Source organism: Streptomyces sp. TRM49041, assembly GCF_008271805.1.
Lineage (GTDB): Bacteria > Actinomycetota > Actinomycetes > Streptomycetales > Streptomycetaceae > Streptomyces.
The window spans coordinates 3,366-45,622 of sequence record NZ_VSRY01000164.1 but is presented as its reverse complement, the minus strand read 5'-3'; the positions used below and the strand labels follow the sequence as shown (position 1 = coordinate 45,622).

General features: G+C 71.9%; 38 protein-coding genes, 1 tRNA gene, 1 pseudogene and 1 riboswitch. Of the genes and pseudogenes, 17 read left to right on the top strand and 23 right to left on the bottom strand.

All coding sequences use genetic code 11. The annotated features are described in order from the left end of the window. Positions 1-864 (top strand): NPCBM/NEW2 domain-containing protein (locus tag FVS66_RS28010; protein ID WP_187645724.1); only part of this gene is annotated, 864 nt, incomplete at its 5' end. After that, positions 861-1,547: a hypothetical protein gene (locus FVS66_RS28005; protein WP_262387254.1), complete on the top strand. Its 687-nt coding sequence runs from the start codon at positions 861-863 to the stop codon at positions 1,545-1,547. The genes FVS66_RS28010 and FVS66_RS28005, both read left to right, overlap by 4 nt. A gap of 56 nt (positions 1,548-1,603) precedes the next feature. On the opposite strand, the gene FVS66_RS28000 is transcribed toward FVS66_RS28005, so the two are convergent. Continuing rightward, complete coding sequence (locus FVS66_RS28000; protein ID WP_149184020.1) at positions 1,604-3,721, bottom strand: asparagine synthase-related protein; 2,118 nt, start codon at positions 3,719-3,721, stop codon at positions 1,604-1,606. A 705-nt stretch (positions 3,722-4,426) separates the two neighbouring features. On the opposite strand from FVS66_RS28000, the gene FVS66_RS27995 reads away from it, so the two are divergent. The 4 genes from FVS66_RS27995 (at position 4,427) to FVS66_RS27980 (ending at position 9,933) form a co-directional block, all read left to right on the top strand. Continuing rightward, positions 4,427-6,085, top strand: a complete 1,659-nt coding sequence (locus FVS66_RS27995) for a sporulation protein (protein ID WP_149184023.1) — start codon at positions 4,427-4,429, stop codon at positions 6,083-6,085. 225 nt (positions 6,086-6,310) lie between these two features. Further along, positions 6,311-7,501, top strand: a complete 1,191-nt coding sequence (gene lhgO / locus FVS66_RS27990; RefSeq protein ID WP_149184022.1) for an L-2-hydroxyglutarate oxidase — start codon at positions 6,311-6,313, stop codon at positions 7,499-7,501. A gap of 188 nt (positions 7,502-7,689) precedes the next feature. Continuing rightward, positions 7,690-8,436, top strand: a complete 747-nt coding sequence (trmB, locus tag FVS66_RS27985; RefSeq protein ID WP_262387257.1) for a tRNA (guanosine(46)-N7)-methyltransferase TrmB — start codon at positions 7,690-7,692, stop codon at positions 8,434-8,436. Positions 8,437-8,583: 147 nt separating this feature from the next. Next, the gene (locus tag FVS66_RS27980; RefSeq protein WP_149184018.1) at positions 8,584-9,933 is read left to right on the top strand and encodes a PrsW family intramembrane metalloprotease; all 1,350 of its coding nucleotides are present in this window, start codon (positions 8,584-8,586) and stop codon (positions 9,931-9,933) included. Between the two features lie 256 nt (positions 9,934-10,189). On the opposite strand, the gene FVS66_RS27975 is transcribed toward FVS66_RS27980, so the two are convergent. The 3 genes from FVS66_RS27975 to FVS66_RS27965 all read right to left on the bottom strand — a co-directional run bounded on the left by FVS66_RS27975 (position 10,190) and on the right by FVS66_RS27965 (position 13,027). Next, positions 10,190-11,311, bottom strand: a complete 1,122-nt coding sequence (locus FVS66_RS27975) for a M23 family metallopeptidase (protein WP_149184017.1) — start codon at positions 11,309-11,311, stop codon at positions 10,190-10,192. Positions 11,312-11,323: 12 nt separating this feature from the next. After that, a riboswitch (cyclic di-AMP (ydaO/yuaA leader) is annotated at positions 11,324-11,460 on the bottom strand. Positions 11,461-11,684: 224 nt separating this feature from the next. After that, positions 11,685-12,839 (bottom strand): PP2C family protein-serine/threonine phosphatase, encoded by a 1,155-nt coding sequence (locus FVS66_RS27970; protein WP_149184016.1) that lies wholly within the window; start codon positions 12,837-12,839, stop codon positions 11,685-11,687. A gap of 114 nt (positions 12,840-12,953) precedes the next feature. After that, positions 12,954-13,027: transfer RNA gene (locus FVS66_RS27965), tRNA-Met, on the bottom strand. Positions 13,028-13,536: 509 nt separating this feature from the next. On the opposite strand from FVS66_RS27965, the gene FVS66_RS27960 reads away from it, so the two are divergent. Beyond that, positions 13,537-15,852 carry a BTAD domain-containing putative transcriptional regulator gene (locus FVS66_RS27960; protein WP_149184015.1) on the top strand — a complete coding sequence of 772 codons (2,316 nt, stop codon included), beginning with the start codon at positions 13,537-13,539 and terminating at the stop codon, positions 15,850-15,852. Here FVS66_RS27960 and FVS66_RS27955 read toward each other — a convergent pair. The 14 genes from FVS66_RS27955 to FVS66_RS27890 form a co-directional block, all read right to left on the bottom strand. Further along, positions 15,800-16,474, bottom strand: coding sequence for a LysE family transporter (locus FVS66_RS27955; protein WP_149184014.1), 675 nt, complete (start codon positions 16,472-16,474; stop codon positions 15,800-15,802). The genes FVS66_RS27960 and FVS66_RS27955 overlap by 53 nt on opposite strands. A 44-nt stretch (positions 16,475-16,518) precedes the next feature. Continuing rightward, positions 16,519-17,790, bottom strand: a complete 1,272-nt coding sequence (locus FVS66_RS27950; RefSeq protein WP_149184013.1) for an ATP-grasp domain-containing protein — start codon at positions 17,788-17,790, stop codon at positions 16,519-16,521. Beyond that, a complete protein-coding gene (locus FVS66_RS27945) occupies positions 17,777-18,733 on the bottom strand; it encodes an alpha/beta hydrolase (RefSeq protein WP_149184012.1) in 957 nt (318 codons plus the stop codon). The genes FVS66_RS27950 and FVS66_RS27945 overlap by 14 nt, the downstream gene beginning before the upstream one ends. 40 nt (positions 18,734-18,773) lie before the next feature. After that, on the bottom strand, positions 18,774-20,141 hold the full coding sequence (locus FVS66_RS27940) for an MFS transporter (protein ID WP_149184011.1): 1,368 nt from the start codon (positions 20,139-20,141) through the stop codon (positions 18,774-18,776). Continuing rightward, positions 20,138-21,433, bottom strand: coding sequence for an ATP-grasp domain-containing protein (locus tag FVS66_RS27935; RefSeq protein WP_149184010.1), 1,296 nt, complete (start codon positions 21,431-21,433; stop codon positions 20,138-20,140). Before FVS66_RS27935 ends, FVS66_RS27940 begins: the two co-directional genes overlap by 4 nt. A gap of 76 nt (positions 21,434-21,509) precedes the next feature. Continuing rightward, a complete protein-coding gene (locus tag FVS66_RS27930; protein WP_149184009.1) occupies positions 21,510-21,932 on the bottom strand; it encodes a Rieske 2Fe-2S domain-containing protein in 423 nt (140 codons plus the stop codon). Beyond that, complete coding sequence (locus FVS66_RS27925; RefSeq protein ID WP_149184008.1) at positions 21,920-23,338, bottom strand: iron-containing redox enzyme family protein; 1,419 nt, start codon at positions 23,336-23,338, stop codon at positions 21,920-21,922. Before FVS66_RS27925 ends, FVS66_RS27930 begins: the two co-directional genes overlap by 13 nt. A 45-nt stretch (positions 23,339-23,383) precedes the next feature. Then, positions 23,384-24,469, bottom strand: coding sequence for a 50S ribosomal protein L11 methyltransferase (locus FVS66_RS27920; protein ID WP_149184007.1), 1,086 nt, complete (start codon positions 24,467-24,469; stop codon positions 23,384-23,386). A gap of 285 nt (positions 24,470-24,754) precedes the next feature. Then, the gene (locus FVS66_RS27915; protein WP_149184006.1) at positions 24,755-25,585 is read right to left on the bottom strand and encodes a 2OG-Fe(II) oxygenase; all 831 of its coding nucleotides are present in this window, start codon (positions 25,583-25,585) and stop codon (positions 24,755-24,757) included. 71 nt (positions 25,586-25,656) lie between these two features. Beyond that, entirely contained in the window at positions 25,657-26,223 is a 567-nt protein-coding gene (locus FVS66_RS27910) for a methylated-DNA--[protein]-cysteine S-methyltransferase (protein ID WP_262387253.1), read from the bottom strand. A gap of 113 nt (positions 26,224-26,336) precedes the next feature. Further along, positions 26,337-27,146: an Ada metal-binding domain-containing protein gene (locus FVS66_RS27905; protein ID WP_149184005.1), complete on the bottom strand. Its 810-nt coding sequence runs from the start codon at positions 27,144-27,146 to the stop codon at positions 26,337-26,339. Beyond that, positions 27,143-27,736: an RNA polymerase sigma factor gene (locus FVS66_RS27900; protein ID WP_149184004.1), complete on the bottom strand. Its 594-nt coding sequence runs from the start codon at positions 27,734-27,736 to the stop codon at positions 27,143-27,145. The genes FVS66_RS27905 and FVS66_RS27900 overlap by 4 nt, the downstream gene beginning before the upstream one ends. 85 nt (positions 27,737-27,821) lie before the next feature. Then, entirely contained in the window at positions 27,822-29,078 is a 1,257-nt protein-coding gene (locus FVS66_RS27895) for an MFS transporter (RefSeq protein WP_149184003.1), read from the bottom strand. Then, positions 29,075-30,454: an MBL fold metallo-hydrolase gene (locus FVS66_RS27890; protein ID WP_149184002.1), complete on the bottom strand. Its 1,380-nt coding sequence runs from the start codon at positions 30,452-30,454 to the stop codon at positions 29,075-29,077. Before FVS66_RS27890 ends, FVS66_RS27895 begins: the two co-directional genes overlap by 4 nt. 240 nt (positions 30,455-30,694) lie before the next feature. Here FVS66_RS27890 and FVS66_RS27885 point away from each other — a divergent pair, with 240 nt between their 5' ends. The 3 genes from FVS66_RS27885 (at position 30,695) to FVS66_RS27875 (ending at position 32,645) form a co-directional block, all read left to right on the top strand. Beyond that, positions 30,695-31,258: a DUF4352 domain-containing protein gene (locus tag FVS66_RS27885; RefSeq protein ID WP_149184001.1), complete on the top strand. Its 564-nt coding sequence runs from the start codon at positions 30,695-30,697 to the stop codon at positions 31,256-31,258. A gap of 150 nt (positions 31,259-31,408) precedes the next feature. Continuing rightward, positions 31,409-32,008 (top strand): DUF4352 domain-containing protein, encoded by a 600-nt coding sequence (locus FVS66_RS27880; RefSeq protein WP_149184000.1) that lies wholly within the window; start codon positions 31,409-31,411, stop codon positions 32,006-32,008. A gap of 178 nt (positions 32,009-32,186) precedes the next feature. Beyond that, complete coding sequence (locus tag FVS66_RS27875; protein WP_149183999.1) at positions 32,187-32,645, top strand: CBS domain-containing protein; 459 nt, start codon at positions 32,187-32,189, stop codon at positions 32,643-32,645. Between the two features lie 216 nt (positions 32,646-32,861). On the opposite strand, the gene FVS66_RS27870 is transcribed toward FVS66_RS27875, so the two are convergent. Beyond that, entirely contained in the window at positions 32,862-34,106 is a 1,245-nt protein-coding gene (locus FVS66_RS27870) for a cation:proton antiporter (RefSeq protein ID WP_149183998.1), read from the bottom strand. Positions 34,107-34,109: 3 nt separating this feature from the next. Then, positions 34,110-34,580, bottom strand: a complete 471-nt coding sequence (locus tag FVS66_RS27865) for a TrkA C-terminal domain-containing protein (RefSeq protein WP_149183997.1) — start codon at positions 34,578-34,580, stop codon at positions 34,110-34,112. 247 nt (positions 34,581-34,827) lie between these two features. Between FVS66_RS27865 and FVS66_RS27860 the strand changes: the two genes are divergently transcribed. From FVS66_RS27860 to FVS66_RS27850, 3 genes are all read left to right on the top strand, one after another. Next, positions 34,828-35,229, top strand: a complete 402-nt coding sequence (locus tag FVS66_RS27860; protein ID WP_149183996.1) for a hypothetical protein — start codon at positions 34,828-34,830, stop codon at positions 35,227-35,229. Positions 35,230-35,474: 245 nt separating this feature from the next. Next, entirely contained in the window at positions 35,475-36,848 is a 1,374-nt protein-coding gene (locus FVS66_RS27855; RefSeq protein WP_149183995.1) for a potassium transporter TrkG, read from the top strand. A 537-nt stretch (positions 36,849-37,385) separates the two neighbouring features. Next, positions 37,386-38,351: an ice-binding family protein gene (locus tag FVS66_RS27850; protein WP_262387252.1), complete on the top strand. Its 966-nt coding sequence runs from the start codon at positions 37,386-37,388 to the stop codon at positions 38,349-38,351. 94 nt (positions 38,352-38,445) lie between these two features. Here the strand turns inward: FVS66_RS27850 and FVS66_RS36280 are convergent, their stop codons facing one another. Then, complete coding sequence (locus FVS66_RS36280; protein ID WP_262387251.1) at positions 38,446-38,574, bottom strand: hypothetical protein; 129 nt, start codon at positions 38,572-38,574, stop codon at positions 38,446-38,448. Between the two features lie 178 nt (positions 38,575-38,752). Between FVS66_RS36280 and FVS66_RS36275 the strand changes: the two are divergent. Both FVS66_RS36275 and FVS66_RS27845 read left to right on the top strand, forming a co-directional pair. Further along, positions 38,753-39,073: pseudogene (locus FVS66_RS36275) on the top strand (helix-turn-helix domain-containing protein); the annotation flags it as partial. A gap of 91 nt (positions 39,074-39,164) precedes the next feature. Beyond that, positions 39,165-39,923 carry an IS630 family transposase gene (locus FVS66_RS27845; protein WP_262387250.1) on the top strand — a complete coding sequence of 253 codons (759 nt, stop codon included), beginning with the start codon at positions 39,165-39,167 and terminating at the stop codon, positions 39,921-39,923. Between the two features lie 71 nt (positions 39,924-39,994). On the opposite strand, the gene FVS66_RS27840 is transcribed toward FVS66_RS27845, so the two are convergent. Together FVS66_RS27840 and FVS66_RS27835 are read right to left on the bottom strand one after the other, a co-directional pair. Continuing rightward, positions 39,995-40,558, bottom strand: a complete 564-nt coding sequence (locus FVS66_RS27840; protein WP_149183993.1) for a class IV adenylate cyclase — start codon at positions 40,556-40,558, stop codon at positions 39,995-39,997. Positions 40,559-40,574: 16 nt separating this feature from the next. Beyond that, the gene (locus FVS66_RS27835) at positions 40,575-41,414 is read right to left on the bottom strand and encodes a helix-turn-helix transcriptional regulator (RefSeq protein ID WP_262387249.1); all 840 of its coding nucleotides are present in this window, start codon (positions 41,412-41,414) and stop codon (positions 40,575-40,577) included. Positions 41,415-41,643: 229 nt separating this feature from the next. Here FVS66_RS27835 and FVS66_RS35255 point away from each other — a divergent pair, with 229 nt between their 5' ends. Together FVS66_RS35255 and FVS66_RS27830 are read left to right on the top strand one after the other, a co-directional pair. Beyond that, entirely contained in the window at positions 41,644-41,814 is a 171-nt protein-coding gene (locus FVS66_RS35255; protein WP_187645723.1) for a hypothetical protein, read from the top strand. Then, entirely contained in the window at positions 41,811-41,990 is a 180-nt protein-coding gene (locus FVS66_RS27830) for a hypothetical protein (RefSeq protein WP_149183991.1), read from the top strand. Before FVS66_RS35255 ends, FVS66_RS27830 begins: the two co-directional genes overlap by 4 nt. Positions 41,991-42,257: the final 267 nt, after the last annotated feature.

Genomic DNA, 42,257 nt, shown 5'->3' with positions numbered 1-42,257 from the left:
GGGGGGGCCGCCGGAGGAGCTGTTGCGGAAGGACTGGGCGCCCTCTCCAAAGCCGGGATCGCCACGGCTGTGACCGTGTCGGCGACCGCCGCGCTCCTGTGGGCCCTGTCGGGTTTCCCCGAGCCCGCGCCGAAGCAGGACGCGCGGCCCCCGGCGGCGCAGCCCGTCGTGCCGCTGCCGACGCTCGTACCTCCCACGTCGTCACCGGCGCCCGAGCCGCCGCCCGCCCCGCAGGCAGCTCCCGCCCCGAAGCCGACGCCGACGCCGACGCCGACGCCGACTCACACCCTGGCGCCCACCTCCACGCCGGTGCGGTCCGCGCAGCCGACGCCCGGTCGTCCGACGGGCACGCCCGGTCCGACGGAGGCGCCACCGCGCCCCACGCCCTCCCTCACACCGACGCCCACACCACCGCCCGCGCCAGCCGCCGAGTACCGGGTCAGCCGACTGAAGTACAACGTGTTCGGCGACCACACCGGCCCGGAGCTGCGGCTCGGCGGTTCCAGTTGGCTGTGGCAGCGGTACGGGATGTCCATCGGCGGCAGGACGTACGCGCACGGCATCACCGTGCACCCCAGGTCGTCGGTGACCATCGACCTCAACCGCGAGTGCTCCACCTACGCGGCCTTCGTCGGAGTCGACGACATGTCGAGGAGGCTCGGGTCGGTCCGGTTCTCCGTGTACGGGGACGGGGTGCGGCTCTGGCGTTCGCCCGTCGTCGCCGGCGGCGAACCGGCGGTGCCCGTACGCGTCGACATCGCGGGCCGTAAGTCGATCCGGCTCGTCGCGGAGCCCGCCGGACGGTTCGGCGCGGTGACGTCGGCCGACTGGGCGGAGGCCCGCATCAGTTGCTCGGGCAAGTGACCGAGCCGGAGCCGAGCGTCGGCTGCGGCCACGTCATGCTGGTACCGGCGGACGACCAACCGTCACAGGACCATGAGCAGCAGGGGGAACGCGTGGAGCGCGACGAGCCGACCGCGACGGGTACGGCGACTGAGTCGAGTGAGGGGGGTGAGGCGGGTGAGGCGTACAGCGCCGTTGTGAGAGTCGCCGAGGACGTTCTCTTCGGGGGTATCCGCGTCTCGCTGGACACCGTCGGCGGGGCGGTGACCGTCCACGGCGATGCCGTCCCGGGGATCGCCGTCCGGCGGGCCGACGGCGTAGACCGGGTCGACGCGCACATTCCCGTCGGTACGCGCGACGGCGCGCTGCTCTCGCTCACCGTCGACGGCGCCGACGTGCCGATCAGGCCCGGGAAGGGGCGGTTGACGCGGGGGTCGTTCCGGGTGGACGTCCCGTACGACGGGATCGTGTACCGGCTCGTACCCGACTCCATGGCGGAGAGCCGGCTGCTCCGCGGCAGGCAGCGGATCGGGGGCTTCTCGTCGGACGGGGACGGTGTCGTCCTGGCCCGGTGGGAGGAGGGCGTCAGAGTGCGGGCGGTGGAGGCGGCGCTCGGGTACGCGCTCGCCGCGGCGTTCGGGACCGGGGCGCAGCCGATGTGGCTGCTCATGGCCGATGCCCTCGGTGACCTGATACCGGGCTGACGCAGAGGGTCGTACCGGGCAGGCGCGGACGGGCGTACCGGGCCCGACCGGTCGGTCTACGAGCGGAGCGTCGGGCGGAGCGGTACGCCCGCGGCGACGGCGCGGCGCCGTGGGGCGGCCGTGCCGGACCAGCAGGTGCCGCGGCGGGCCAGGAGGCGGCGTAGCCACAGTTCGGTGGAGACAAGGTCGGCGAGGCCGTCGAGGGCGACGGGTTCGCCGTCGGCGGCGGCGCGCAGGGCGGTGCGGACGACGCGGGCCTCGATCAGTCCGGCGTCGGCGAGGAGCGGCGCATCGAAGAGGGTGAGCAGCTGCGGGAGGGCGACGCGGAGGCCGGCGCGTACGGCGGTCGGCGAGGGAGCCGGGGTGGGGGTGCCCCAGCCGGGGGGCAGGTCGTGGATGCCGGTGCCGGCGAGGACGGCGCGCAGGATGTCGGCGCGGGCGCCGGGACGGACGCGGAGTGACTCCGGGAGGTCGCGGCAGGCGCGTACGACCTGGTTGTCGAAGAAGGGGGCGTGGAGGCGCTGGCTGCGGATTTCGGCGGCCTGGTCGAGGACGCGGTGGTCGGCGGCGTGCCGGGCGAGGGCGGCGCGGGCGCGGGCCTCGCCGGGGCGCTGGACGGAGGTGGGGCGGGTGGCCGCCGAGTGAAGGCGGACCGAGACCTCCGCGAGTGCCTCGCCGGTGAGCCAGCGTGCGGCGGGGCCGGGCCGGGACCAGGCGAGGGCGGCGAGGGAGGCGTCGAGGGGGCCGCCGGGGTCGCTGATGACGGCGAGGGCGCGGTTGGCGTCGAGGAGGCGGCCCGCGGCGGCTTCGAGCCCGGCGCGGTAGGGGGTGCGGGCGAGTCGGCGGGCGGCCCGGTAGACGGTGAGCGGGACGAGGAGGGAGCCGGCGGAGGGGCCGGTGGCGCGGGCGAGGGCGGTGACGGGGCGCAGCAGATGGCGGCGTCTGCGGTCCATGAGGAGGTCGGCGAGGCGGGCCGGGTGGGCGTCGAGGACTTGGCGGGCGCCGTATCCGGTGAGGTGGTCGGCGCTGCCCGCGGCGAGGCGGCGGCGGTGGCGGGCGGCGGTGACGAGGGCGGGGCCCGGTTCGTCGGTGAGGGGGCCTTCGAGGTCGGTGTACGGAAGGGCCTCGTCGGCCGCGGCGACGACGACGTGGTGGAGGCGGGGGTTCTCGGCGAGGGCGCGGGCGCGTTCGAGTTCGGCGGTGTGGCCGGGTTCGCGGGTGGCCGTGGTGAGGTCGTTGAAGGTGACGGCGAGGAGGCGTTCGCCGGCGCCGGTGCCGCCGTGGCCGGTGATGGTGCCGGGTACGCCGGGGAGTCCTGCGGCGAGGAGGGCGAGGGTGCTTGAGGCGCTGCCGCCGGAGAGGTCGGCGCCGATGCCGGGGGCGGGTGCGTCGCCGCGGGCGGCGCGACGGTCGGCGGGGCCCATGCCGGGTACGGGGCCGGGGTCGGGCGGGAGGGTGACGGGGGCGTGGCGTGGGGCGGTGAGGCGGGCGCGTACGGCTTCGACGAGGGCGTCGCGGACGCCTTCGACGGCGCGTTCGGGTTCGAGTTGGGGAGCCGCGACGGCGAGGGAGGCGACCGGTTCGTAGCCGGTGATCTCGCGGGAGCCTTCGCGGAGGACGAGGGCGTGGCCGGGCGGGACGCGTTTGACGCCTGCGTAGGGAGTGGAGTCGCGGAGCGCTTCGGGGGTTTCGGGGCAGGCGAGGAGGGCGGCGAGGTGGCCGATGTCGAGCTGGGCCTCGATGAGGTCGGCGAGGGGGAGGGCGGCGGTGGCGTAGGCGGTGCCGTTTGCCCAGGGGGTGTGGAAGACGGGGCGGGCGCCCGCGAGGTCGGCGGCGACGGTGATGCGGCGGCCGGTCTGGACGACGGCGGTGTAGCTGCCGGGCCAGGCGGTGAGGTGGCGCAGGGCGCCGCCGCGTGCGGCGAACAGGCCGACCTTGAGTTGCTCGTCGGTGGCGGCGCAGCAGCCGAGGACGGCGAGGCGGATGTCGGGGGCGACGGTGACGACGCGGATCTCGTCGGGGCGCCAGTCGCCGACGGCCCAGAGGGGGTCGGGGTCGCCCCAGAGGAGTTGCCCGCCGACGGGTTGCATGGTGGGGCCGTCGTCGGCGTCGCTGACGGCTCCTACCGTGCCGAAGCTCGCGGCGATACTGCTCCATCCCACCAGCCAGCGCATCGCCGCCTCCACAGCCTGTGGACATCGTCAGCCACTCGCGGCTCGCTCGGCGCGTGCCGCCAGGGCGGCGCGTGCGTCGAGGGTGCCGATGGAGACATGCTGCCACGACAAGGGGCGCACAGGAGGTCCTCAGGGCGGCGCGCACGTAAACGGGAACGCGCCCCTGGCATTTGGCGATGTGGTGACGGCGTGGTTGTGGTGCCGGTCAACTCCCTCCGCGGGGACTCGGATCAGGCAGTTCCGTTCTGAATCCGGGTGGTTCGACCGGTCGAACGATGGGCATCATTCAGCCATTCTCCGCGCCCACCAGACCGTACGTTTATCAACAACTTTGGTCTCAACTGTTGTTCTCACGCGCGATCCGAGGGGCGCTGCTCGCCCCCCGGACCGGTCCGTCGCCCGCGGGGAATGAGGCGACGGTGTCCCCCAGCCCACTGGTTTCCGCCCAGCGGGCCGACCCACGCAGCACCATGGAAGCGCTCCCCCCACAAGACCGGCCAGAGCGCACGGGCGGGCGCACGGCCACACACCGGGAGCACGGCGACGGGGAGTCGGGCGCACGCCGACGTCCCGTACGCACAACAATCCCGCCATAGGGAACACCGCCTCTTAACGGTAGGGATGCGGCGAACTACGCTGGGTTTACGAATGCCGCGCGCCTATGCCTGGCAGTGCGGCGGCCGTCTGGGTGTCGAGGGGTGGCGCATGTCCAGGGAGCTACGCGGACCGAACGAGAAGCTCGGCACCGTCCTCGCCCTCGCCGGGATCAGCAATGCCGGACTGGCCCGGCGCGTCAACGACCTCGGGGCACAACGCGGTTTGACCCTGCGGTACGACAAGACGTCGGTGGCCAGGTGGGTGTCCAAGGGCATGATTCCGCAGGGCGCCGCGCCGCACCTCATCGCCGCCGCGATCGGGCAGAAGCTCGGCCGACCCGTGCCCCTGCACGAGATCGGCCTCGCGGACGCCGACCCGGCGCCGGAGGTCGGGCTTGCGTTCCCGCGCGACGTGGGCGAGGCCGTCAAGTCGGCGACGGAGCTGTACCGGCTCGACCTGGCGGGCCGCCGTGCGGGCGGGGGCGGCATCTGGCAGTCCCTGGCCGGGTCGTTCGCGGTGAGCGCGTACGCGACTCCCGCGTCGCGCTGGCTGATCACGCCGGCCGACCCGTCCGTGGAGCGGCGTGTCACGCGCGCGGAGACGGCGGACGGCGCTGCGACGGGCACGGGCACGGGTCCAGGACAGGGGCCTGGGCCGGGCGGATCGGGACCGGGCGGCGCGGGCGCCGACACCGGGGCCGGGGCCGCCGCGGTCGGTAAAGCGGCGGGAGGCCCGCCCGGAGCCGCGGCGAACGGAGCGGGAGCCCCCGCGGGGAGCACGGCCGCAACCACGGGAGCCGTCGTCACCACACCCGTCGCGACGGTCGACGAGCCCCCTCCGGAGGGGCACGCGCGCGTGGGGCACAGCGACGTGGCCAAGCTTCGGGAGGCCGCCGAGGACGCCCGGCGCTGGGACTCCAAGTACGGCGGCGGGGACTGGCGTTCCTCGATGGTCCCGGAGTGCCTGCGCGTGGATGCCGCGCCCCTGCTGCTCGGCTCGTACTCGGACGAGGTCGGCCGCGCCCTGTTCGGGGCGACCGCCGAGCTGACCCGGCTGGCCGGCTGGATGGCCTTCGACACCGGCCAGCAGGAGGCGGCCCAGCGGTACTACATCCAGGCGCTCCGGCTCGCGCGCGCGGCGGCCGACGTGCCGCTGGGCGGGTACGTACTGGCGTCGATGTCACTGCAGGCCACGTACAGAGGCTTCGCCGACGAGGGTGTGGACCTGGCGCAGGCGGCGCTGGAGCGGAACCGCGGGCTGGCCACGGCGCGCACGATGTCGTTCTTCCGGCTCGTGGAGGCGCGGGCCCACGCCAAGGCGGGCGACGCGGCGGCGGCCGGGGCTGCCCTGAAGGCCGCCGAGGGGTGGCTGGAGCGGTCGCGGGACGGCGACGCCGACCCGTCCTGGCTGGGCTTCTACTCGTACGACCGGTTCGCCGCCGACGCCGCCGAGTGCTACCGGGACCTGAAGGCGCCCCGGCAGGTACGCCGCTTCACGGAGCAGGCGCTGTCGCGGCCGACGGAGGAGTTCGTACGCTCGCACGGTCTACGACTGGTGGTGAGCGCCGTGGCCGAACTGGAGTCGGGGAACCTCGACGCGGCCTGCGCGGCGGGCACACGCGCGGTGGAGGTCGCCGGGCGGATCTCGTCGGCCCGTACGACCGAGTACGTACGGGATCTGCTGCACCGCCTGGAGCCGTACGGCGACGAGCCGCGCGTCGCGGAGCTGCGCGAGCGGGCCCGGCCGCTGCTGATGGCCCCGGCCTAGCGGGCGGGGCCCACCGGGCGGGGCCTAGCGGGCGGGGCCCACCGGGCGGACCCACAGCGGAACGCACCGGACGGCCCGGGACACATCGGCCTGCCTCGGAACACCCCCGTCCACCTGGCGTGATCCATCTCCCACCGCCTCCCTCGCCTGGTTTAACGGCGTTGTCAGCGGGCCAGTGCACTATCGGGGTGGGAGGTGGCACAGGTGTCCGGGTTCGGCGACGGCATGTTCGACTGCGACATCCTGGTGATCGGCGGAGGGATCATCGGGCTGTCGACGGCGTACGCGCTCTCCCGGGCAGCGCCCGGGACCCGGGTGACCGTCCTGGAGAAGGAGCCCGGACCGGCCCGGCATCAGACGGGCCGCAACAGCGGCGTGATCCACAGCGGCATCTACTACCGGCCCGGCTCGCTCAAGGCCCGGTACGCGGTGCGGGGCGCGGCCGAGATGGTCAAGTTCTGCGCCGAGTACGGGCTGCCCCACGAGGTCACCGGCAAGCTGATCGTCGCCACCGACCGGGCCGAGCTGCCCCGGCTGCACGCCCTCGTCCAGCGCGGCCGGGAGAACGGCATCCCGGTGCACGAGCTCGGCCCCGCGCAGATCAGCGCGTACGAGCCACAGGTGCGGGGGCAGGCCGCCATCCACGTCGGCACGACCGGGATCTGCGACTACGGGGCGGTGGCCGCGCAGCTCGCCGAGTCGTCCGGCGCCGACGTGCGGTACGGGGCGCGGGTCACCGCCGTCGACCGGCGCCCCTGGGGCGTGGCGGTCCGCACGGCGGACCGCGCGGTGGTGCGCGCGCGGGTGCTGGTGAACTGCGCGGGGCTGCACTGCGACGCGGTGGCCCGGCTCGCGGGCGACGAGCCGGGCATGCGGATCGTGCCGTTCCGGGGCGAGTACTACGAGCTGGCCAGGCCCGAGCTGGTGCGGGGGCTGGTCTATCCGGTGCCGGACCCGGCGTTCCCGTTCCTGGGCGTGCACCTCACGCGCGGCGTCGACGGGGGCATGCACGTCGGGCCTAACGCGGTGCCCGCACTGGCCCGCGAGGGCTACCGCTGGCCGGTCGTACGGCCCGGGGAGCTGGCCGGGACGCTGGCGTGGCCCGGCTCGTGGACGATCGCCCGGCGGCACTGGCGGTACGGGGCGGGCGAGCTGCGCAGGTCGCTGTCGAAGCGGGCGTTCACGGACGCGGTGCGGCGGCTGCTGCCGGCCGTGGAGACCGAGGACCTGCGGCCCGCACCGGCGGGGGTGCGGGCGCAGGCGGTGCTGCGGGACGGGACGCTCGTCGACGACTTCCTGATCCGGGAGGCGCCGCGTACGGTCCACGTGCTGAACGCGCCCTCACCGGCGGCCACGGCGTCCCTGCCGATCGGGCGGGAGGTGGCGCGGCGGGCCCTGGCGCACCTGGACGGATAGGGGTTCCGGGAAGGGTTCGTAGAATCGACAGCACTGTGTCCGAGAAGACCGCGTTGAGCACGCCCCCCACGTACCCCGCCCGCACCGAGCCCGAGGCTCCTGCCGCGCCCGAGGCTCCTGCCGCGCCGGAAGCGCCGGCGGTGGCTCCCGTACCCGAGGCGCCCCAGGCTCCCGGCGGGGAGTCCGGCATGCCCGCCGCGCGGCGCGGCAGCCGGATGTTCCCCGACGGGACCGGCCCGTCGCCCGACCCGGCCGGGTCGCACTTCGAGCGGCGCATCCGCAGCTTCCAGCCCCGCCGCAGCCGGGTCACCGCCGGTCAGGCCGACGCCCTGCGCCGCCTGTGGCCCTCCTGGGGCCTGGACATCGACGGGCAGCGTGTCCTGGACCTGGACGAGATGTTCGGTGGGCTGCCGGTCGTCCTGGAGATCGGCTTCGGCATGGGCGAGGCCACCGCGCGCATGGCCGCCGACGACCCGTCGACCGGCATCCTCGCCGTGGACGTCCACACCCCGGGCCAGGGCAACCTGCTGGGCCTCGCCGAGCGGGCCGGGCTGACGAACGTACGGGTCGCGAACGGCGACGCGATCATCCTGCTGCGCGAGATGCTGCCGCCCGCCGCGCTCGACGGCGTACGCGTGTACTTCCCCGACCCGTGGCCCAAGAAGCGGCACCACAAGAGGCGGCTGATCCAGCCGGAGTTCCTGAGCCTGCTCGCGACCCGCATGAAGCCGGGCGCGGTCCTGCACTGCGCGACGGACTGGGAGCCGTACGCGGAGCAGATGCTGGAGGTGCTGACCGCACACCCGGACTTCGGGAACACGGTGCCCGGCGGCGGGTACGCGCCCCGGCCGGAGTTCCGGCCGCTCACCCGGTTCGAGGGGCAGGGCCTGGACAAGGGCCACGTCGTCCATGACCTGCTGTTCGCCCGCGGGTAGCCGCGGGCAGCATCCGCGCCGCCGGTGCTGACCGCCGAGTACGGAACGCCGAGTACGGAACGCCGGTGCCGGCCGGCGTAACAGCCCTGCCGCAACCGTCCACAACACGGTCGCGGACTGTCACTGCCGCCGTCTAGGGTCGGTCGGGTGTCTGATTCGCACGCGCACCGCTTCGAGCCGCGGACCCCTCCGCCGGCCGGCCCCGCCCAGCCGGCCATTCCGGCGTACCATCCGCAGCCGTCGTTCGACGCCGTGCCCGAGCGGGCCCGCTGGCGGTACAAGCCGCGGCACGTCTGGCGCAGCAAGGCGGTGCGGGCCTCGGCGGTGAGCCTGGTGCTGGCGATCTGCGCCCTGGTCATCCTCGCTCTCGTGCGGGAGCAGACGGGCACGGCGGGCTTCCTGGTCGGTCTGGGGCTGGCCCTGCTGCCCGTGCCGCTGCTGATGGCGGCGTTCCGCTGGCTGGACCGGGTGGAGCCGGGCCCTTGGAAGAACCTGCTGTTCGCGTTCGCCTGGGGCGCGTTCGCGGCGGCGCTCGTCGCGATCGTCGCCAACACGTTCGCGACGCGCTGGATCGCCACCGCGACCGCCGACCCGACGTCGGCGGACACGCTCGGCGCGACGGTCATCGCCCCAGTCGTGGAGGAGAGCGCGAAGGCCGCGGCGATCCTGCTGATCTTCCTCTTCCGAAGACGTGACTTCACGGGTCTGGTCGACGGTGTGGTGATCGCCGGATTCACCGCGACCGGCTTCGCGTTCACCGAGAACATCCTCTATCTGGGCAGCGCCTTCGGCGAGGACCAGGAGTTCGGGACGTCCGGCATCGAGTCGGTCACGGCGGCGACGTTCTTCGTACGGGTCGTGATGTCGCCGTTCGCGCACCCGCTGTTCACGGTGCTCACCGGCATCGGTTTCGGCCTCGCCGCGGTCACGGCCCGCCGCCGGAAGGTGTCGCGGGTGGTGCTGCCGCTGCTGGGCCTGGTCCTGGCGATGGGTGTGCACGCGCTGTGGAACGGTTCGACGACGTTCGGGCCGTGGGGGTTCATCGCCGTGTACGGGGCCTTCATGCTGCCCGCGCTGGCGCTGCTGACGTGGCTGGCGATATGGACGCGGCAGCGCGAGCTGCGCACGATATCCGGTGAGCTCCCGGCGTACGCGGCGGCCGGCTGGCTCACGTCCGACGAGCCGCTCGCGCTGTCGTCGATGCGGGCTCGGAGCCTGGCCCGCGACTACGCGGCGCGCGCCTTCGGCCCGGCGGCGGCACGGTCGGTGGGCGAGTACGAGGCGTTCGCGACGACGCTGGCGTTCCTGCGGCACCGGGCGCGGCGCGGCGCGGCGGACCCGGACTTCATGGCACGGGAGCAGGAGCTGCTGCACCACATGTGGCAGCGGAAGGAGATAGCCGGTCCGGCGCTGACGTTCGCGGCCCGCGCGACGGGCCGCGTGTGGACACCGCCGCCGCACCGGGACTACGCCGGCTACAACCCTTACCGGTACTGAAGGAGCCGTACGGGGGGGGCGCTGCGCGGGGGGGGCGCCGCGGGGGGCCGTACGAGGGGGGAAGGACGGCCGGGGACGCCGGCCCGGCGAGGGACGCCGGTGCGGCGGAGCCGGCGGAGCCGGTTCCTGCCTGGCCGGTTCCGGCGGGTCGGCACGCGGACGTCACCGCGCGCGAAAGACCGGCAGCCCTGGCGTCGGGGGGTGTGCCGCCGGGGCTGCCGGGGTCGGATGAACCGGTGCCGGGGAGGTCCCGGCGTCAGACGGTGAGGCCCTTGCCGCGCAGCCAGGCCAGCGGGTCGATGCCGCCGCCGTCGGCCGTGTGCACCTCGAGGTGCAGGTGGGGCCCGGTGACGTTGCCGGTGGCGCCGACGCGGCCGATGGTGTCGCCGGTGCCGACGGTCTGCCCGGCGCTGACGGTCATGGACGAGAGGTGGCAGTACCAGATCTCGGTGCCGTCCTCGAGCTCCAGGACGATGCGGTAGCCGTACGACCCGGACCAGCCGGCCGACTTGATGGTGCCGCCGTGGACGGCGTTGACCGGGGTGCCGGTGGGCGCGGCGAGGTCGAGGCCCGTGTGGTAGCCGGAGGACCACATGGAGCCGGCCTGACCGTAGGTCGAGGTGATCGTGTACGAGGAGGTCGGCAGGGCGTAGCTCGCGGCGAGCTTGGCCAGGCGCTCGGCCTCGGCCTTGGCCGCGGCCTCCGCCTCGGCGCGCTTGCGCTCCTCCTCGGCGGCCTTGGCGTCGGCGGCCGCCTTCTCGGCGGCGGCCTGCTGGGCGGCCGCGTCCGCGGCGGCCTTCTCGGCGGCGGCCTTCTCGGCGGCCGCCTGGGCCTCGGCCTCGGCGGATGCCTGCTGCTGCTCGACCTGCTGGAGGATGCGGGTGCGCAGGGCCTCGCCCGCGTCGGCCTCGGTGTCCGCGCTCTGCGCGCCGGCGCCGTCGTCCGTGGTGGCCAGGGACAGCGCGGCGGTGAGCGGGCCGGGGTTGTTGGAGCCGGCGCCGTCCTGCTCCGAATCGGCGCCCGCCTCGTCGGCGTCGTCGGATACCAGGCTGCCGACGCCGGGGAGGGAGGAGACGTCCGGAAGGTCGACGTCCGGGAGCGATATGGCGATCCGCGGCTTGTCCTGGGCCGTGGCCATGCCGCCCGCGCCGACGGCGGCGATGACGCCGACACCGAGGACGGTGGAGCTGCGGGCGAGCCCGCCGCGCTGCTTGACGACACGGTGCCGGCCGCGCACGGGGCGGACGGACTCCTCGGTGGGGTTCCACTCAGCGGTGGCCGCGGGCGCTGCGGCGTCGTCAAGTCCCGAAGCAGTGAGGTGGCCGAGCGTTTCGTACGGGCCGAAGGGGGCTTCGGGGGCAGGCCTGTTGGACGCCACGGGGGCGCTCTCCTTTCCTTCCTTCACCGCCTACCGGGTTAGCTGACGGGTTCGGAGCAGGAAGGTCTCCTACGGGCCGGATAAAGGCCCGATTCACCCCAAATGCGGTGGTTCCCCGGTTCCCTTGCGGGATTCGGCGCATGCGCACGGTGCCGCCTCTGCGACGACTGATACGACCGCGCTGCGTTATCGAACGTTAATAGACACCGGGGCGGTATTCCAAGCTGTTCTCTTGATTCATCGCCCAACCAGGTGCAGACCAAGTGCGCCATAGCCGGACATTCATTGACTAATTGACGCCACATCAGCGCCCCACTCCCTGCTCACAGTTTCTGACTGTATGTCAAATGTTATGCGGAGGGCTCTCCTGCGCTCACACAGCGTGGTCGGTGGCCGAGGAAGCGGACGGCCGGCTGACCGCCAGCAGCGCCATGTCGTCGGTCGCCCCGCCACCCGTGTGCCGCCGCACGTCGTCGACCAGGGCGTCCAGCAGAGCGCCGGGGCCGGGGAAGCTCCGCCCGGCCAGCCACGCGGCCGGGTCGTAGAAGGTCCCGTGCGCGTCACGCGCCTCGGTGAGCCCGTCCGTGTAGAACAGCAGCGTCGCCCCGGCCGGGTACGGCACCTCGTACGCTCGGTCCGGCCACGTCCCCAGCTCGCCCATGCCGATCGGCAGTGCGGGCTCGGGCGGCTCCAGCGCCCCGACGCCCCCGTCGGCGTCCAGCACGAGCGGCTCGGGATGCCCACGGTTCACCACCCGTACCGTCCCGTTGCCGCGCGGGATCTCGGCGAGGACCGCCGTCGTGAAGCCCTCTACCGCGTCCAGCCCGTCCCGCCGCGTGCCCTCCCGCGCCAGCGCCCGCTCCAGCCGTTGCACGACCGCCTCCAGCGAGCTCTCCTGCTCGGCCGCCTCCCGGAACGCACCCAGCACGATCGCCGCCGCCTCCACCGCGCCCATGCCCTTGCCGCGCACGTCCCCGACGATCAGGCGGACGCCGTGCGGGGTGTCCTGCACGGCGAACAGGTCGCCGCCGATGAACGCGTCGGCCTGCGCCGCCTCGTAACGCGCCGCCACCAGCAGCCCGCCGACCCGTTCGGCGGGCACCGGCAGCACCGCCCGCTGCGCGGTCTCCGCGATCACCCGGGCCGACGCCAGCCGCTCACCGCTACGCCGTACGAGCCGGTTGATCAGCAGTGCGAGCCCGCCGACGGTGACCACCGTGAACAGTTCGGTCATGGCCGAGACGGTGCCGAGCGGCGTCTCGACGAGATGCGGGGCGATCACCGCGAGGACCGCGAAGACCCCCAGGACGAAGGTGGCGCGGAACGTGTAGAGGGGCGCGGCGATGAGCGGCGCGGCGACGAAGAACGGTACGGCGGTGAACGGCGGCGGCGTCGCCAGGTCGTACGCGACACCGCCGACGAGCAGCAGTGCGGGCAGGCCCCGCACGACCCGGCGGGCGACGCCGCCGTGCTCGGCACCGCCCCGGGCACCGCCGTCGTCGTCGCCGTACTCAGCTCGCTGCCCCACCGTCCCAGGCTGCCGGGAGCGGCGCGGCCCGGCGACCCGTCTCGGCCGACCGGGCGAAGCGGGCGCGCACACGACGAAGGCCCGGTGCTCAGCGCACCGGGCCTTCGTCTTCAGTAGCGGGGACAGGATTTGAACCTGCGACCTCTGGGTTATGAGCCCAGCGAGCTACCGAGCTGCTCCACCCCGCGTCGGTGAACACAACCTTACGCCATCCAAGCGAAGATCATTTACATATCCGCCCCGCACGCACGCCGAGACCCGTCCACGGCCGGTCCGCAGCCGGTCCGCGGAAGACCCCCGCCCCGCAGAACACCAGGTCAGGGCGGTGTGGCGGCGGTGGCGACATCCGCACCGAATTGTTTCCCGACCGCGCACGATCCACGTCGTACGGGTCACCTCGACCTCCCGGAACCCCGCCGCGGTCAGCGGGCGGCGCGGTGCGCGCGGCGAGCGGACAGCCGGTAGCCGGTAGCCGGTAGCCGACAACAGGAGAACCGCACCGCCTCCCGGCGGAACGGGCACGACCGCGGCCACGGCCGCGGCGAGAAAAGAGCGTTGCTCCTCTGCTTTCCCGCCTTTTGACGCACACTGGCTGTGGGGCGGACTTCAATCACTGTCGCCTCGCTCCTTCCGCTGAACGTCGCACGAAAAGCATCATCAAGTGACTTATGGCACGGCGACCAGGGGGGACAGGGGGATGATGCTCAAGCAGGGTGAAGCACGGTCGTTCGGGGAGCGACTGCGCTCGTTCAGGGGCCGCGCGGGGCTGACCCAACGGCAGCTGGCGGAGAAGTCCGGGGTGAGCGTGCGCGTCCTGCGCGACCTGGAGAACGGCCGGGTACGACGACCTCAGACCCGGACCGTACGGCGTCTGGCCGACCTTCTGGGGCTCGATGTCGACGAGGCCCGTGAGTTAGCGGTGCCGCAGCGGAAGCCGGCCGCCCGTCCATTTGACGCGAGGCTCCACATCGGCGTTCTCGGCACGTTGTCCGTCGAGTACGGCGGGGTCGGCAGGGAGGTCCGCGCTCCCAAGGTGCGGCGGCTGCTGGCGCTGCTGGCGCTGCACCACCCGGAGCCGGCCGGCCTCGGTGAGATCACTCGTACGCTGTGGCCGGAGGAGCCGCCCCGGTCGTACCAGAACCTGATCCACACATACGTCAGCCAGGTCCGCAGGCTCCTGCAGCCCCCCGGCTCCGGGCAGGGGGCCGCGACCGCCTCCTCGCACCTGGCACGCACCCACACCGGATACATGCTGTCCATCGACCGCGACCAACTCGACCTGACCCGCTTCCAGGACCTGTCCGCCAGGGCACGGCAGGCACACTACGCCGGGGACACGGCGGCCGCGCACGAGTTGGCCGGGCTCGCGTGCCGTTGCTGGCGTGGCCCGCTCCTCGCCGACGTACCCCTGCTGACGCAGCATCCGGCGGCCACGGCCGCCGCCAGGCAGCGCGTCGAGAGCCTGCTGCTCTACGCGGATCTCGCCATGCGGCTGCGGCAGCCCGAGCAGGTGGTCCAGGCGCTGCACACCGCCACCGGGGAGGAGCCGCTGCACGAGGGGCTTCAGGCGCGGCTCATGCTGGCGCTGGCGAGCTGCGGCGAGCAGTCGCGGGCGCTGAAGGTGTTCGCGGAGGTGACCCGCAGACTCGACCGGGAGCTGGGCATCCAACCGGGTGAGGAGTTGCGCCGCGCCCATCTGCGGGTCCTGCACCAGGAGCTGCCCTGGCCCAGGCAGGGGCAGTCGACGCGGCCCAAGGCGGCCGGCCCTCAGGCGATCCCCGTGGAGCGGCCCGCCTTCATGGAGCGGGCAGGCACCACGGGGCGGGCCGCCACCACGGAGCAGGCCGCCCTCGTGGAGCCGTCGGCCAGGGTCGTGCCGTCGCCCGCGGCCAGACCGTCGCAGATGCCGGCCGAACCCACGGACTACGTGGGCCGCACCGCGGAGCTGGAGCGGTTGGACCGACTGCTCCTGGCCCCCGGCGAGCGCGGAGGCCAGGTCCCCGCCGCGCTGATCACGGGTCTTCCCGGCGTGGGCAAGACGGCGCTGGCCCTGCACTGGGCACACCGGGTGCGGGGCCGCTTCCCGGACGGGCAGCTGTATGTGGATCTGCACGGCCACGCCCTCCGGCGCCCGCTCCGCGCCTGGGAGGCCCTCGCCTCCTTCCTGCGCGCTCTCGGCGTCCCGCACGGCCAGATACCGGACAACCCGGACGAGGCCGCGAACCTGTACCGCACCCGGCTGTCCGGCAGACGCGTCCTGATCGTGCTCGACAACGCGCGCGAGGAGAGCCAGATACGTCCGCTGCTTCCCGGGGACTCCGGATGCGCCGTGCTCATCACCAGCCGCAACACCCTGTCCGGGCTGGTCGCCAGGGAAGGGGTACTGCGGGTCGGCCTCGACGTGCTCGGCCAGGACGAGGCGCTCGCCCTGCTCGCCCGGTTGCTGGGGCAGCGCCGGATCGAGGCCGAGCCGCTCGCCGCCATGGCGCTGGGCAGGCACTGCGGAGGGCTGCCGCTGGCGATCCGGATCGTCGCGGCGCGTCTCGCGGAGTATCCCCGTATCAGCGTCACCCAGTACTGCGTGGAGCTCCAGGGCACGGGCCTCTTCCGGGAACCGCGGGCCGACGGCGACGACCTGTTCGCCTCGGTCCAGGCGTCCTTCGCGCTCTCCTATGCGGCGTTGCCGGGTCCCACACGCCGCTACTTCCGCCTTCTCGGAAGGATGGAGGGAAGGAACATCAGCGCGTACACCGTGGCGGACCTGGCGGGGACGGCGCCGCCGGAAGCGATGCGCGAGCTGCGTCGCCTGGTCGACGCGAGTCTGCTCCTGGAGTCCGCGCCCGGGCGGTTCACCGTTCCCGACCCCCTGCTCCGCTACGCGGCGGCGCTGGCGAAGGACGACGACACGGAACATCTCCAGACGATCGGAGGCGGGCAGAGCTGCGGCGGAGGAGCAGAGGTCATCCGCCGAGGGCCAGGCGGAACGCGAACACTCCGAAGACGGCGGCCGTGAGCCCATGGGTGATACGGGTCATCCGCGCGGAGTGCATATACCGGGCGAGTCGGTGCACCAGCCTCATCCAGATCAGGAGCCAGAGCAGTCCCATGGCCAGATAGCAGGCGGCCAGGGCCGCGACCCCCGCCGCGGGGTCCACTCCAGGGGGCACGAACTGGGGGAGGAAGGCCATCAGGAACATGCCGACCTTCGGGTTGGAGCCGGTGCACAACAGCCCCTGTACGAACGCCGACCGCACCGGGGACCGGGCCCCGGCCCGCACCGCGGCCCGCACCCCGGCCGGTTCTCCGCCCCGCACCCCGGCCGGTTCCCCGCCCCGCTCCCCCGCCGCTTCCGCCGACGACGCCGTGCCGCCTCCGTCTCCTCCGTCCGCGGTGGCCGGCCGCAGGGCCGCCCGCAGTGCGAGACAGGCCCAAACGAACAGGACGGCCGCGCCGGCCCAGCGGAACGCCGTGAAGAGGCCCGGCCGGGCGGCGAGGAGCGCGGCCAGCCCGGCCGCGCCCAGTGCGGCCTGGCCCGCCCCCGCCAGGATCATCCCGACCGCCCCGGCGGCGGCCACCCGCAGGGAGTGGTTCAGCACCAGGCGGGTGATCAGCGCCAGATCGGGACCCGGCGCCATGATCACCACCAGGGAGCTGGTCAGGAACGCGAATACGCTGATCGCTACCCCCCGATGACCAGTCGCCGTTCCCACGCGCGGATGGCCTCGTAGTCCCGCCGGAGCTGGTCCCCGTCGGGATGGGCGAGGATCGCGAACCCGAAGTTGAGGCTGTCGACCAGGTCCTTGGTGACCGGCACATGGTCGCCGTCGGACAGGTTCTGGACCGAGAAGTGGTGGCTGGGAAGGGCGCGTATCCCGTCGAGGACCGCCGTGTCGCGGACCGTCCCGGAGCGGCGGGCGATGTGGAAGACGCACATCTGGTGGGTGAGCAGCTCATAGCTCTGCGGCAGTTCACCGCCGGTCAGCCAGCGCACCGTCCGGTCGATCTGGCTGTCGCCGGTGGCGTTGCGGTTGAAGCGGGGCTGGCCGCCGCCGTGGGGGCGGGCGCCCAGCTCGATGAGCAGGGGCCCGTCCGGCGTGCCCATCACCTCGACATGGGCCGAGCCGAAGCGGACGCCCACGGCGTCCAGGACACCGAAGACGTACTCCGTCAGGCCGGGGAGCGCCGGGGCGTCCGGGGGCAGCCACCGCATCGTGTCGTACACGGCCATGTGGGGGCCGTTGTCGACCTTGCCGTAGGCGCACACATCGACCAGGGAGTGCTTCCCGTCGTGGCTGAAAGTGTCCACCACGTACTCGGTCCCCGTGACGAACTTCTGTACGACGAGCCGGTCGTCGACCTCGCCGAACTGGTTGACCCGGCCGATCTGGCGGTGGAAGACCGCCCGCCAGTCCTCGCCGCCCGGAAGCTTGACCACGCCGTCCGTGCTGGCGCTCTTCGGCGGCTTGATGACCAGGTCCGCCCCGGTGAGGCCCTCCCGCTCCAGCCAGGCCGCCACGTCCTCGGCGTCGGCCGTGCAGATCTGCGGGATGACCGGCAGGCCGGCCGCCGCCACCGCGTCCACCATGTCGCTCTTGTCCCGTCGGGCGCCGGCCAGTTCCGGCACGTTGCACCGCTCGGGCACCACGCGCGGCGCGAGCCGCTCGGCGAGCTCCACACCGGACTCGCAGCCGGCGATGACGCACCGCGGCGACAGTTCCCGCAACCGCCGGACGACGGCGTCGAGATCCCCGTCGTACACGACGATGTCGGGGAAGTCCTCCGGCCGGTAGGAGGAGGCGTACGCGTCCGGGGGCCGGGGGCCGGTGACCACCGCCACGACGGGGACGCCGTGCCGCGCCAGCGCGTCCGCGAAGAGCGCGCCCGAGGAGTAGGGGTCGACGATGACGCAGGGGCCCCGCCCCCCGGCCTCGCCGGGGTCAGCGCTCGTCATGGACGGCTCCCTTCCCGGCCAGGCCGGCCACGGCCGCGCAGTAGCGTTCGAAGAACTCCCCGGCCGACTCGCTGACCCGGCGGGCGCGCACCGGGGCGTGCACCATGCCGTCCTCCGCCGCGTACTCCACCGGCGTGCCGTTCTCCCGCAGCCGGGCGGCGTACTTCTCGGCGTCGACGCGCAGGGAGTCCATCTCGCAGCCGACGACGTAGGCGGGCGGCAGGCCGTGGAACTCGCCGCGCAGCAGCGGCGAGACATACGGGTCCTCGGCCTGTTCGGGCCGCGGGCAGTAGCAGGCCGTGTAGAACTCCATCTCGCCGCCGGAGAGCAGGGGCGCGTCCTCTCCGCCGTGCCGCCAGCGGGTGAAGTCCAGCACGGGACTGATCACCGCCTGGCCGCGCGGCCTCGGGCCGCCCCGGTCACGCGCCATCATCGACAGGACGACGGCCATGTTCGCCCCGGAGCTCTCGCCGCAGAGCACCGCGGCCTCCGGGTCGAGGCCGTCGAGGCCGAGTGCGGGCAGGTTCGCGAGGGTGCCGCACAGGCCCGCGTAGCAGTCCTCCAGGGGGCCGGGGAACGGGTTCTCCGGTGCCATGCCGAAGTCCAGGGCGACCGCCACCAGGCCCGTTCGGTCGGCCAGTTCGGCGACCAGGCTGTGGTGGCTGTGGAGCGAACCGATGACGAAGCCGCCGCCGCGTATGTAGAACAGCACGGCGTCGCCGCGGCGTTCGGCGGGTTCGTAGATCCTGATCCGGGCTGTGCGCCCCTCGTGGGTGACGGTCTCGTCCCGGTGGCGGACCCCCTCGGGCACGGGGATCGGGAGCACCTCGGTCAGCGAGTCGTACAGGACGCGCTGCTCTTCGACGGGGTAGGTGTAGAAGTCCGGCGGCAGGGCGCTGTTCACCGTGTCCACGAACTTCTCGATGCCATCTGCGTAGGCCATGCGCTGCTTCGCTCGCTTCCGGATCGGTGCGGGATGAGGGTCAGGGGGTGTCAGCGGCAGCCGTCCTGGACTGCGGAGCGACCGCGCCCGCCGGGTCCGGGGCGGCCTGTTGTCGGTCGGCCGGCTCGGTGCCGGCCTGCTGTGGGTCAGCCGGGTCGGGGGCCGCCGGTGCCTCCGCCTCCGCGTCGGGCCGCCGCTCGGTCATGCCGAACACCGTGGCGATCACGGCCACCACGGTCAGCACCCCGCACAGCCACCACACCGACGCCGACGACGCCTGCCAGGCCGCGACCCCGATCACGGGGCCGACCGCGTACCCGATCTGCATGGGGAACGCGGCGGCCGCGATGTAACGGCCCCGCAGGTGCGCGGGGGCGACTCGGCCGGGCCAGGCGGAGGCTGTCGGGGTGCCGATCATCTCGCCGACCGTCCACACCACCGTCGCGACGACGAACATGGCCATGCCCGGTCCGGCGACGTAAAGGTTCATGCCGACGCCCACCAGGCCGATGCCGAGCGCCACCGCGACCCGGCCCGAGAGATGCTGCACGTACTTGGTGAACAGCAGCTCCAGGCAGATGACCATGAGGGCGTTCAGCGACAGCAGGCTGGAGTAGAAGGTCTCGCCGTGCCCGTCGGCCTTGAGCTGGAGCGGCAACGCGGACGTGTGCTGGATGTAGACGACGGCGTTGAGGAACAGCGCCAGCAGGAACAGCATGTAGCGCATATCGCGCACCACGACGAGGTACGACCGGCCCGCGCCGTCCTCCTCCGGCCCGGCGGTGCCTCTCGACCCGCCGTAGCGCACCAGGACCAGGGCGAACAGGGCGAACCCCACCGAGGTCACCGCGTCGACGTAGAACATCAGGTCGTACGAGTAGGTGATCAGCAGGGCGCCCAGCAGCGGGCCCGCCGTCGTACCGAGGTTGAACGCCATGCGGTACACGGCGAACACCATCACATGATGTTCCTCCGGGGTGCACTCCACCAGCAGGGCCGAGGAGGCGGGGCGGTATGCCTGCGCCACCATGCCGATGACCGCGGACACCACGATGACCAGGGGCAGACTGCTGAGATAGACCAGGCTGAGCGTGAGCAGACCGGCGAGTGCCATGGAGCCGACGATGGTCCACGCGTAGCCGACCCGGTCGGAGACCGAGCCGCCCAGCAGCACACCGATCACCGAGCCCACGCCGTAGGCGCCGAGCGCGAAGGCGGCGGCGGAGACGCTGAACCCCTTGTCGGTGAGGTACAGCACCAGATAGATCTGCAGGAAGTTGCCCAGCCGGTTGATGAGCATGCCGATCAGCACGAGCCAGATCGGGCCGGGAATGCCCCGGAGGGTCTGGCTGATCGACGGCCGGCCGGCCTTCGGGCCCTCCGGGGAGGTCTGTTCGGTGGTGCTCACGCGGTCGGCACCTCCGCCGGGCGGCCCACGAGTTCGACGATCTCCGGGGCGCGGCGGAGGGCGGTACGGGCCAGGTCGCCGGAGTCGGACAGGGCGATGACCCGGGCGTAGCGGGAGATGTAGCCGCGGGGCGGCAGGCGCAGCACCGCGCCGGAGCCGGCCATCGCGGTGGCGCTGTGGATCTCCGGCGTCAACCGGTCCTCGTGCACGGTGACGGACTCGATCTCGATGTCCCGCTCCGGGTAGAGGAATGTGATCGCCGCGGCCTTGCGGTGGCGCACCGTGGTGTCCGGGCGGCGCCCCGCCGCGGCGTCGGCGGCCGCCATGGCGACGTCGACGCCCGTGGCCAGCTCCCCGAGGTAGGGGATCATGTCGCCGCCCAGCCGGGCGTTGACCTCCATCAGGCGCGGGCCGTTCGCCGTGAGCCGGAACTCGGTGTGGCTGACGCCCGTGTGGAACCCCAGCGCGGCATGACTCGCGCGGAGCGCCTCGATGAGCTCCGGGTCGGACAGCAGCGGGTCCGCTCCGTCGACCTCGTGGCCGGTCTCCTCGAAGAAGGGGGCCAGCCCCACCTTTTTGCGGGCCACGACGAGCGGGACGCACTCCCCCTCGAAGAAGACGGCGTCGACGCTGATCTCGGGGCCGTCGGCGTACTCCTCCACGAGCACCGACACGTCGAACACGGGGACGCCCGGGTAGGAGGCGCCGGCGGCGGCCCGGTAGGCGCTCTCCACCTCGTCGGGGCCGTCGGCCCTGCGTACGCCCATCCCGCCGGCGAGCCCGCGCGGCTTGAGGACGACCGGGAAGCCCAGCTTCTCCGCCGCGGCCCGCGCCTCCCGCAGGGAGCGCACCCCGATGGAGGCCGGCTGGGGAACCCGGGCCTTCTCCAGCGCGATCCGCGTGGCGTTCTTGTCCCGGCAGGCGGCGACGGCCTCGGGGGAGTTGCCCGGCAGCCCGAGCGCCCGCGCGACGTGGGCGGCCGGGGTGACGAGGCCCTCGTCGTAGCAGAAGACGCCGGTCACCTCGTGCTCGGCGGCCACGCGCCGGGCGGCGTCGATCAGCGGTTCCGGGCGCGTGTTGTCGACGACGGTGTTCCCGACGACATACGGCTCTTCCCAGGTCACAGGGGCGGGCTGGAGAAGCCAGAGCGCGTAGCGCCGGCTCACCGTCCGAAGTATGAACTCCCTGCTGACCCGGCCGCTGCTGCCGATCAGCAGCAGCAGCGGCTTCTCACCGTCCCACGGCATGTTGCGCTCTCCTCGCATGTCGTAGCTCGTCTCTTCGGTGCACACGTCGTCAGCCTGTAGAACACCGGCACGGCTCCGGCCGTTGCACTCCTCGCCGTGCCTCCCGTCGGCCCGGAGGGGTTCAGCCGGCCGGGCCGGGGCGCGCCAACTCGGGTGACAGGGGCCGGTACTCCCGTGTCTCCTCGCCGTGGAGCGCCCGCGGGGTCGATGGGGCCGACGACGCGGACCCGGCCGACGCGGTCGGCTGCGACGATCTGCCCCGGGCGGGCGGGCGGTCCGGGAACACCGCGGTGACCCGGTCGCCCGCCCGCACCGCGGGGATCTCCGCGCGCAGCCGCGCCACGGACGTCTTGCGCTCGTGCCACGGACACACGAGCCGGTCGGCGTCCTCGGTCACGTCGGCCAGATGCAGCGGACCGCTGCGGTGGGGGCACTGGGCGCGCATCACGAACCCCCGGCCGCCCACCGTGGCGTACACGTACGCCGTGCCCGCGACGACTACGCAGTTGTCCCGCCCGGCGACGGGAAAGGTCAGGACAGGCACTTGCGGTAGTCCCCCACGGAGTGGATCTCGTAGACGCACTCATCGGACTCGATGTTGGCGCCGTGCAGCCGGTTGCGCTTGATCACCACGCCCTCGCCGGCCCGCAGGGTCAGTGACGAGCCGAGGCCGCTCTCGAAGCGCATGACGCCGGAGACGATGTGGCACAGCTCGTCGCCCTCGTGGCAGTGGGTGTTGGACAGCTCGCCGCGCGGCTCGACCAGGTGCGCCACCGGCGCCTCCACCCGGCCTTCCCGCAGGGCCTCGTAGACGGGGTCGTGCAGCTTCTTCAGCTCCGGCTGGCCGTCCATCCAGGCGATCTGCGCGGAGAAGTCGCCGTCGGCGACGTCGAGGAGCACCCGGTACTCCTCGATGCCGCGCACGATCTCGGGGATGACGCCCTCGCCGTGCGCCTCCACCAGCGGATCGATGATCTTCTCGCGGGCCATCCGCCCGTGGTGCTGGTCGATATGGATGTGCTCGGTGAAGTACGTGGTGTCGACGGCGTCGCCGAAGACGCCGCGGAGCAGCCGGTCGGCGCGGCGGCAGAAGTCGACCAGCGAGCTCTCCGTGTAGAAGAGGGCGCCGACGTAGCGGAAGAACAGCTCGTGGTTCTTGCCCAGGTAGTGGAAGTAGTTGTTCAGCAGCAGGCTGCTGTTGAGGTAGTACTGCCAGTACCGGTGGAGATCGGACTTCAGGCCCACCGATTCCAGGGTCTTCTCGAACAGGGTGCTGTGCTTGGTCTCGTGGACCCCGTAGCCGTACTCGTCGATGACGACCTTGAACCACTCGGACTGGGGCCTGCCGTAGTAGCCGAGTACGTTGCGCATCATCGGCGACGCCTCGGAGAGGAAGTCGGGCGCGAACTGCACCAGCCACATGCGGGCGGCGCGCTCGGGGTCGGTGGAGCCGGTGATGGCCGCCTCCACCGGGGTCTGCTCCTCCGCGCCGCCCATGTCGAGGGAGTCGAGGTAGCTGTCGAGGCTCGCGGCGGTCCACTTGCCGGACGTCTCGACCTCGTCGTCGAGGAAGCCGAAGGCGTACCGCTCCAGGGCCGGGCGAATCCTTTCTCCGAGGGCGCGGTTGCCGGGGCTGTAGAAGGCTCGGAAGTCGTCCTCCTTGCCCTGGAGGCCGGACTTGGGGAGGAACACGAGGTCGGCCTCGTAGACGGAGGTGAGCAGGCGCTGCACGGCCAGGCTCGTGTAGTCGAGTATGTTCTCGCGGCCAGGCACTCGGTCGTAGTCGAGGTGCGGGAGGACCTGCGGTCTGAGCTGGCGGCGGTAGGGGTTGTCGTGGTTCTCCCAGTCCTCGTTGTCGAGGTAGATGGGGTTGGTGGCGTACTGCACGACGGCCTCGCGCAGTGCGGTGCCGCTCAGTTCGAACGGGACGTGCCGCGGTACCTGACTCATCGCTTGCTCCCTTGTCGTCGTTGTCGAAGGAAGTGCAGGAGAACCTCAGCAGTGCGCGCTGAGCATGTAGTCGCTCCACCGGAGCCGGAAGGAGACGGTCTCGCCCGCCTTCGTCGGTACGGGCTTCTCCAGCGGGACCCAGCCCTGCATCCAGTGCGAGCGGGTGTTCTCCGGGGAGTTGCGCAGGGTGATGCCGCCGCCCATGTCCAGCTCGAACCAGACGAGCAGGGCGTGTGCCTCGCCGTCGGCGGTCGCGAGGAGGGAGACGGGGCGTTCGCCGGGCTCGAGGTCGTCCCGCGCCAGGTCGAAGTCCAGCACGCGGGCGGCCTCGGACAGGAACCGGTGCGGCCAGGTGTCCAGCCGTACCGGGAAGTGGCCCCGGGTCGCCAGGGTGTTCATGAGTGAGACGTCGAAGCCGTCGGCCGTCGTGACCTGGTTCAGCTTCAGTACGGCTTCGCTGCTGACCAGCCGCCCGTACAGCCGCGCCGCCGACGGCAGCATGATGCCGTGCGGTGCGAGCAGGTGCTCCCGCGCATGCCGTACGGAGGGCAGCAGGCCCTCGCCGATGAGGCCGCAGTCGACGATCTCCGAGACCAGGACGTCCACCGGGCCGTCGAGGTCCCGGCCCACCTCCAGCGCGGTCGACGGCCTGCCGATCACCGTGATGACGTCGGCCAGGCCATGGGCGTCCACCACCTGCCGGGCGACCTCCGCGAGCAGTGGATTCATCTCGCAGGTGATCACTCTTGCCGCGCCGGCCCGGGCCGCCGCCATGGCGAGCAGTCCGCTCCCCGAGCCGATGTCCAGCACGGTCGCCCCGGTCGGGATGCTCCGCTCGAGGGCGGCGGCGAGCGCGTCGTTGCGCTCGGCGTCGTTCAGCATGGCGAAGTGCCAGCGGGGCACGGTCCTGCGCGCGATGCGCGAGAACGCCGCCGAATCGGCGGACAGACCCCCGGGGGGCGCCTTGAGCAGCGAGGACGCCTGGTCCGCGATCTCGTTCATCTCCTGGGCCAGCGACTGCAACGACGCCGTGATGAGGCGCTGCTGAGAGCTGTTCGGCGACACGTTCACGCCGCCCCGTCCGGCGTCGTGCCCCGGTGTCGTGATCTCCGCGTCTGGTGCTTGCTGCATATGCGCCACTGTGCTCCTCACGCTGAATCGCCGGGTTGACCGTGGTGCGTTGACCGTGGTGCGAGGCGGCAACAAGATCTTTGCGCCCTCGCAAGGCGACCGTATGCAAGAGGGATGGTGCGGTTCTCCAGCGATTCTTCAGTGGAAGCGGCGGTTTTCCCATGGAACGCGGGCCAAGGGGAAGGCTTTGACCAGCGCATATGCCAAATCCGCCGGTCTTCTGGAACGGGGCGGCGGAATCCCTACCCTTCGGCCGGTTGTTTCCGGCACCGCCGTGCCGCGTGGCTACCGGGCATCGTGGAAGATCACTCCCAGCGCATGCCGCCGCCCGCTGTGCACGGCACTCACCCCATGCCGCAGGACCACCCGGCTCCATCCTCGTGCCGAGCGCACAGGGCGGTGGTTGACCGTGAAGACCAGGCCCTGTCCCTGCACCGGGCGCTTGACGACGGGGCGTGACTGGGCGCGCGGCCGCTGCTCCACGAACACGCTTTCACCGCCCGTGAAGTCCTCGTCCGGCCGGTCCAGCATGATCGCCACCTGGAGCGGAAACGTCAGGTCGCCGTAGACGTCCTGGTGCAGACAGTTGTAGCCGCCGCGCTCGTACCGGAGGATCAGCGGCGTCGGTCGGTGCTGGCCGGCGGCCGCGCAGGCCGCCACAAGGCCCTCGTGGTCGGGCGGGAACCCCGGCTCGCCCAGCCGCTCGGCCCAGGTGTTGGCGATCCGGGCGAGGGGCGGGTAGAGCCGCTCCCTCAGGATCTGGACCACTTCGGGCAGGGGACGGGCGAAGTACCGGTACAGGCCCTCGCCGAAGCGGTGCCGCGCCATCGTCACCGTGCTGCGGAACAGCGCGGGATCGTCGAAGAGCGCCCGAAGGTCCGCGCACTGCCCCGGCGTCAGCAGCGGCGGGGTCAGCGCGACGCCTTCCTCGTCCAGCTCGGCGGCCAGGGCGGGCCAGTCGAGGGCGTCGAGCGCCGGTAGTAGGCCGGCGAGACCGCCGGGGAGGCCGCGCGGGACGTCTTGTGGGACGTCTCGTGGGACGTCTCGGGCCGCGGGCCCATGATGCGGACGGGCCTGGTCGAGGCCGGGCAGCTGCGGTGTCTCGTATGCGCTCACGTGCTCCACTTTCTGTGGCGGAAGGAGAGTGGTGGGCGCCGACTACGGGGGATGGCGCCGACGCCCACCGGTCACAGGGACGGACAGGCCGCAGGCTCGCCCGCCCGCTCGGCCGCCGCTTCGGCCGCAGGCCTCGACGGCTCAGCCGCCGCCTCGAGGTCGAGCAGGAACCGTTTGGCCTCCAGCCCTCCCGCATAGCCGTTGAGGCTGCCCGAGGCGCCGACGATCCGGTGGCAGGGAAGCACCACGCACAGCGGATTCGCGCCCAGCGCCGTCCCGACCGCCCGCGCGGCGCCCGGCCGGCCGAGGGCCTCGGCGAGTCGCGAGTACGTCGAGGTACGCCCGTACGGGACGAGGTCCCGCAATGCCAGGACCGTCCGGCGGCTGAAGGGGGTGGCGAGCCGGAGGTCCACCGGCACGGTGAAGTCACGGCGCCGGCCGGACAGATAGGCGTCGAGCTGGTCGCGGGTCTCGTCCAGCACCCTCCGCCTGGCCGCTCCCGCCTCCCGCTCCCCCACCGTGCGCAGCCCTGCCCTGCCCAGGCGCTCCCCGGCGGCCTCGGGCGTGCCGAAGCGGCACAGCACGAGCGCGTCGTCCGTCGCCGCCAGCACGAGCGGGCCGAGCGGCGTGGCATGCACCGCCGAAGCGACACCGGCACGGGCACCGCAACCGGCACCGGCACCGGCGGGGTGGCTGACAGTTGGCATCATGTGACTCCCGTGTTCGTCATGGCCGTACCGACCGGCGACCGTCACGCGATGACGGGCCGGCAGCTCTTGCACGCGCGGTAGCCGGCCCTGTCGGCCTCGCGCGCGCTTCGGAACGGCACCTGGTGGGGTGGGGTGATACGGCGCGCGTGCGCACACGTCGGATGGCAGTAGATACGGGTCGTGTCGCTCCCGAGGAACACCGCCCCTAGGCGGCTCAGCTCCGCCGCCCTCCGCGTGTCGACGCCCTCCGCCGTGCGCAGCGCGTCGCCCACGTCCGGGACGTGGACGGCGTCGCAGGGCACGCCGCTGTCGTACGTCACGCGGTGGCAGGGGATCAACACGGTCACCGGGTTCTTCGCCAGGGCACCGACGACCGCGGCCGACGGCACCGCGGCCTCCCTGGCGACCCACGCGACCGGCCGCAACTGCCGTACCGGGATGGTCCGTACGGCCTCCAGCACGGCACGCTCGGTCACGGTGAGACCGGACAGGTCGATGGGCAGCCCCCGCGCCCGCCCTGTCCGCAGGGCGGTGACCGCGCCCGGGAACGGCTTGGCCGACCGTATGGCCGAGCGGTTGGTGCGGGAGCGGTGCAGTTCTTCGAAGGCCGTCGCGCCGAGCCCCGCCGAGTCGAGGGCGGAGCCGGTCACCGCATGCGGACCCGCCGCCACGAACAGACCGCCGACGGGCGTTTCGAGGCGTACGTATGTGTCGTAGCGCTCGCGGGGAACGCCGGCGCTCCGCAGTACGCGCAGGGCGAAGTCATTCGGAGGTTCCGCGGCGAGCCCGTTCAGGCCGCTCACCGCCCGGTCGTCCGGCCGAGGCACCGCCTCGGGGTCATGCCCTTTCATGTCGTCACCTCCTCCAACACCGATGTCTCCGGCTCCAGCAGCCGACGGAGACTTCTCAGGCCCCTGGACACCTGCGCCTTGACCGTCCCGACCGCGCACCCCTGCACCTCCGCCACCTCCGCGTAGCCCATTCCCACCACATGGCGGAGCACGACCGCTGTCCGGTGGTGCTCCGGCAGCTCCAGCAGCGCCGCGACCAGCCGCCGACGGTCCTCGGCCAGCGCGGCGCGCTCGTCCGGTCCGGGCCCCTGGTCGGTCCAGGCGTCGGCGGTGTCCTCCACCCGCACGTCGGCCGGGGCGGGGCGGCGTGTGCAGGTGCGTACGTGGTTGCGCCACACGTTCGCGGCGATGGTCATCAGCCAGGCACGCGGCTTCAGCTCCCGGCGGCGGTCGGGGGCGTACCCCTGTAATGCCGTGTAGGCGCGCAGGAACGCGTCCTGCCCCAGGTCGGCGGCCTCGGTGGCGGAGCCGGAGACCCGGAGCAGAAACATGTACACCGCCCGCTCGTGGACCCGGACCAGCTCCGTGAAGCCGGCGTCGAGGTCCACCGCCAGGAGCTCGGTCAGCTGCTGCTCGGCCTTCTCGTCCATTACCGGAAGGAACACCGTGCCCGGCGAAACGGTTGCACCGCGCCGCGCGGGTGACCCACACCGCCCTGTCCGCGGCGGCGTGGGCTCATCGCGCGGGGTGTTCGGTGATCCAGCGGGCGGCGATCAGGCCCGAGGCGGCGGTGAGGACGGCCGCGGCGATGACGGTGGCGTCGAGACCGAACCGGTCGGCGAGGACGCCGGCCACCAGGGCGCCCACGGCGTAGCCGATGTCGCGCCAGAAGCGGTAGGTGCCGAGCGCGTTGGCACGCCAGGTGGGATGGGCGTGATCGGAGACGGAGGCGATCAGGGCGGGATAGACCATGGCCGTGCCGATACCGAGCACGACGGCGGACAGGACGCCCGCGAGCAGCGGGGTGTCCAGCAGCGCCAGGGCCAGGACGAAGCCTCCGGCCTGGACCAGCATGCCGGTCACGATGAGGGGTTTGCGGCCGACGCGGTCCGCGAGGTGCCCGGTGGGTATCTGGCCGATGCCCCACAGCAGCGGGTACAGGCCCTTGATGAGACCGACGGCGGCGAGACCGAGGCCGTGGTCGGTGAACAGCAGGGGAAAGACACCCCATGTCAGTCCGTCGTTGAGGTTGTTGACCAGCCCGGCCTGACTGGCGCCGCGCAGGGAGCGGTCGCGCCAGGAGGTGCGGGCGAAGGTCCGGGCGAGGCCGGGCGACTGCTCGGCGGCGGTCGGCTCGGGATGCTGGGCGAGTTCCAGGGCGACATGGCCGGCGGTGTCGCGGACGACCAGGGACAGCGCGAGGCCGGCGGCGACGAAGACCACTCCGATGAGCTCGGGGGCCGGACGCAGGCCGTAGGCGGTGGCGAGGTAGCCGGTGAGCAGGGCGGTCGCGCCGACGGCGATGTATCCGGCGGCCTCGTTCAGGCCGGTGGCGAGCCCGCGCCGGGCGGGGCCGACGAGGTCGATCTTCATGTTGACGGTCATCGACCAGGTCATGCCCTGGTTGACGCCCAACAGGACGTTCGCGGCGACGATCCAGCCCCAGGACGGCGCCCAGGCCAGGGCGAAGGGGACGGGAGCCCCGATGAGCCAGCCGACGACCAGAAGCTGTTTCCGGCGGAATCGGGCGGTCAGCGCCCCGGCGGCGAGGTTGGTCAGGGCCTTGGTGACGCCGAAGGCGATGATGAAGGAGAAGACCGCGAGATCGCTGGTCAGGCCGAAGACGTCGGTGCCGATCAGCGGCACGGTGGTCCGCTCGAGACCGACCAGGCCACCGACGCAGACGTTGACGACGACGAGCAGGGTGAACTGGAGCCGGTTCTCCCGCAGTCCGAGCCGTACGGGCCTGGCCTCGTGGGCTGTCGTGCTCACCGGCCGTCGCCTTCGGCGAGGTCTCGGCCGTGGGCGGCGGCGTACGCCGCGGGGCCGCCCCTCAGGACGGTGATGCCGGTGTGGCCGGCGCGTTCCAGGATGCTGGCGGCGGTCATGGCGCGCTCGCCGTGTCCGCAGGCCACGACGGCGCCTTCAGGGGCCTCGGCGGCACGGGAGGCGAGGTCGCCCAGTTCGAGATGGAGGGCGCCGGGGACGTGTCCGGCGGCGTACTCCGCCTCCTGCCGCACGTCGATGTACGGGGCGGCCGGGGGTCCCGGGGCCCGGTCGGCGGTGACGAACGCGGTGGTGGTCCAGTCGCGGCCGTCGGCGATCCAGGCGCCCATGCCACCGTCGAGGCGTCCGGCCGGCCGCTCGTAGCCGATCTTGTACGCCTGCCAGACGATCTCGCTCAGGTCCTGGTCGTCGCCGGTGACGAAGGCGATCGGGGCGTCATCGGGCAGCAGCCAGCCCAGCCAGGTCGCGAACTGCTCGCGCAGTGGGATGGAGACCGCGCCGGGGATGTGACCGGCCGCGAACTCGGCCGCCGGGCGCACGTCGACCACATACCCCCCGTCGGCGAGCAGCCCGCCGACCTGCCCGGCGTCGAGGGCGCGCAGGGCCGGCTCGGCGGTCAGTACGGCGGGGCCGCGTCGGTTGATCTCGGTGAGGCGGTCGAAGTACGCCGGATAGGAGCCGAGGCTGCCCACGAGCTGCCGCACGAAGGAGTCCTCGTCCGGTGCGGCCAGCAGCGGGTTGGCCCGCTTCTGCGCGCCGACGGTGGTGGTGCGCTCGGCGCCGGGAGGGGCGGAACAGAACGAGCCCGCCCCGTGGGTGGGCCACACGGCCGTGGCATCCGGAAGCGTGGTCAGACGCCGCAGTGAGTGGTACTGGGCGCGGGCCAGCTCGTCGGTGCGCCCGGCACCGAGCAGGTCGGTGCGGGCGGCGGAGTTCACGATCAGCGACCCACCGGTGAAGACGCCCAGCTCCCGGGAGCCTTCCAGCAGCAGGAAGGCGAGGTGCTCGTCGGTGTGGCCGGGGGTGGCCAGGGCCCGAAGCGTCAGTCCGCCGAGGTCCACCTCGTCGCCGTCGCCCAGGCCACGGTGCGGGAAGGCGCGGTGTCCGCCGGCGGAGGCGAGCACGGCGGCGCCGTGATCGTGGCCGAGCTGCACGGCTCCGGAGAGGAAGTCGGCGTGCAGGTGCGTGTCGGCCGCGTAGGCGACGCGCAGCCCGAGCCGCTCGGCGGCCGCGTACAGGGCACGCAGATCGCGCCCGGCGTCCACCGCCAGGGCGCGGCCGTCCCCCAGATCGACGAGGTAGGCACTGTTGCCCAGCCCCTCGTCCACCAGTGGCACCAGGTGGTCCTCGGCGAAGCCCACAGCATCCTCCAGGTCCGTCTCGGACGGGCGGGGCGAGGCGCCCGGCCACGGCCCCGCCCACCCACTCTCAATATTCCATGGAATTATGGAATACACCAGCCGCAGACGACCTCACCCCGCCGGGCCCGCCCCGGCGGGGTGAGGTCACACCATCGCGCGGCGCTTCGCCGCACCGGCGGACACCGCGGTGCTCTCTCTGCCACCCTGACCCCCACCACACACACCGGCCCTGGGGGGACCATGCACACCAGACACCTCGCCGTAACCGTCAGCCTGCTCCTCCCGCTCACCGCCTGCAGCGGCAACGGAGAGCCCGGCCCCACCGTCACGGTCACACGGACCGTCACCGCCACGCCCACCCCCAAGGCCGCGGCCACACCCTCGGCACCGCTCAAGATGGGCACCAAGGTCGACATCGTCGAGGACGAGAACGACCTGCACATCACCGTCCAGGCACTGCAGTACCAGCAGCCCTACAAGGGCCCTCAGCCGCAGAAGCCCTTGGACTTCCAAGGCGGCGACACCTGGGCCACCATCAACGTCAAGGTCTGCAATGTCCAGGGCAGCGACTTCACGGTCAGCCAATTCCCCTGGCACCTGTCGTACAAGGACAGCACCAGCATCCAGGTCACCGGCTCCACGGGCGGTGACATGCCGAAGCCGGAGTTCCCGATGGACCGCACGGTCAAACCTGGACGTTGCGCGGCCGGGCTGATCGCCTTCCCCGTGCCCGGCGACAAGAGCCCCGAGCGGCTCGTGTACGAGCCTGATGGCACGCAGCCCACCGAGTGGGCCATCGGCTGACTCCTGCCGGCAGCGCCCCGCCGCACCGCGGACAACGCGCGAACACGTCCAGGTACAGATCAGCGGAACCGCCTTCACCACACCCACACCCGCGGTACGTTCGCCATCCCCCCACACCGCCACCGCCATAGGCACCACTGAGGGGACACCGTGAACCCACACCCGCCCGACCCAGGCCCGCCTTACGCGCCCTACCCTCCTCCGCAGCCCCCGAAGAAGAGCCTCGGAACGGGCGCGATCGTCGCCATCGTCCTCGGGAGCATCTTCGGCGCGCTGCTCCTGCTCGGCATCATCGGCGCCGCCGTCTCCGGCGGCACGGACTCCAACGGCGACACGGAACCGAAGCGGACCGCGCCCGCCGAGGCCGGGCCCGCACCGGAGAAGCCGGCTGTGGCACCCGCCGAGGAGAAGCCGGAGAAGGCCGCGGAGATCGAGGTGACCGCGAAGAAGACGACGTTCAAGCCGGGCATCCTGCACGACGGCGGCGCGTACACCAGCGTCACCGTGACGGTCGCCAACAAGGGCGGCCGGTCGATCCCCGTGAACCCGCTGTACTTCACGATCACCGATACCGGCGGCGGCGTGCACACACAGGAGCTGGGCAGGGACGAACGGCAGATCGACACCGTCGACCTCGCGCCCGGCGAGCACATCACCGGCGTCGTAACCGGCGAGGGCGGCTTCACCCCGGCGTACGTGACGTACGCACCCGGCCTGCTCGGGAAGAGCGTGCGCGGCGAGGTGTCCTGAGCGGCGCCCCTCAAGGGCAACCCCATGAGGGAGCGGACCGCCCCGGCGACTGGGCCCGCTCTGGGCGCGCGCCGACCGGGCGGGACGAATGTCGCGATCGACAGCACATCTCACCCTTTGGTCCGGTTATGGATGATAATCGGGGCATTGATTCCGTTGGCGCGGCAAAGGGGCCCGTATGCATGCGAGTGATCTCGCGGAGCCGTATCCGACGGTGTCCACGGACGATGACGCGGTCACCGCGGCCCGGTTGTTCGTGGAGCATCGGCTGCCCGCGTTGCTGGTGGTGGACCGTGACGGCCGGCCGTACGCGATCGTGCCGGGGTCGCAGTTGCTGGCGTTGCTCGTGCCGGAGTTCGCGCGGGATCGGCCGAGCCTGGCCAGCGCCTTGCGGGCGGAGGGTGAGGACACACTGCCGCAGCTGTTGGAGGGGCTGTCGGTGGCGGAGTGGATTCCGGGGCAGCGGGTGATGCCGACGGTGGTGGGGCCGGGTGCCGGAGCGCTGGAGATCGCCGCGCTGATGTGCTCGACCCACACGCCGCTGGTGGCTGTGGTCGAGGCGGACGGGGACCGGGTGTGGACGTCCGGAGCGATCACCGCGGCCCGGCTCATGGAGCACTTCCTGGTTGACGGGTGAGCCGGGCGGGGCTCGGCCGCGTCACATCCGGACCGGCGAGTACCCCGGGCCGGAGACCGGGCATTGCTCGCTCTCCCGCCGACAGGCCGGGGCCCCACAGAGCACCCACCGCCCAGGCGGACCGCCGGAACGGCGAGGACCGGGGCGGTTCGCGGTTCGCGGTTCGCGAGTTCCGCCCCGGTCACACGGTCACGCGGTCACGCGGTCACGCCCTGATCAGGCACGTCCCGCTGTGCCGTCCTCCACCGGATCGAGCATCTCCTCCTGCGGCGGCACGACGACCAGTTCCATGGGGCCGCTGCGGCTCCGGGTGGTGAGCCGGGTGGCGATGGGTTCGGTGTAGCGGGCGGTGAGCGGGCCCAGCACGACGAGGATGAGGACATACGCCGTGGCCAGGGGGCCGAGGGACGGTTCGATGCCCGCGGTGACGGCCAGCCCCGCGATGACGATGGAGAACTCGCCGCGCGCCACCAGGGTGCCGCCCGCCCGCCACCGCCCCTTCGCGGAGATGCCCGCGCGCCTGGCGGCCCAGTAGCCGGTGGCGATCTTCGTGGCGGCCGTGACCACGGCCAGGGCGAGGGCCGGGAGGAGGACCGGCGGGATGCTGGCGGGGTCGGTGTGGAGGCCGAAGAAGACGAAGAAGACGGCGGCGAACAGGTCCCGCAGCGGGCTGAGCAGGTTGTGCGCGCCTTCGGCGACCTCACCGGACAGAGCGATGCCGACGAGGAACGCACCCACGGCCGCCGACACCTGGAGTTGCTGGGCGATGCCGGCCACCAGCAGGGTCAGGCCGAGCACGACGAGGAGCAGCTTCTCGGGGTCGTCGCTGGAGACGAAGCGGGAGATGATCCTGCCGTAGCGCAGGGCGAGGAAGAGCACCAGCCCGGCGGCGCCCAGCGCGACGGCGAGGGTGACGCTGCCGGCGGCGAGCCCGGTACCGGCCAGCAGTGCGGTGAGGATCGGCAGGTAGACCGCCATGGACAGGTCTTCGAGGACCAGGATGCTCAGCACGACCGGTGTCTCCCGGTTGCCGAGACGCCCGAGGTCGCCGAGGACCTTCGCGATCACTCCGGACGACGATATCCACGTCACCCCGGCCAGCACGACGGCGGCCACCGGTCCCCAGCCAAGCAGCAGGGCCATCGCGGCGCCGGGCAGGGCGTTGAGGGCGGCGTCCACCAGGCCGGCCGGGTACTGGGTCTTGAGGTTCGTCACCAGGTCGGTGGCGGTGTACTCCAGACCCAGCATCAGCAGCAGGAGGATGACGCCGATCTCTGCGCCGATCGCCACGAACTCCTCGCTCGCGCCCAGGGGCAGCAGCCCGCCCGTGCCGAAGGCGAGCCCGGCGAGAAGGTAGAGGGGGATGGGGGAGAACCTCAGCCGTCCGGCGATCCGGCCCAGCAGGCCGAGGCCGAGGATGATCGCACCGAACTCAATGAGGAAGACGGCGGACGAGTGCACTCATCACTCCCTTCCGAGTATCGCGGCGGCGGAGTCGACGCCTTCGCGGGTGCCGATGACAATGAGGGTGTCGCCGCCTGCCAGACGGAACTCCGGCCCAGGCGCGGGAATGGCGTCGGCTCTGCGCAGCACGGCCACGATCGACACGCCCGTCTCCGTCCGCATCCGCGTGTCCCCGAGCAGCCGCCCGTTCCAGTACGAGGACGCCGACAGCTCGATCCGCTCGGCGACCAGCCCCAGGTCCGTCGTGGACAGCAGATTGGGGCTGTGGTGCGAGGGCATCAGCGCGTCGATCAGTGCCTCCGCCTCCCCCGCGTTCAGCTTCACGGACAAGGCACACGCGTCGGGATCGTCCCGGTGATACGCGTTCAGTACCCGCGTCCCGTCGCGCTGCGCGACCACCGACAGGCGGCGGTCCTCCCGCGTGGTCAGGTCGTAACGGACCCCGATGCCGGGCAACGGCGTACTGCTCATACGCGGAACGGGCACAACAGCTCTCCTCCACAGTGCGACACACGAGCGAAGCACCCCGCGCACGGGTGATGCCTTGGCGATTACTTTACTTGGGGGGCAAAACAGAGCATTCAACCCGAATTCCATGGCTCTTCGTCGAGAACCAGCCGCCCCGGGCCTCCGCCCACGCCGCGGTTGGCCGGTTCGCAGAGCCGGTGCATCATGTCCACGGCCCGGTACGGAACGGGAAGCGACAAGGAGCTGACGAGTGATCCGGTGGAGGCTGATCGACGCCCGCCAGCGGCCGGTACCCGAGCCGGTGGGCAATCTGGCGACGTGGCTGACGGCCGCCATATGCGCGCCCGCGCTGATCACGGCCCACAATCTGCTCGACGGCCAGGGCGAACCCTGGCTGGACCTGCTCGCGCTGAGCCTGCTGTGCGCCGCGCTCGGAGTCACCGCGCGTCTCACCGCCGCCCCTGGCACCGCGCTGCTCTGCTGGGTGCACTTCAGCCTGTTCGCCATCCCCCCGCTCGGCCAGTTCTCGTGGCTGCTCCCGCACGACTGGAAACGCCTCGCCCTCCTTCTGCTCACCGCGTCGATCGGAACGGTCTGCGCCCGCCTCCACCACGCCCGCGTCGCACACCACCGCCTGAGTGCGCGGCGGTAGCGACACCCACCACAGCCCCCTGGGCACGCCGACCGATCCGTCGGCCCGAGGCAGCCGGCCCCCGAAGCGCCACGCCGGGAGGCGAAATGCCGGCCCGGTGCTTCGACGTCCGGGACGGAACGGCGGGGTAGGGTGACCACCCGCCGGGCTGCTGGGCTGAAGACGCGCTGTTGACACGGCCGACGGGCGACCACACCGGCACGACGTCGAACCGGGACCAGCGCGGGGAAGGCCGGGAGCAAGAAGTGGCAGGACGCGTGGCGCGGGTGTGGCGGACCCTGTTCACCTCTCACCCGGCCCGGACGACCGTGATGGCCTTCGCCACGGTGATCCTCGGTGGCACCGTCCTGCTGACCCTGCCCGCGGCATCGGCCGGCGGCGACACGACCGGCGCGGTCACGGCCCTGTTCACCGCGACGTCGGCGGTATGCGTCACCGGTCTGGTCGTGGTCGACACGGGGACGTACTGGAGCGGCTTCGGTCAGGGCGTCATTCTGACGCTGATCCAGGTCGGCGGCTTCGGGATCATGACGATGGCCTCGCTGCTGGCTCTGCTCGTCTCCGGCAAGCTCCGGCTGCGGATGCAGCTGACGGCGGCCGCCGAGACCAAGAGCCTCGGCCTCGGAGACGTACGACGGGTTCTGCTCGGTGTCGCCGGTACGACGGCGACCGTCGAACTGGCGGTCTGGACGTGGCTGGCACTGCGCTTCCGGTTCGGGTACGCCATGCCACTCGGCGACGCCGTCTACCACGGCTTCTTCTACTCCGTATCGGGGTTCAACAACGCCGGTTTCGCCCTCCAGTCCGACAGTCTGACCCGGTACGCCACGGACCCGCTGGTGACCCTGCCGATAGCGGTGGCCGTGATCCTCGGCGGCCTCGGCTTCCCCGTGCTGCTGGAACTGCTCCGGCACCGCGACCGGCGGCGTACGACCGGGCGGCGCGGCTGGTCCCTCCACACCAAGCTCACCCTCATCACGGCAGCGGGCCTGCTGCTGACCGGCACCGTTCTGACCTGCCTCCTGGAGTGGGGCAACCCCGGCACGCTCGGCCGGTTCACCTGGGAGGACAAGCTGCTCAACGGCTTCGTCCACTCCGTCATGACCCGAAGCGGCGGGTTCAACACCATCGACATCGGCTCCTTGGAGAACGCGACACTGCTCATGACGTGCGCGCTGATGTTCATCGGCGGCGGCAGCGCGGGCACGGCGGGCGGCATCAAGGTCACCACCTTCGCCGTACTCGCCGCGGCGATGGTCGCAGAGGTGCGCGGCGAACCCAACTCCACGATCCTGGGCCGCCGTCTCGCGCCACACGCGCTGCGACAGGCACTGACGGTCGCCCTGCTGGGGATCGGTTTCGTCATCGCGGCGTCCCTGACGCTGATGACGGTGGTGAAGGCGCCTTTCGAGGTGGTGCTGTTCGAGGCGGTGTCGGCGTTCGGCGTGAACGGGCTGTCCGCGGGCGTCAGCGACGACCTACCGGTACCCGGCCAGTTGATAGCGGTCGTGCTGATGTTCGTCGGCCGCCTCGGACCGGTCACCCTCGTCTCGGCCCTCGCCCTGCGCGAGCGCGCCCGCCGCTACGAACTCCCGGAGGAACGCCCCGTCATCGGGTGACCGACCGGCCGGGTGACGCCGTGCCCCGGCCGGAGAAGGCGGCCGGGGCACAGACACCCTGGTAGGCCCTGTGGGACTCGAACCCACAACCCGCCATCGCCGGAGTTCAAGTGTTGCGATGACCGCTAGAACCTAAGTGGTCGGCTCTGGAAGTCCTTCGGGGGTTGATCTGGGGCCGGTTGTGTGTGTCGGATCGTCAGAGCTCTGGGGTGGCGAGGTGGAGGTGGCAGGTGCTGTCGAGGGCGTCCTCGGGGGTGCCGGCGAAGGCGCCGGTGGGTAGCAGGGAGTCCTCGTAGCGGTCGCCGCCGGGTTACCTCTGTCCACAATGAATATTTGCACGCGCCATAAGGCGATATGCCCGAATTGTGGGATTGTGACTGTCGAAAGGCTCGCTTGACGTAGGCCTCGACGAATGGAGTCTCAATGATGACCACTGGCCTCACGGGCGCCCTCCGGAGGATTGCCGCCCGATCCCGGTTGGCCCCGGCCCTGACCCTCATCTGTACGACGACTGCCCTGATCGGTCTAGCCGCGCCATTGAGCGCGAGCGCCGCCACGTCACCGAGAGCGAGCACGAGAGCGGCGGCGACGCCGGTATCGCTGGGCACCGCCGGAAACTTCGCGGTCCTCGCTGCGACGACGGTCACCAACACCGGTCCCACCACGATCAACGGCGACCTCGGACTGAGCCCGGGCACATCGGTGACCGGCTTTCCCCCCGGGCGGGTGAACGGCAACCAGCACGTGGCCGACGCCGTCGCACTGCAGGCCAAGAACGACCTGACCGCCGCGTACAACGACGCGGCGGGGCGCCCGACCACGGCCACCGTCCCGGTGGAACTCGGCGGAACCACCAAGACCCCCGGCGTGTACGACTCGCCCGCCGGCACGTTCGGAATCACCGGACAGTTGACCCTCGACGCTCAGGGCGACCCGAACGCCGTCTTCATCTTCAAGGCGGCATCCACCCTCACCACAGCGTCCGCGAGCAGCGTGAACCTCGTCAACGGCGCGCGGGCCTGCAACGTCTTCTGGCAGGTCGGTAGCTCCGCGACGCTCGGAACCAACTCCACCCTCCGGGGAAACGTCCTGGCGCTCACCTCGATCACCGTCACAACTGGGGTGACCGTGGAGGGCCGGACGCTGGCCCGCAACGCCGCGGTCACGCTGGACAGTGACACGATCACCCGCACGACCTGCGACCAAGCGCCCGTCACCACCACCACCGGCCTGACCACCTCAGCCAACCCCACGCCGCTGTCCGAACCGGTCACCTTCACCGCCGCAGTGGCGGCCGGTTCCGGTACGGCCATCCCCAACGGCCTCGTGGTGTTCATGGACAGGTCACAGCTCATCGCCGTCGTCCCGCTCGACAGCACCGGGCACGCGGTGTTCACGACCTCCACCCTGGACGTCGGTCTTCACCTGATCCAGGCCGCCTACCTGGGTGCGGGCGGGTTGGCAGCCAGCGCCTCACCGACGATCTACGAGCTCGTCCAATAGAACTGAACCACCGTCGGCCTCCGCGCACCCTTGCTGTACGCGGAGGCCACAACGTGGCACGATGCCTCCGATGTTGAACCCGCAGTGAGTGTGTTTAGCGTTTGACGCGGCCACGAGCGGCGACGGCGGCGAAGCCGAGCAGAATCGGTTTGCTGATCCGGCTGAGCGTGTCGATCCAGATGCCGGGGATGGTCAGATTCTCGCCACTGGTGCGGAAGACCACGGCGTTGAGCGTGACCTCTCCGGCTGGCTCGGCTCGGTTGCAGGTGAAGCGTTGCCCAAAAGGCAGGGCCGGGATTGAGGTTCTCAAAGTGAGGGCTGTCGAGTTTCCCGGGGCGGAGATGGTTCCCTTGATCTAATCGTCAGTGATCCACTTCGCGAGATCGGCCGTTCCTCCTGCCATGCGCATACCCTGCGCCCGCCCCGTGCTGCTGACTGCCGCCGAGCGCGAGCGGTTGAAGAAGATGGCCTACGGTCACAAGACCGAGTACCGGCTGCGGGTACGCGCGCAGGTCGTCCTGCACGCGGCGCGGGGGCGCTCCAACGCGCGTATCGCCCGCGAGACGGGTCTGCACCTGGACACGGTTCGTACCTGGCGGGGCCGGTTCGCCCACGGCGGGCTGCCGGCCCTGACCGACCGCAAGCGCTCCGGGCGCCCCGCCCGTTTCACCCCCGTGCAGGTCGCCGAGGCCAAGGCGCTGGCCTGCCAGTTACCCGCCGAGAGCGGCATACCGCTGTCGCGCTGGTCGTGCCCGGAGCTGGCCGCCGAGCTGACCGCGCGCGGGGATCACCTACAGTGTCTCCGCGCCCACGGTGCGCCGCTGGTTGCGCGAGGACGCGCTCAAGCCCTGGCAGTACCGGTCCTGGATCTTCATCCGCGACCCCCACTTCCGCGCCAAGGCCCAGCGTGTCCTGGACCTCTACGCCCGCACGTTCGAGGGTGTCCCGCTGGGCGAGGACGAGTACGTCGTCTCCAGCGACGAGAAGAGCTCCGTCCAGGCCCGCTGCCGCTGCCATCCGACCCTGACCCCGGGCCAGGCCCGAGTGATGCGCGTCAACCACGAGTACGGCCGCGGCGGCGCGCTGGCCTACCTCGCCGCCTACGACATCCGACGCGCGAAGGTGTTCGGCCGCTGCGAGCCGAAGACCGGCATCGTCCCCTTCATGAACCTGGTCGAGCAGGTCATGACCCAGGAGCCCTACGCCAGCGCGAAACGCGTCTTCTGGGTCGTCGACAACGGCTCCTCCCACCGCGGCCAGCGGGCCATCGACCGCCTGGCCAGCAGGTTTCCGAACGCCGTCATGGTCCACACCCCCGTCCACGCCTCCTGGACGAACCAGATCGAGATCTTCTTCTCCATCGTCCAGCGCAAGGTCGTCCAACCCAACGACTTCACGGACCTGGCCCAGGTCCAGGACCGGCTCCGAGCGTTCGAAGACCGCTACAACGCCACGGCACAGCCGTTCCAGTGGAGGTTCACCACCACCGACCTGGACGATCTGCTGGCCCGGCTCGTCCGACACACACCCACCGACCGACAAGAAGAATCCTCCGTCGCTCTGGCAGCCTGATCAACCCCCGAAGGACTTCCAGAGCCGACCACTAAGCGGGAGGGCAGGGGGCGCTTTCGTCGTGCCTGGCCTCAGCCGGCCTGCGCGCGGCAGTTGCGCACTGCGTCTGTATACAGCTCCCGTGTCAGAGCCTCCGGCCCGATCCCGAGCTCACTCAGCACCGCCCTGACAGCGTCGAGAGCGTCCGTGACCTCCTCCTCACCCGCCTGAGTCTCCACCTCCAGAAATGTGCCATCGATCTCGGGGACACGCACCAGGGTTGCCAGCATCCGCCGACCGCCCGCGTAGAAGTCGTAGTTGCGGCAGCGCTTCTCGAAGCTGATGACCGGGATGTAGCCAAGCCCGCGCAGCACCCCGTGAACAGCACCCGTGTCGGCAACGTTCGTCTCGTGCTCCGGCTTCGACCCTGACGCCTCATCCACGGCGGCGTCCTTGAACGTGAGCACGGTCCGGGTACTTTCGGCGCTGTGGATCGTGCGGACCCGCAGCTCCTGGCCGCCCTTCTCCAAGCGCCCATCGGGGGCGTCGTAGTAGGTGTCCTGGTAAACCTCGGCACGGCCTACGGCGCGCTCCTCCAACTGCTTCATCACCGCCTCGGGTGCGTCTACCCGCGCTTTCAGCTCTGCCTCGATCATCACGTTCCCCTCTGGCTCACACCGTGCGGTCGGCGCCCTTGACGATCGCGTCGAACATGCGGCGGAACCCCCGATACAGCGGCCCGTGCGGCGTCTCCATGATCTTGTACATGGCCGACTCGTGACCCTCCCAACCGGTATCGAAGGCACCGACGAACATAGTGGCGCCTGCCCTGATGACGCGCCAGGTCGGCAACATGCAGTATCGGTACACCTGTACATCGCAGCCCTCATCAGCCAGTTCACGCAGTCGACCCTCGGAGAGGCGGACACCGCTGGCCAGGGACTGCGGAGACTCACCGATCTCGGCAGCGCGCTGGGCAATCGCCGGAGATGCTGGGTCAAGCAGAAGGACCCGGACCTGCATGCCGCGGCCGCCTTGTGTCCGAGGGAGGCAAGCGCGGAGGAGAGAGTCGTTCAACCCGATGAGCCCGAGCCCACGAACCGCGAGCATGTCTAACGCCGAGGCCGAGCGGACCTGCTGCTGAATCTCTTCCGCCGCTGGCCTCTGCGCCGAGTACACCCGCACGACTTCTGGGAAGGCTGCAAGGTCGAAGGCTGCTCCTCCCCTCGGCTGGTCCCGGCTTGGGGCCAGGCCGAGAAGGTGTCGGGCATCGTCGGGAATCCTGAGTCCATCGGCAATGCGCTCGTAGACATCGAGGCAGGTCACCTGCCGTCGCCCGTTGAGGATCTCGTTGACACGGGCCTGCGTCATGTCGACGGCTGTGGCGATTCTGGCCTGGCTGGCCCCGGTGTACTGCTGTACGAAGCGGAAGACCGCTCCGATGTCTCGGGCGCGCAGTGACTGCCGTACCTCGGCGCGTTCCCATGCCCATCGGGGCAGTTCGATGGGCATGAGGGACGTAGGCATGGTGCCCCCTTTCCAGGTTGGAATGGGAACGCATCTCACCGTGAGATTACCGTCTGGGTATCGAGCCGTCACGCCTCGTGGCCAGAGGGTGGAGGCATGAACCCCTCCACGACCCGGCAGAAGCGCGGACAACAGTGCGTCGTGAGCGCCCCAGCGGCCGAGCCACCGACCCCGCTACACGATCCCGACCACGGTCCGCGGCCTGCCCTGGGACGTGTACGCCGGCGCCGCCTGCCTGTGGTGCCAGCAGCCTTTGGAGGCGGACGGGTCCGAGCTGGTGACGCGCACGGACGAGTGGCTCGGCGTCCACTACGTCGGCGCCGCCCTGTTCGCCTGCGCCGACTGCCTCACCAAAGCCCGAGCGGCGAAGGAGAGCACACGGTGACGATCGCGCACAAGACGTTCTGCGCCGCCTGCGACCAGCCCATCAACGGCCAGGCCGACGTGTACTACCCGGACTCCCCGTCCGGCGCCAAACCCCCAGTGCACTACCACCCGCACTGCAGCCTGGCCGATGCCGCGCACGTGCGCCGCTACCAGCTGGCCCCGGGCAGCCGCTGAGCCCCCGACCCACTCGCCCCGGAGCCCCAGATTCCCGTCTCGGCTGCCACGCCCCTGGACAGGTCGACAGCCGAGACGGGCCCGGGCCACAGAGCCCGCTACGTGCACGACGGCACGGGGACAGGCCCCGCGCCGACACACACCCGAGGAGCAGCATGACCCCGGTAGGGACCATCAGCAACGGACGCGGCACCAAGGCGTACCAGAACGTGAACGCCCCCGGCCTGGACTGGCGCAAGTCCAGCCGGACGGACCTGGACCCGATCC

Bases quoted from the DNA above. Each gene is read 5' to 3' on its own strand.
- FVS66_RS28000 (WP_149184020.1), bottom strand. From the start codon at position 3,721: ATGCGCTGGCTGGTGGGATGGAGCAGTATCGCCGCGAGCTTCGGCACG.
- FVS66_RS27995 (WP_149184023.1), top strand. From the start codon at position 4,427: ATGTCCAGGGAGCTACGCGGACCGAACGAGAAGCTCGGCACCGTCCTC.
- lhgO (WP_149184022.1), top strand. From the start codon at position 6,311: ATGTTCGACTGCGACATCCTGGTGATCGGCGGAGGGATCATCGGGCTG.
- trmB (WP_262387257.1), top strand. From the start codon at position 7,690: ATGCCCGCCGCGCGGCGCGGCAGCCGGATGTTCCCCGACGGGACCGGC.
- FVS66_RS27960 (WP_149184015.1), top strand. From the start codon at position 13,537: ATGATGCTCAAGCAGGGTGAAGCACGGTCGTTCGGGGAGCGACTGCGC.
- FVS66_RS27955 (WP_149184014.1), bottom strand. From the start codon at position 16,474: ATGGCGCCGGGTCCCGATCTGGCGCTGATCACCCGCCTGGTGCTGAAC.
- FVS66_RS27950 (WP_149184013.1), bottom strand. From the start codon at position 17,790: ATGACGAGCGCTGACCCCGGCGAGGCCGGGGGGCGGGGCCCCTGCGTC.
- FVS66_RS27945 (WP_149184012.1), bottom strand. From the start codon at position 18,733: ATGGCCTACGCAGATGGCATCGAGAAGTTCGTGGACACGGTGAACAGC.
- FVS66_RS27925 (WP_149184008.1), bottom strand. From the start codon at position 23,338: ATGAGTCAGGTACCGCGGCACGTCCCGTTCGAACTGAGCGGCACCGCA.
- FVS66_RS27920 (WP_149184007.1), bottom strand. From the start codon at position 24,469: ATGCAGCAAGCACCAGACGCGGAGATCACGACACCGGGGCACGACGCC.
- FVS66_RS27905 (WP_149184005.1), bottom strand. From the start codon at position 27,146: ATGAAAGGGCATGACCCCGAGGCGGTGCCTCGGCCGGACGACCGGGCG.
- FVS66_RS27900 (WP_149184004.1), bottom strand. From the start codon at position 27,736: ATGGACGAGAAGGCCGAGCAGCAGCTGACCGAGCTCCTGGCGGTGGAC.
- FVS66_RS27885 (WP_149184001.1), top strand. From the start codon at position 30,695: ATGCACACCAGACACCTCGCCGTAACCGTCAGCCTGCTCCTCCCGCTC.
- FVS66_RS27875 (WP_149183999.1), top strand. From the start codon at position 32,187: ATGCATGCGAGTGATCTCGCGGAGCCGTATCCGACGGTGTCCACGGAC.
- FVS66_RS27865 (WP_149183997.1), bottom strand. From the start codon at position 34,580: ATGAGCAGTACGCCGTTGCCCGGCATCGGGGTCCGTTACGACCTGACC.
- FVS66_RS27840 (WP_149183993.1), bottom strand. From the start codon at position 40,558: ATGATCGAGGCAGAGCTGAAAGCGCGGGTAGACGCACCCGAGGCGGTG.
- FVS66_RS27835 (WP_262387249.1), bottom strand. From the start codon at position 41,414: ATGCCCATCGAACTGCCCCGATGGGCATGGGAACGCGCCGAGGTACGG.